A 57671-nucleotide genomic window follows, 5' to 3' on the forward strand; every position below is an offset into this window, starting at 1 on the left:
TGTCGATGCAGGCGTTCCAGATCTTCGCTGTTACCTCTGGAAAGGATCGCCTCGCGAAAACGCTGCCCATTTTCACGCGTTAATCCGCCCTGCTCAACAAACCACTGGTAACCATCATCGGCCAACATTTGCGTCCACAGATAAGCGTAATAACCTGCAGCATATCCGCCACCAAAAATATGGGCGAAATAACTGCTGCGATAGCGTGGCGGTATAGCAGGAAGATCCATATTTTCCGCCACCAGCGCCCGCAATTCAAAATCATCGACATCCTGCATTGCTTCGTTTTCTTCCAGGCAATGCCAGCGCATATCGAGAAGTGCGGCGCTAAGCAGTTCGCTCATCTCATACCCTTTGTTGAACAGGCTGGCATTACGCATTTTCTGTTGCAGTTCGTCAGGCATTGCTGCCCCGCTCTGATAATGCCGGGCGTAGCGAGCGAATACCTGCGGATGCGTTGCCCAGTGTTCGTTGATTTGCGACGGAAATTCGACAAAATCACGCGGCGTGTTGGTGCCGGAAAGCGTGGCATAACGCTGGCGGGCAAAAAGGCCGTGCAGCGTATGACCAAATTCATGGAATAAGGTTATTACATCATCCCAGAGTAACAACGCAGGCTCACCGGCAGCGGGTTTCTGATAATTGCAGACGTTATAAATTACCGGATGCGTTTCATTAAGCGTTGATTGCTCAACAAAATTGCCCATCCATGCACCGCCGCTTTTTGAATCACGGGCGAAGAAATCACCGTAAAATAACGCCAGCCCCACGCCATTATGATCAAAAATTTCCCACACCCGAACGTCAGGATGGTAGACAGGAATATCAAAACGTTCGACAAACTTAATACCGAAGAGCTGATTCGCGGTCCAGAATACACCTTCATTCAACACCGTGTTTAATTCAAAATATGGCTTGAGCTGCGCTTCATCAAGATCAAATTTCTCCCGCCGTACCTGTTCCGCATAAAATGCCCAGTCCCACGGCTGCGCGCTAAACCCGCCCTGCTGCTTATCGATAACCGCCTGTATGGAGGCTAATTCATCGCTCGCACGTTGACGCGCCGCTGGAACAATTTCCCGCATAAAGTTGAGTGCTGCTTCTGGCGTTTTTGCCATCTGATCGGCGATTTTCCATGCGGCATAATGAGGAAAACCAAGCAGTTTCGCCTGCTGTGCGCGAATCTCTACCAGACGTTGAATGATAGCGCGGGTATCATTGCCATCATTTTTTTCCGCTCGCGTCCAGCCCGCAATAAACAGTTTTTCACGCGTCGCACGATCGCGCATTTCGGCAAGCGCCGGTTGTTGGGTGGTATTCAGCAGCGGAATCAGCCATTTGTTATCCAGACCTTTCTCGCGAGCCGCCTCTGCCGCCAGCGCAATCTCTTGCTCACTCATTCCTGCCAGCTGCGCGATATCGTTCACAACCAGACCGCCGGATTTATAAGCTGCCAGTAATCGCTGGTTAAACTGGCTGGTCAGGGTCGCAGCTTCTGTATTCAGTACTTTTAATTTTGCTTTATCAGCTTGCGCAAGTTTGGCTCCGGCAAGGACAAAACGTTGATGAATCACCTCCACCAGGCGGATGGATTCACTATCAAGCCCCAGGGATTCACGGCGCTGCCAGACAGCATCTACCCGCGCGAATAATTCACCGTTCAGATAGATATCATTAGCCAGTTCCGCCAGTTCAGCGGAAAACTGTTCATCAAGACGCTGTAATTCATCATTGGTATGCGCCGCAGTCATCGCAAAAAAGACGCTGGTAACGCGGGTAAGTAATTCTCCGCTTTGTTCCAGTGCCAGAATAGTATTGTTGAAATCAGGCGTTTGCGGGTTAAGCGCGATGGCAGCAATTTCTGCCCGCTTTTGCTGCATTCCCTCATCGAATGCCGGGCGATAGTGATGATTGGCAATTTGATCAAAATGGGGAGCCAGATACGGTAGTGTGCTTTGCACAAGGAAAGGATTCATTGTTGTCATTTTCTTCTCCTGAACGCGAGATGTTCCATAGCGTAGGCTTACTGATAACGGAGTGCAATCTTGCAAACCAGTATTACCCGCTCTTAAGCATCACGTGCTATGTTATTGACACACAAAAGCGTTGAGGAACAGTGAGATGATCGTTTTAGTAACTGGAGCAACGGCAGGTTTTGGTGAATGCATTACTCGTCGTTTTATTCAACAAGGGCATAAAGTTATCGCCACTGGCCGTCGCCAGGAGCGGTTGCAGGAGTTAAAAGACGAACTGGGAGATAATCTGTATATCGCCCAACTGGACGTTCGCAACCGCGCCGCTATTGAAGAGATGCTGGCATCGCTTCCTGCCGAGTGGTGCAATATTGATATCCTGGTAAATAATGCCGGCCTGGCGTTGGGCATGGAGCCTGCGCATAAAGCCAGCGTTGAAGACTGGGAAACGATGATTGATACCAACAACAAAGGCCTGGTATATATGACGCGCGCCGTCTTACCGGGTATGGTTGAACGTAATCATGGTCATATTATTAACATTGGCTCAACGGCAGGTAGCTGGCCGTATGCCGGTGGTAACGTTTACGGTGCGACGAAAGCGTTTGTTCGTCAGTTTAGCCTGAATCTGCGTACGGACCTGCATGGTACGGCGGTGCGCGTCACCGACATCGAACCGGGTCTGGTGGGTGGCACCGAGTTTTCCAATGTCCGCTTTAAAGGCGATGACGGTAAAGCGGAAAAAACCTATCAAAATACCGTTGCATTGACGCCAGAAGATGTCAGCGAAGCCGTCTGGTGGGTGTCAACGCTGCCTGCTCACGTCAATATCAATACCCTGGAAATGATGCCGGTTACCCAAAGCTATGCCGGACTGAATGTCCACCGTCAGTAATTTTTATACCCGGCGTAACTGCCGGGTTATTGCTTGTCACAAAAAAGTGGTAGACTCATGCAGTTAACTCACTCACAAGCAAGAACGAATGACCGTCGAAACGCAACTTAATCCCACACAGCCTGTCAATCAGCAAATTTATCGTATTCTTCGTCGCGACATTGTCCATTGCCTGATTGCACCAGGCACACCGTTGTCGGAAAAAGAAGTTTCTGTTCGTTTCAATGTGTCACGCCAGCCGGTTCGTGAAGCCTTTATTAAACTGGCGGAAAACGGCCTGATTCAAATTCGTCCGCAGCGTGGCAGCTACGTCAACAAAATTTCCATGGCCCAGGTGCGCAATGGCAGTTTTATCCGTCAGGCCATTGAGTGCGCGGTGGCGCGTCGGGCGGCGAGCATGATTACCGAAAGCCAGTGCTACCAACTGGAACAAAATCTTCACCAGCAACGCATTGCCATTGAGCGCAAGCAACTGGATGATTTTTTTGAACTTGATGACAACTTCCATCAACTCCTGACGCAGATTGCCGACTGTCAACTGGCGTGGGATACCATTGAGAACCTGAAAGCGACCGTTGATCGCGTGCGCTATATGAGTTTCGACCACGTTTCTCCACCAGAAATGCTGTTACGCCAGCATCTTGATATTTTCTCTGCCCTGCAAAAACGTGATGGCGATGCGGTAGAACGTGCAATGACGCAACATTTGCAGGAAATCAGCGAATCCGTGCGCCAGATCCGCCAGGAAAATAGCGACTGGTTTAGCGAAGAGTAATTCATTTCCTCTCATCCCATCCGGGGTGAGAGTCTTTTCCCCCGCCTTATGGCTCATGCATGTATCAAAAAAGATGTGAGCTTGATCAAAAACAAAAAATATTTCACTCGACAGGAGTATTTATATTGCGCCCGTTACGTGGGCTTCGACTGTAAATCAGAAAGGAGAAAATACCTATGACGACCTACGATCGTAACCGTAACGCAATCACCACTGGCAGCCGTGTTATGGTTAGCGGCACCGGTCACACTGGCAAGATCCTGTCGATTGATACTGAAGGTCTGACCGCTGAGCAAATCCGCCGCGGAAAAACCGTAGTTGTTGAAGGTTGTGAAGAGAAACTGGCACCTCTGGACCTGATTCGTCTCGGCATGAACTAAGCGTGTGAATGCCGCCGATGGCGGCATTGCTTTTTTTACTTCACGGAATATTTCGCCACGGTCGCTTTCGCGCCATGCGCTAATAAAGACAAGTACGCTTCCGTCACTTTTGCAGTAAACAAACTATTGTCTGGCAAATCATCACCAAAGATCGCCTTAATCGCCAGCAATGACTGGACGCGCGCTTTCCCTTCAGCACTACTTTGTACAGCCTTCTGAATAACAGGTAACAGTGGGTCACTGATTTCAATCGGATTTCCCTGTTCATCAACACCACCGACATAACGCATCCAACCCGCGACGCCCAGTGCCAGCAGATCGAACTTGCTGTCATGCGCCAGATGCCAGCGAACAGAATCCAACATCCGCTGTGGCAATTTCTGGCTGCCATCCATCGCAATCTGCCAGGTTCGATGACGTAACGCCGGGTTGCTATAGCGTTCAATTAATCGGTTAGCGTAATCTTGCAAATCAACGCCCTGCACTTTCAGCGTCGGCGCTTGTTCCTGCAACATCAAGCCATACGCCGCATAACGATAATGTTCATCTTCCATGCAGTCATTAATGTGCTGATATCCAGCAAGATAACCCAAATACGCCAGGAATGAATGACTGCCGTTGAGCATGCGCAACTTCATCTCTTCATAAGGCAGCACATCACTAACCAGTTCGGCTCCCGCTTTTTCCCATTCTGGACGTCCGGCAACAAAGTTATCTTCTATTACCCACTGGCGGAAAGGTTCACAGGCAACGCCCGCAGGATCGCCCACACCGGTAAGTTGTTCGATTTTCGCCAGCGTATCCTCTGTCACTGCGGGCACAATACGGTCCACCATTGTTGATGGGAAAGTCACGTTATCTTCGATCCATTGTGCCAGTTTTACATCAACAGCTTTCGCGTATGAAGTGACAACGTCACGCATAACATGACCGTTTTCTGGCATGTTGTCACATGACATGACGGTAAATGCGGGAAGTCCTGCCGCTTTACGGCGGGCCAGCGCCTCAACAATCACCCCTGTTGCTGTTTTCGGCTGGTGGGGATTTTGCACGTCGGCAGCGACCATCGGGTGATCGAGCATTAACTGTCCGGTCGCCGGAGAGTGGAAATACCCTTTTTCGGTGATTGTCAGAGAGACAATCGCGATTTGCGGTTCACACATCGCAGCCAACACGGTTTCTAAGCCATCCATCTGTACGTGCAAGGCTTTCTTAACGACGCCAACGACGCGAGCCGTCCACGCATCGGCCGACATTTCCGCAACGGTATAAAGATTATCTTGCTGTTGTAAATCGGCAATTTGCTGTTCGCCGCCGATTAAGTTGACCTCATAATATCCCCAGTCACTGAAATGTTCTGTAGCAAGAATATCGGCATACACGCCCTGATGCGCACGGTGAAATGCACCAAAGCCTAAATGAATAATTCTTGGGGCCAGGTTATTACGATCATAAACAGGGAGTGTCGCTTTTGCTGATAACAAATTATTTCCCATAACAATTCCTTAAATATAAATATGGCAAGCTATATGTTTTGTTATATGGGTAATGACTCCAACTTATTGATAGTGTTTTATGTTCAGATAATGCCCGATGACTTTGTCATGCAGCTCCACCGATTTTGAGAACGACAGCGACTTCCGTCCCAGCCGTGCCAGGTGCTGCCTCAGATTCAGGTTATGCCGCTCAATTCGCTGCGTATATCGCTTGCTGATTACGTGCAGCTTTCCCTTCAGGCGGGATTCATACAGCGGCCAGCCATCCGTCATCCATATCACCACGTCAAAGGGTGACAGCAGGCTCATAAGACGCCCCAGCGTCGCCATAGTGCGTTCACCGAATACGTGCGCAACAACCGTCTTCCGGAGACTGTCATACGCGTAAAACAGCCAGCGCTGGCGCGATTTAGCCCCGACATAGCCCCACTGTTCGTCCATTTCCGCGCAGACGATGACGTCACTGCCCGGCTGTATGCGCGAGGTTACCGACTGCGGCCTGAGTTTTTTAAGTGACGTAAAATCGTGTTGAGGCCAACGCCCATAATGCGTGCTGTTGCCCGGCATCCAACGCCATTCATGGCCATATCAATGATTTTCTGGTGCGTACCGGGTTGAGAAGCGGTGTAAGTGAACTGCAGTTGCCATGTTTTACGGCAGTGAGAGCAGAGATAGCGCTGATGTCCGGCAGTGCTTTTGCCGTTACGCACCACCCCGTCAGTAGCTGAACAGGAGGGACAGCTGATAGAAACAGAAGCCACTGGAGCACCTCAAAAACACCATCATACACTAAATCAGTAAGTTGGCAGCATCACCCCGCCACAGAACAATTATTGCTTTTGCCGTTGATGACAATAAAGTTTTTATCGCAGGCGTATACCACGGTGGGCAAATCTATGAAACCGATTTTTTATCCAGTGCACCGTAAAACCCCCATCCTTCAGGGCGTGGCGGATATCAAACTTTGGTCATTTTCTCTGGCTGATCTTTACCGGATAACCATCCCGAAGATCAATTAAGTGCTCCGGTTCAGAAGCAAACCATGCATAAGATCCCCACGCCAATTCTGGTATTGCCTTTTTAAAAGGCAGAGCACTTCTGTCCATAAATGCCGTAAGGAATGCAAGATTTTTCTCGCTGAACCCAGCGTCAATAGCCAAATGAGTGAGAGTAACTTTTCGTTCCCTGTTTATAGGCCCATCTGTCGCAACTACTTCAGTGAAAACTACAAGCATGTCCGAACCCGTTCGGTCCTCTCCCAAATCAATCAAAATAATATCTGGAAGTGCTTTTGAGGCATCAATATTCAGCCCCAATGCTTTTGCCAATACATCATCCTGAGCAACAACTTTATTCCCGGATTCAGACAACCAGAGCACAGTTGGATTCTTAAGAAAATTAGGAGCAAAAACTTCGATGACGGCCTTAGCTATTGTACTTGACGGGCCCGGAGCTAAAGTTCTCTTCTCTCCATTTGGGAAAGTGACGACTACGGCATCAGCAGCAATCACTGCCCCTGATTTCAATAAACGCAACCTAGCAAGAGCGGCTTTGTTCAAATGATTTTCTTGCCAGGAACTTATTGCACTCAGCAGCGAATCTCCTTCAAGCCCGGCATCAAAGAGTGCTGCAAAAGAGCGATTCAAACTGTAACGAGGACGAGAGGATGTGGTGGGTATACCTTTACGCTCAACAATTGCATTGCAAGGTATTAGGCCATTTTTTATAGTTTCATCACGTATTGGCTCACGCGTATTTTCCGCATACCATGCATCAGCAGGCCTTATCTTTTGTTTAGAGAAAGTCATCTTTACCCAGCTTTCTCTGGACGCATCATCAGTAAGAGCAGCCTGCGAATCTCCCATACTTACAACCTGGCTGGGCCTTATCCATCGCCCCAGCCCCTCAACCGCACCAGCATAAAACATGACAAAAATTGTTTTTGCAGCTATTTCCCGAATTAAATATCCACGATTCTCAGTCCCTTCAGGGAAAATTAATTGTAATCTTTCCCGGATAACATTCAATGGGGGAACAACAGGCAGATTCATGCAATCATCACTCCATAGAAACCAGCGATAGTTCTCTCAATAATCCGTCTGTGGACGCCAGCATCAATTAACGATTGAATCTCCATCACCTGCTCCAGAGAAGGCAACGGGATTGAATTCAATTCATAGGCCGAAACAGCAACACTTCCGCTTATACACCTGAACGCCCGATCGACAACATGCGAATTAAGTAGCATATCAATAACATCAGGGCGAACCGCAGAGAACAATCCGTTTGAATATACAATATTAATATGGTTTTCAACTACTACGCCACCAGTTTCATCTATAAATCCCTGAGGTAAAATTGCCGCTAAAATCCTTCTGTCCTGTTCCTTCGATGTTGTCCGCTGAACAAGCACACATTCAGATTTTGTCACAAGGAAACCCTGTTGTGGGGTTATATCGATATAGGGAACATGATTTTTTCTGTCTGCACTAAAACGAAAACCAGCTGAAGTTATTGATTCCGCCCAGACTAATGGGTAGCTATTTTTTCCTTTCGTCGTACGCAACTGCGACTTAAATCGATTCCAGACTAACTGACCTGTAGAGACTGAGTATCCCAGATCAGCTAAACGCGTAGACATCTGTTTTAATACATTAAGAAAACAGGCATCATCTTTAACGCGTGGCAAAAGCCACGTTGCTCCACCTTTTTCTATATCAACATTACCTATTTTCTCAATTTTTGCTTTGTTCAACCCCTTAGGGACAAGTGAGGATACCTGGGCCCGAACTTTATGTTCTCCCGCCTTGAATGCTGTCAACATTGTTTCCTGGAGAACATCGTCAAAGACCCCATCCCTGTCAGTGACGAAATCAAGGGCATACGGAGTAGTTTTTTCGGTCAAAAGGGTTCGCAGCGCGGTGAAATACTGCCCACCAAGAAAAGAAGTTGGCGTAAGAAATGCAATAACTCCTGTTTTCTCTTTAACCATGCGAACAGCTAAGTCGGTGAACAATCCATATAGATTTGCATGACCAAATAACGAACGAGAATATTTTTCTCTCGTTTTAATATCGAGAGTGACACGTCCGTAAGGCGGATTCCCTACCACAAGATCATAACCAGAAAATTTATCTTGCTGAAGCGCATCAGCAACAATAATTGTATCTTCAGGCAATCTACGTTTTACCTTTACACATAGTGGCATTAGTACAGATTCGAGCAATACCAAACTCATCCAAGCCGCAAATGGATCGATTTCTATCCCCTTTAAACGACGACTGATTCTCCTCAACATCCATTCAGGGGAAGACCCCTTGTCTTTTTTTAACATTCGAATGGCTACTGGTGCCAAAAATGCACCGCCACCACACGCAGGATCAATAACCGATGCATGAGAAAAATCAACACCAGACTTTTCAGCCAGGTCCAAGAGACGCGCTACCAAAGGTGGGGGGGTATAGTAAGCCCCCAATTCCGAACGGTAAGCGGATGGCAGCATTACCGTATAAATTGACCCAATCAGATATCCAGCGTCCTCCGCCGGAAATTGAGCAATAAGCTCACCTGTTCGTTCAGCGAGCTCGCGTGCATCACATGGAATGTCTTCTATGTAAACAGTGTGCGGTACTGCCCTCATTTTAATGCTGCTTTTTTGCTTTTTTGCAAGGGTATCCCAATATGCAGCTACGATGCTGAAGCAGTATGAGCGGGCATGCATCAACCTTGACTGCCCGGTTTTGTAATTGCCCGCATAACCTTTGGCCATGGCTTTACAAGTTTGATATCTTTCCAGATTAGAAAACTCATTATCTGTAAAAAAATCAAAATGTTGCACATTCATAATGTAAAATCCTAATGTATCAAACATGCGGGCCATAACATCTCATGGTGGCGCATAGCAAACTGGCCCGAAGAATATCACGCACCAAGTCGATCTCATAACCCGTTATGACAATAAATCTTTGTAGCTGAACTCACTTGGTGATTTGTCAATCATTCCTGGCCTCCAGTTCGTCCTGAATCTCTTTATCGAGTTCACCGTATTTGTTAGTCCTCATCACTCACGACTTGACTTCCAGAAATAACCTTGATTATTCGGGGCTATATTTTGTCACCCTGCGTATCCGCGCTTTCGCATTACGCTCAATCTGGATTAGCTTTTCTATATTTTTTCGCCTTTCCCGCTCCTCCTGGCGCAAGAGCCTTACATCATCTGCCAGTCTGGTTTCTCTTTTCGCCACAGAGAGCATCCAGTCAAATGGCTCCACAACTGCACCGCAAATTTTACAGCGGACCTGACGCTCTTTTTCGTCAACCCGGACAGAAGCGTGATGGCAATATGGTCTTTCCGATGGCTCATAAAGAAAATTAACCTGATTACGAGGGTTATCCTCTTTTACCGGAAATAAAACAATATTGCTTAACTCATCTTCTGGTTTTATTTCCATGCTCCTCTCCTTTGATGCGAATGCCAGCGGTAATTGAAGCCTGATAGCTAATTTCACTCACAGTACCGCCTCCTGAAAATCACCCTGATAGAAAGCCGGTACACGCTGCATAACTTCACTCTTCCGGCACTCGCGACAGATTATGTTCTGATGTCTGTCGTAGCGGCGTATTTCTCCGTCTGGTAATGACCAGATAAGGTCCGGATCAACCACAGATGGTTTCTTCAGCTTTGCCCTCGAGAGTTTTTTGCGGGCGTTTTGCCAGTCCTTACGAGCCTGTTCAGACGGGAATAACCCGTAGCCAGAGTTGTATACATCCCCACTGGCAACCAGCTCTCTGGCGAGAACGCTTATTAAATATCTTGTCGCCCCGGTTTTAGCTTCCAGTTGTCGTAACGTCTCGCGCCCACTCTGGCGTACGAGTTCAACAACCTGCCCCTTAATTTTTTCCCGCTCTTCCTGTGTAAATACTTTTGCCATAAGCGCCCCCGGCAATCACTTTTCCGACACAATACGACCGGAGGAATCGACAATCTGTCGAACAATATCCCGGTGCTTGTTCAGCTCCCGCAACGCGGCGCAGACACGCTCCCACTTCTGGACATGACTTTTCGCCCGACGCAGTTCGCGGTTTGCCATATGCAGCGATGGTAAAACCAGGTCATCCGCTTGCGTTTCGGTGAACGATGGCAACGACTGCACAATGTCCGCCACAGTTTCTGTTTTAATTTCTTCCTGTGTTGCAGCTTCCTGTACCGGTAACGCAACACCTGCTGGCTGAGGAAAGACTTTACCATCCGTTTCCGCTATGGATGCGGCTTTCGGCTCTGCCGGTAAATCAGCGCCCGGTATGCAGTACCGAAATTTACCGCCCTGATTCACGCGAATCAGACGCCCTTTGCTGATTGCCATGGCCAGCGATGAATTCGCCCGGCGGGAGGTAATCCCGAACATCAGTGCCAGCTCATCCGCCGTTTGTGGGCCATGTTGTTCAATCGCCTCAGTCAGCATTTGCGCTGTCACTTTCGGTACCGGTGACACTGGTTCACTTTCACCAGCCTGAATCAGCCACCACATCGAACCCTTGTTATCCGCTTCACCACGGCGCTTCAGTTTCCACAGTTCGTTGACCGCATCTTCACGGCTGATTCCAAGGCGGGACGCCACCACATGTGAAGAGGCTCTTTTCAGTGCTTTCAGTGCGTCAAATACAGTTTCCATTAAAACATCCTCCAACAAAAATTACTTCACAACTCCCGGAAAGCTGACATTTGAACGCCAGCTATCCCAGTTAAACGTCACCCACCGACAACCGTTCATGGTCATGCGGTCCATAATCCTCTCACCAAGAAGCGTGCTCATTGCGGCATGATTCAGGTTTGTTAACATCCCGACACTGCACAGTGATGCTGTCCGGCGATCAATTATCTGGTGCAATACCACCTGCTCGTTTTTCGTCTCCCGCTGAATGCCTATTTCATCCAGGACCAGCAAATCAACCCCGCAAAGCTCCTGTAAAAATTTTTCACCGGATTTGCCGTTGTCGTAGCTGTCATGCAACACGCTCATGACATCAGACTCGGTGACGATAATCACGCTGCGCCCCTTCGCCATCAGCCGGTTACCCATCGCCGCTGCAAGGTGATTTTTCCCGGTGCCGGTTTTACCGCTGAACACAAAATTCGTGCACCCGGTCATCAGTTCGTCAGCTATGGATTTGGCCTGGCTCAGCGCGTATTTTTGCCCGTCGTTCTGCACCTGATAATTCGCAAACGAGCATTTGCTGTGCAGAGGCTGGATGCCCGAACGATTCAGGATTTTTTCCACCCGCAACTGGCGATTCTGGCGGTTAATCTCCTCGCTGCGTTTTCGTCCTTCAGCAAGTTGCCATTCCCGCCACTCCTCCACCGTCCGGTACGGTGGAACCGCCCCCTGTGGTGCAAGTCTGTGAATACGTTCAAGAACCCCGGCTGCCGCAATGTTTTTCATGCCACATCACCCCCTGAATCCCGGCGGAATTTCGGTATCCGGTTCAGAAATATGATTCACACAACGCTGGTTGTTCGTGCCGCTTACCGGGAGCAACCAGGGGTTTTCAAAATTCCGGTCCGGCCCAAAAAACGTCGTCGCTCGCTGAACAAATTCCGTTCCCGCTTTCCCGGTCGCCGCCAGGTATCTCGCGTAACGCCTCACACCATCCAGCATGGTCTCTGGTGGCACCCCCTCGCGCAATCTGGCCTTCCAGGCACTGAATGCGGATTTCTTCGGGTTTGCCCCGGCACGCAACGGGTATTCCCGCCAGACCTGTTCGAACACATCCGGATAATCCACTCGTCCCACAGGCTGCCCGGTGTTTTCCGGGGCTACCCGATCGGCTTCCCGCTGAATGGCGGAATCGGCTTCAGGCTGCTGCAGTTGGAGTGATTGCTCCGGCCTTGCGGTCATCACCTGCTGCACAGCGCCCGAATCGGCTTTCAGCGCATACGCTGAATCGGCTTCCGGTGTCGAGCCTGCTGGCTGACCAGGATTGACGGTCTGAACATCCCCTGCCTGGTTCGTGGCGTTTTTTACGCCATGGACCATAGTGTTTTGATCTTCTTTATCTGTATCTTTATCTGTATCTGTCGTGACTCGTCGTGACATGTGCGTGACATTTCGTGACGCGCCGTGACAATCGCCATTTTGTTCCCGCTTTCTTTCCCTCTCTCGCTGCGCCCTCTTGCGCTCTGCAGGAGATTTTGCGGTTTGCGAAATATTGCCGTTGTCCTCTTTAAGCACCTGGCGTTTTTCCCATCCAGTGATTAAATCACCATCAAGTACCCGCCCCTGCATCGTCTGCAAAATTGAATCAATTACCTCTTCTGTCACGTCGAGCGCACTTGCCAAATCTTCTGTCGTGACATCAATGTGACCTCGCGTGACATTTCGTGACGCGCTCACCAGGAGGTGGATATACACTGCCATCACTGTTGCAATTGGCTGCCCTGACACCCTGGCAATTGTTCGCCACTTAGGGTCATTTGGCATGTCATGCCATAATCTGAGCCAGGCGTTAGCCATACTCACCTCTTCTGATACCGAATCTTTTTACTCACGAGTTGCCGGGAGCGATTCGATATGGCTATTGTCAGTCAATGTACTGCCACAGCATTTCCTGCCGGGCCACCACGGTTCATCTGATTGAAACCGGCGATTGCCACTGCGACAAAATCATCAGCGTCTCTCACCAGTCGTTCATGCGTCTCCACCAGTTCCCGAAAATAAGCTGAACTGTGGCTGCGCATTCGAGCCACCAGCGGAGGTGGCATTGCCCTTTCGATCGCAGGTAACAACGCCTGAATTTTTTCAACAGCGTCAGGGGTGTCTTTATCCAGCCAACGGAAAATCTTTTGGGTGTTGAGATAAAGCGTGTTGTGCTTGCTGTCGTTATGCAGAACCGGAAACGTCATTCCCAGTTCGAAATAAACCCTGGTTATTTCAGCTGCCGGAACTTTTTCACCGTCCGGATGCGCCCAGGCTTTCATCGCCATGCGGATGTGTTCATGCTTGATTTTCATGAATCAACCCCCGCCGATGGTTGTGTGTTAGCCTGAAACTCAGCAGGCAAGCCGTCAGTTGGGTTGGGGTAGGTTTTACTGTCAATCTCATGTGGGGTCACCACCCATCCCGTTGCTTCACACCAACGTAATATTTTTTCTCCTGTAAGTTTTGCACGCCCCGTTATAACGTGGCTGACCATCCCTTGGGATGCGCCAACAATCTCAGCAAATGAACTCTGGGTTATATGAAAATGATGCAAATATTCTCCAAGATTCATAATCCGCCCTATGTGATGTGTTACCAATGCATAATTAATAGCACTGTTATTTTTAAAAGTAAATAGTGATGCTATTTCAAAGTGATTAGCAATCTTATTAGAATTGGATGTATGAAAAGAAAATCATTGTCAGACACCGACCTCAACGCCGCCAGAAGACTGAAAGAAATCTGGATGGCAAAGAAATCTCAGTTGGGATTGACTCAGGAACGTGCGGCGGAAATTATGGGGTTTTCAACACAAGGGGCGGTAAGTCACTACCTAAATGGTCAAACCCCACTAAACCTTGAGGCTGTTCTAAAGTTTGCTGGCTTACTGAAAGTTCCCCCTGAGTCAATCAGGCCAGACATGGTAGATTTGCTGCAAATTGCAAGGATGTATTGTCGAGAACCACAGCAAGATAACATAGTCGCATTACCAGCAGACACAGAACAAACAGAGGATGAACTACCGTTTGCCGTAGAGCCGATGGAACGAGATTTAATCCATACGTTCAGAGCTTTTCCGAAAGAAGATCAAGAACACATGCTTCAGGAGATGAAAGATAAAAAAGAATCAATGGATCGTACGGTTGCGCGGTGGTTAGCTGCACAAAAAGGCCGTCGCGCCTAAATCAGAGGAGATATGTAAAATGAGTACAGTCCTTTCCCCAATGGTTTCAGAATTTGAGACAGTTGAGCAAGAAAATAGTTACAACGAATGGCTGCGGGCCAAAGTAGCAGCAAGCCTCGCGGATCCCCGCCCGGCGATTCCGCATGATGAGGTAATGGCGGAAATGGAACAAATTATTGCCCAAATTGCTGCTGCAACTCACAGAGGTGAATAATGTTACCCGTTTTATGGCTACCATCTGCTCGTGATGATTTGCGCCAGATCGTAGCCTACATAGCTAAAGAAAATCCCGCGGCAGCACGCAGAATGAAAATTCGAATTGAAACATCCGTTTTGCCGCTCACAGAGCATCCTTACCTGTATCCTCCAAGCGAGCGAGTTCTTGGTCTTCGTGAAATTGTAACTCATCCTAACTACATCATCCTTTACCGAGTAACAGCATCAAGCATAGAAGTAGTAAATATTGTGCATTCTCGAAGACAGTATCCAGGCAAAAACAGTTAATTATTCCCGCCGACAGAACCACCTTAGGGTGGTTTTTTCTTGCCCCAACAAAAAACAATAGCGATGCTATTTACATCAAAAAAAATAATGATGCTATTGTTTCAGGCGTCAACCCACCCCGCCCCACAGAATGCAGGGCAATACTTCGAGTTACCAGACAGTGGTCAGGGGTTAAGTAGCCAGCCCGAGGCGTAAGAACATGACGGCAGGGTTCAATCTTTAACTATGCAGCAGGTTTTTTGTTCCGCCACCCCGGCGTTAAGGGGAAATGAGGTCAGCATGGATACTATCGATCTTGGCAACAACGAATCTCTGGTGTGCGGCGTGTTCCCTAACCAGGATGGAACGTTTACCGCCATGACGTATACCAAAAGCAAAACGTTTAAAACCGAATCTGGCGCGCGTTGCTGGTTAGCCAGAAACACTGACTGATGAGGCTGACGATGGAATTTAAAGATTTACCGTCTGATGTACAGAAAACAGCAGCTCATACATTGCATTCTGTGCTGCGAGAAATCGGGAAAGATATTGCAAGCGAGCCAGCAAAAGATCTGGCCCGGAAAATCAAGACCGCTTTCGTTGAGCTTTATAATGTTGGCACTGACTCTGAAACTGTCGAGACCAAGACCGTAAGTTCACCAATATTCTCACTTGAGCCAAGCGTATTATCAGGTGAAATATGCACCGAGATTTCCAGCGAACTGCTTCCGGTAATACGAGAAGCAATTCGCCGTCGCGGTTTGGATGGAAGTTATGATCATGACGTTCTGCAAGTTCTCAGGACAATGGTGACTTCACTGGGGATTTGATCCCTGCGTCCTCTAAGCTTTTGATATAGCGGTCCTCCAAGAAGCGGTAAATTTTGTCGAAATCATCTTTTCCCTCTGGTTTATTCAGAGGATTACAGGACCCGTAAGTAGCGGCATACATTTCAACCGTTTGGTAATGACTCCAACTTATTGATAGTGTTTTATGTTCAGATAATGCCCGATGACTTTGTCATGCAGCTCCACCGATTTTGAGAACGACAGCGACTTCCGTCCCAGCCGTGCCAGGTGCTGCCTCAGATTCAGGTTATGCCGCTCAATTCGCTGCGTATATCGCTTGCTGATTACGTGCAGCTTTCCCTTCAGGCGGGATTCATACAGCGGCCAGCCATCCGTCATCCATATCACCACGTCAAAGGGTGACAGCAGGCTCATAAGACGCCCCAGCGTCGCCATAGTGCGTTCACCGAATACGTGCGCAACAACCGTCTTCCGGAGACTGTCATACGCGTAAAACAGCCAGCGCTGGCGCGATTTAGCCCCGACATAGCCCCACTGTTCGTCCATTTCCGCGCAGACGATGACGTCACTGCCCGGCTGTATGCGCGAGGTTACCGACTGCGGCCTGAGTTTTTTAAGTGACGTAAAATCGTGTTGAGGCCAACGCCCATAATGCGTGCAGTTGCCCGGCATCCAACGCCATTCATGGCCATATCAATGATTTTCTGGTGCGTACCGGGTTGAGAAGCGGTGTAAGTGAACTGCAGTTGCCATGTTTTACGGCAGTGAGAGCAGAGATAGCGCTGATGTCCGGCAGTGCTTTTGCCGTTACGCACCACCCCGTCAGTAGCTGAACAGGAGGGACAGCTGATAGAAACAGAAGCCACTGGAGCACCTCAAAAACACCATCATACACTAAATCAGTAAGTTGGCAGCATCACCCAACCGTTTTATCAAAAATATAAGAGACAAATTCTTCTTTAGTCATATAGATTTCCTTCTTGGTTATTCGGGATAAGAAGGATACCACCTCGCCTGACGTGGTTAAAAGCAGGCACACAACGCGAAATGACGCGGCGGTAAGTATGGCGGAGTTATTCCTTCCCCGTTGAGGACACCGGGTTGTCAGGTTGACCATACGCTTAAGTGACAACCACGCCACAACACTCCATGTTGATTGGTACCTTTGGCGGCATCAGTTTCATTGCTGGCTGATGTCCGCCCTTTTTAAAGTGAATTTTGTGATGCGGTGAATGCGGCTCAGCGCACGCGGCACAGTTAAAAAGCGATTAGTTCCCCCGTATCGGGTGGTTATGGGTTTCCCTGTATCCGGCGTTAATTGTTAACTGGTTAACGTCACCTGGAGGCACCAGGCACCGCATCAACAAAGTTCACTTCGGTGATGAAAGGAAAGAGAAAATGTTGAATGTAGCTATTGAAAACCAGAACGGGTGGAATTATAGTGCACCTGCACCTTATAAAACGGGTGCCGGGCGTGGAAACCCGAACGTTACTCGAGCGCATAGCCGCGCTGAAGCGGTTTTTTTTATGCGTAATGCACAGCTCCATTCAAATTATGGTGGGATGTGCAGGGCAGTCGCAAGACTGGCCGGGTTCTCGAGTGACCGGTATTTCCACCCCTGTACGTCTCACCACCCTTATGGTCGTGGAAAACCTCGGTGGTGAGTTAATTAACTTATCACTCGAGGATGCCATCATGGCTACTATCCCTGCCCTTTCTCACCCTGACGTAACCATCGAAAATGGTCGCGCTGTCACTACGTCTATTGCGATCGCAGAGTTCTTTGGCAAGCGTCACGACAATGTGTTACGTGCCATCGCAAATACTGAATGCTCACCTGAATTTAACGCCCTCAATTTTGAGGACGTCACCTACACTGACGCCAAAGGCGAAAAACGCCCGATGTACCAAATCACCAAAAACGGCTTCGTTTTCCTGGTGATGGGATTCACTGGCAAAAAAGCCGCTGCATTTAAAGAAGCCTACATTGCTGAGTTCGATCGCATGGAGGCCGAACTGCGCCAGAATAACACCCCACCCACTGACAAAATAATTCCAGGCGATGGCCGCACCCTGGTTGTTCACTTCGACGAACGCGGCAACATCAGATTCACCGAAACCGTTCCTGATGGCGCACGGGTCTGTACCATGGAGACTTTCCGGTTGGTAATGACTCCAACTTATTGATAGTGTTTTATGTTCAGATAATGCCCGATGACTTTGTCATGCAGCTCCACCGATTTTGAGAACGACAGCGACTTCCGTCCCAGCCGTGCCAGGTGCTGCCTCAGATTCAGGTTATGCCGCTCAATTCGCTGCGTATATCGCTTGCTGATTACGTGCAGCTTTCCCTTCAGGCGGGATTCATACAGCGGCCAGCCATCCGTCATCCATATCACCACGTCAAAGGGTGACAGCAGGCTCATAAGACGCCCCAGCGTCGCCATAGTGCGTTCACCGAATACGTGCGCAACAACCGTCTTCCGGAGACTGTCATACGCGTAAAACAGCGAGCGCTGGCGCGATTTAGCCCCGACATAGCCCCACTGTTCGTCCATTTCCGCGCAGACGATGACGTCACTGCCCGGCTGTATGCGCGAGGTTACCGACTGCGGCCTGAGTTTTTTAAGTGACGTAAAATCGTGTTGAGGCCAACGCCCATAATGCGTGCAGTTGCCCGGCATCCAACGCCATTCATGGCCATATCAATGATTTTCTGGTGCGTACCGGGTTGAGAAGCGGTGTAAGTGAACTGCAGTTGCCATGTTTTACGGCAGTGAGAGCAGAGATAGCGCTGATGTCCGGCAGTGCTTTTGCCGTTACGCACCACCCCGTCAGTAGCTGAACAGGAGGGACAGCTGATAGAAACAGAAGCCACTGGAGCACCTCAAAAACACCATCATACACTAAATCAGTAAGTTGGCAGCATCACCTTTCCGGTTTTATCTGGAAGAACAGGGATGGACTCTTGTTAACCGGGGCGCAATTAAAAATATGACTGTAGAGCAATTACTCAAAATTCATTGTTGAGGACGCGATAATGGAAACGTTATTACCAAACGTTAATACGACTGAAGGTTGTTTTGAAATTGGTGTCACTATCAGTAACACGGTATTTACTGAAGATGCCATTAACAAGAGAAAACACGAACGGGAGTCATTAAATAAAATATGCATTGTTTCAATGCTGGCTCGTTTGCGTCTGATGCAAAAAGGATGCTGGCGATGAATACAGCATTTGCACTCGTTCTGACCGTTATTCTTAATACGGGCGAACCAGCTGAACTGGTTACCGGAGTATACAACTCCATGAAAGAATGCGTGGCTGCTGCAGCTGAACAGAAAATTCCCGGTAACTGTTATCCGGTTGATAAAATCATTCACCAGGATAATAAAGAAGTCCCGGCAGGTCTTTAAAGCAGCCACGTAATAAATATCCGGTTTCATTTTTATATGCCAGCAATGGCAGGGATTTGTTCACCCTTAAATCTGTAATGAGGTTAAAACAAAATGAGTAAAGTCTTTATTTGCGCCGCCATTCCGGACGAAAAGGCAACAAAAGAAGAAGGCGCTAAACCTGTAGCCACTGCCATTGAAGCCGGCGACGAACGCCGCGCCCGCGCAAAATTTCACTGGCAATTCCTGGAACATTATCCGGCTGCTCAGGACTGCGCTTATAAATTTATTGTCTGCGAGGATAAACCTGGTATACCCCGCCCTGCCCTCGATTCCTGGGATGCTGAATATATGCAGGAAAACCGCTGGGATGAGGAGTCTGCTTCCTTTGTCCCGGTTGAGACTGAATCCGAACCGATGAACGTCACTTTTGACAAGCTGGCCCCTGAAGTACAGAACGCTGTCATGGTTAAGTTCGACACATGTGAAAACATCACCGTTGATATGGTGATTAGCGCGCAGGAACTGTTGCAGGAAGACATGGCAACATTCGACGGACATATCGTTGAAGCGTTGATGAAAATGCCAGAAGTTAACGCCATGTGTCCGGAGATTAAACTGCATGCCATCGGGTGGATTAAGCATAAATGTAAGCCTGGTGCAAAATGGCCAGAAATTCAGGCAGAGATGCGCATCTGGAAAAAATGTCGCGAAGGTGAACGCAAGGAAACCGGAAAATACACGTCTGTTGTTGATCTCGCCCGTGCCAGAGCCAATCAACAGCACACTGAAAATTCAACAGGAAAAATCAGCCCGGCCATTGCTGCCATTCATCGCGAATACAAGCAGACATGGAAAACACTGGATGACGAACTGGCCTACGCTCTCTGGCCTGGTGATGTGGATGCCGGAAACATTGACGGCAGCATCCATCGCTGGGCAAAAAATGAAGTTATCGACAACGACCGCGAAGACTGGAAGCGTATCTCGGCATCAATGCGCAAACAGCCTGATGCCCTTCGCTACGACCGCCAGACTATTTTTGGCCTTGTCCGTGAACGTCCGATCGACATTCACAAAGACCCTGTGGCACTGAACAAATACATTACTGAATACCTGACTACAAAGGGCGTGTTTGAAGATGAAGGAACAAATCAGAGCGCAACTGATACTTGAGGTGTACTGGCAATAGCGGACACTACCATTTGTTCTTTTTTTAAGCAGCCATCTGATGATATTTTTCCCTGAAGGCTGCCGGGGAGATATTCCCCAGACGAGAGTGACGACGCTGACGATTGTAGAAAATCTCAATGTATTCCCGTATTACTGAGATGGCTTCATCCCGGTTATTAAAACGATAGTGGCTCAGGCTCTCATTTTTCAGCGTTCCCCAGAAGCTTTCCATCGGAGCGTTGTCGTAACAGTTACCTTTACGCGACATTGATGTTTTCAGACCAGACTGCTCCTGTATGACCCGGTAATCGTATGCGCAGTACTGTGAACCTCGATCAGAGTGGTGGATTAGCCCGGCAGGTGGGCGCTGGCTCCTGAGCGCCATAAACAGGGCTTTACCTGTCAGCTCTTTTGTCATGCGCTCTCCCATGGCGTAGCCGACAATTTCGCACGTATAAACATCTTTGATGCCAGCGAGGTACAACCATCCCTCCTGTGTGGCAACATACGTCAGGTCCGCCACCCAGACCTGATTTGGTGCTGTAGGAGCGAACGTCTGGTTCAGCAGATTTGGCGCAACTGGCAGATTGTGGTTCGAGTTCGTAGTCGCTCTGAACTTGCGTTTCTGCTTACAGCGTAGCCTTAGCTCCTTACGAAGACGTGCCAGTCGGTCACGACCAACGATGATGCCATTCTCTGCCAGCTCCGTCTGGAGCCGCCGGGTTCCATATGTTTCGCGAGTGCGGATATGTGCCACCTTAATCTCCAGTTTTAGCCGCTCATCACTTTGTTTTCTGTCTGAGGGTTCATGCTGTACCCAGTTGTAATAACCGCTCCTGGATACACCAAATACCTGACACATCGCTTCAATGGGAAATTGTTGTCGCCATTGTTCGATTAACGCGTATTTTTCAGCGACTCCTGTGCAAAATACGCTGTTGCTTTTTTTAATATATCTCGCTCAAGGCGAGCTTCATTTAACGCCTTACGCAGTTGCAGAATTTCAGATTCCAGTTCAGCCACCGTGCGGGAACCAGGAGTACCGAGCCCTTTTCTGGCGGCGGTAACCCATTGTCCTAAAGTGCCTTCAGGAAGAGATAATCGGGAAGCGCCTTCACTGATCGAAAGTTGATTTTCAAGAACCGTTCTGACAGCTTCGGCTTTGAACTCTTTAGAGTAACGTTGGGTTTTTCTGCTCATTATTAGCTCCTTCTGATGCCATTCTATTTCAGGAAGGAGTGTCCGTTAAACTCAGGCTACCTCAATATGCCGACATTCTGCTGCCAGACCTGATGACCGTTGAGCAGGAAGATATTATTCCTAACGACTACGCCGGTAACATGGGATATCTCATTTTCCTCCAGCCTGTCACCAGCGAAAAATTCGAACGCAAACCGATTTACTGGATCCTGAGTGAAGTCGCGAAACGTCTTGGACCTGACGTCTATCAAAAGTTCACTGAAGGTCGCACGCAGGAACAATGGTTACAACATCTGTACGCCAAAATGCTTGCCAAAGATCCGGCGTTACCGTCTTACGACGAACTGAAAAAAATGGGTATCTATAAGCGTAAAGATCCCAATGGTCATTTTGTCGCCTACAAAGCATTTCGTGACGACCCCGAGGCAAATCCACTTAAAACGCCTTCCGGTAAGATTGAAATTTATTCCAGCAAGCTGGCGGAAATTGCCCGTACCTGGGAACTGGAAAAAGATGAAGTGATAAGCCCACTGCCAGTTTATGCCTCAACCTTTGAAGGCTGGGACTCCCCTGAACGTAGTACCTTCCCACTGCAACTGTTTGGTTTCCATTACAAATCCCGTACTCACTCGACCTACGGCAACATTGATGTCCTGAAGGCAGCCTGCCGTCAGGAAGTGTGGATCAACCCTATAGATGCACAGAAACGTGGGATTGCCACCGGCGATATGGTGCGGGTGTTTAACCATCGTGGCGAAGTTCGGCTACCAGCCAAAGTAACACCACGCATTCTCCCTGGGGTTAGCGCTATGGGCCAGGGAGCCTGGCACGAGGCCAATATGTCTGGCGATAAAATCGACCATGGCGGCTGTGTGAATACGCTAACCACTCTGCGCCCTTCACCACTGGCGAAGGGAAACCCGCAGCACACTAATCTGGTCGAGATCGAAAAAATATAACCCACTACAACCATAAATTCTGGCATGACATTTTGTTTGAAAAGCAATAAGTGAGTAATGATGAAAATCCATACCACAGAGGCGCTCATGAAGGCTGAAATCAGCCGTAGAAGTCTGATGAAAACCTCCGCACTTGGCAGCCTTGCGCTGGCAAGCAGTGCTTTCACTCTGCCATTTTCCCAAATGGTTCGGGCGGCAGAGGCTCCGGTAGAAGAGAAAGCGGTCTGGAGTTCCTGCACCGTTAACTGCGGGAGCCGCTGTCTGTTACGTTTGCATGTGAAAGATGACACCGTGTACTGGGTGGAGTATGATACGACAGGTGACGACGTCTACGGTAATCATCAGGTTCGCGCGTGTTTACGCGGGCGCTCTATCCGCCGACGGATGAATCATCCTGATAGGTTGAAATATCCCATGAAGCGCGTCGGCAAGCGCGGTGAAGGTAAATTTGAACGGATAAGTTGGGACGAAGCCCTGGATACCATCAGTGATAATCTTCGGCGGATCCTAAAAGATTACGGCAATGAAGCTGTACATGTCCTGTACGGAACAGGTGTAGATGGCGGAAACATCACCAACTCAAACGTCCCGTACCGTCTGATGAACTCTTGCGGTGGTTTTCTCAGTCGCTATGGCAGCTACAGTACCGCACAGATCAGTGCCGCAATGAGTTATATGTTCGGTGCCAATGATGGCAACAGCCCGGATGATATCGCCAATACGAAACTGGTCGTTATGTTCGGAAATAACCCGGCAGAAACGCGGATGAGCGGTGGTGGTGTCACTTACTACGTCGAGCAAGCCCGCGAACGTTCAAACGCACGCATGATCGTCATCGATCCACGTTATAACGACACAGCTGCCGGGCGTGAAGATGAATGGCTGCCCATTCGCCCTGGCACCGATGGCGCACTGGCCTGTGCGATTGCCTGGGTACTGATTACTGAAAACATGGTCGATCAGCCATTTCTCGACAAATATTGTGTTGGTTACGATGAAAAAACGCTGCCCGCCAACGCACCACGTAACGCGCATTATAAAGCCTATATTCTGGGCGAAGGGCCTGACGGCATAGCTAAAACGCCGGAATGGGCAGCAAAAATCACCAGCATCCCGGCAGAAAAAATTATCCAGTTGGCACGAGAGATCGGTTCAGCAAAACCTGCTTATATTTGTCAGGGTTGGGGGCCACAACGACACTCCAACGGCGAACAAACATCCCGCGCTATTGCCATGCTTTCCGTTCTCACCGGTAACGTCGGCATAAACGGCGGCAACTCAGGCGTACGCGAAGGTAGCTGGGATCTGGGGGTAGAATGGTTCCCGATGCTCGAGAATCCTGTTAAAACGCAGATTTCCGTCTTTACATGGACTGATGCCATCGACCATGGTACGGAAATGACCGCGACCCGTGATGGTGTTCGTGGAAAAGAAAAACTGGATGTCCCCATCAAGTTTTTATGGTGCTACGCCAGTAACACATTGATCAATCAACATGGCGACATCAATCACACCCATGAGGTGCTTCAGGATGACAGCAAGTGCGAGATGATTGTTGGCATTGACCACTTCATGACGGCCTCGGCTAAGTATTGCGATATCCTGTTGCCCGACCTGATGCCAACAGAGCAAGAAGACCTTATCTCTCATGAATCTGCAGGGAATATGGGCTATGTGATCCTCGCCCAACCCGCAACCTCAGCAAAATTTGAACGCAAACCCATCTACTGGATGCTGAGTGAAGTCGCCAAACGCTTAGGACCAGACGTTTATCAAACCTTTACTGAAGGTCGCAGTCAGCATGAATGGATCAAATATCTCCATGCGAAAACGAAGGAACGTAACCCTGAGATGCCCGACTACGAGGAGATGAAAACGACCGGGATCTTTAAGAAAAAATGCCCGGAAGAACACTACGTCGCTTTCCGCGCATTCCGTGAAGATCCACAGGCAAACCCGTTGAAAACACCTTCGGGGAAAATCGAAATTTATTCTGAACGACTGGCGAAGATTGCGGATACCTGGGAATTGAAAAAAGATGAAGTTATTCATCCCCTTCCTGCGTATACCCCAGATTTTGATGGCTGGGACGATCCCCTGCGGAAAACCTATCCACTGCAGTTAACGGGCTTCCATTACAAAGCGCGTACCCACTCCAGCTACGGCAATATTGATGTGTTACAGCAGGCCTGCCCACAAGAGGTGTGGATCAACCCCATTGATGCTCAGGCACGCGGTATCCGTCATGGCGATACCGTGCGGGTATTTAACAATAATGGAGAAATGCTGATTGCCGCAAAAGTGACTCCGCGTATTCTGCCTGGCGTTACCGCCATCGGGCAAGGTGCTTGGCTTAAAGCGGATATGTTTGGTGACCGGGTCGATCACGGCGGCAGTATCAATATTCTGACCTCTCACCGCCCTTCACCGCTGGCAAAGGGAAACCCGTCGCACAGCAATCTTGTCCAGATCGAAAAGGTTTAAGGAGTAGCCCGTGACCACACAATATGGATTTTTTATCGATTCCAGCCGCTGTACTGGCTGTAAAACCTGCGAACTGGCGTGCAAAGATTTTAAAGATCTTGGCCCGGAAGTCAGTTTCCGCCGTATTTATGAATATGCTGGCGGCGACTGGCAGGAAGATAATGGCGTCTGGCACCAGAACGTGTTCGCTTATTATCTCTCCATCTCCTGTAACCATTGCGATGACCCCGCATGTACAAAAGTCTGCCCCAGCGGCGCAATGCATAAGCGTGAAGATGGCTTTGTGGTGGTTGATGAAGATGTTTGTATCGGCTGCCGCTACTGCCACATGGCTTGTCCGTACGGCGCGCCACAGTACAATGCTGAAAAAGGGCACATGACGAAGTGCGATGGTTGTTATTCGCGCGTCGCCGAGGGGAAACAACCCATATGTGTCGAATCCTGCCCGCTGCGTGCACTTGAGTTCGGTCCAATTGAAGAGCTGCGCCAGAAGCACGGCACTCTGGCTGCCGTCGCGCCACTGCCGCGCGCGCATTTCACAAAACCCAATATCGTTATCAAACCTAACGCCAACAGCCGCCCGACCAGCGATACCACTGGTTATCTGGCTAATCCGGAGGAAGTGTAAAATGGGAAATGGATGGCATGAGTGGCCACTGGTTATCTTTACCGTATTGGGTCAATGCGTAGTAGGCGCGCTGATTGTTAGCGGAATTGGCTGGTTCGCCGCCAAAAATGACGCAGACCGTCAGCGTATTGTCCGTGGCATGTTTTTCCTCTGGCTGTTGATGGGCATCGGGTTTATGGCCTCTGTCATGCACCTGGGATCGCCACTGCGGGCGTTTAACTCGCTGAATCGAATCGGAGCTTCTGGTCTGAGTAACGAGATTGCTGCCGGTTCCATATTTTTTGCCGTTGGCGGACTATGGTGGCTGGTGGCGGTCATCGGTAAAATGCCGCAAGCGTTGGGGAAACTCTGGTTACTTGTCAGCATGGCGCTCGGCGTCATTTTCGTCTGGATGATGACCTGCGTGTATCAAATCGACACTGTGCCAACCTGGCATAACGGTTACACTACGCTGGCTTTCTTCCTGACGGTATTGTTGAGCGGTCCAATACTTGCTGCCGCAATTCTGCGGGCAGCCCGCGTTACATTTAATACCACACCATTTGCCATCATTAGCGTTCTCGCGCTGATCGCTTGTGCCGGGGTGATTGTGCTGCAAGGTTTGTCTCTGGCGTCTATTCACTCATCCGTGCAACAAGCCAGCGCACTGGTACCAGATTACGCCTCCTTACAGGTCTGGCGTGTGGTATTGTTATGCGCAGGTCTTGGATGCTGGCTTTGTCCGCTCATTCGTCGCCGTGAACCTCACGTTGCCGGACTTGTTCTGGGGCTAATCCTCATACTTGTTGGTGAGATGATCGGGCGTGTGCTCTTTTATGGCCTGCACATGACAGTAGGAATGGCTATTGCAGGTTAACAAATTGGTGCGGGGCAACCCGCACATTTCAGGATGTTAGGAATGACCCATTTTTCACAGCAAGATAATTTTTCTGTCGCGGCGCGCGTGTTGGGCGCGCTGTTTTATTACGCTCCAGAGAGTGCGGAAGCCGCACCTCTGGTTGCGGTACTCACCAGTGACGGCTGGGAAACTCAGTGGCCTCTACCAGAAGCGTCATTAGCGCCGCTGGTGACGGCTTTTCAGACACAGTGTGAAGAGACTCACGCCCAGGCCTGGCAGCGTTTGTTTGTCGGCCCGTGGGCACTGCCGTCTCCGCCGTGGGGATCGGTCTGGCTGGATCGCGAATCTGTGCTGTTTGGCGATTCAACATTGGCACTTCGTCAGTGGATGCGCGAGAAAGGCATTCAGTTTGAAATGAAGCAAAACGAACCGGAAGATCATTTTGGTTCACTGCTGTTGATGGCTGCGTGGTTGGCGGAGAATGGTCGCCAGACAGAATGCGAAGAATTGCTGGCATGGCACCTTTTTCCGTGGTCAACACGTTTTCTTGATGTTTTTATCGAAAAAGCAGAACACCCTTTCTACCGTGCACTGGGTGAACTGGCTCGCTTAACGCTGGCGCAATGGCAATCACAACTGTTGATTCCTGTCGCGGTTAAACCACTCTTTCGATAGGATCACCGTAATATTGCCGGATGGTGACGATTACGCGCGATTCGGCAATAATAAGTTACAATGTCACGTTTTTTTATCTCTTAAAGCACGCACTGCTTTTGCGGTTGGCCTCTTTTGCCGCAAAATAGTCGCCCGTGTTTCATTGCCCATTTCTGCTCATGCATCATCTACACATCTATCCGGATCTGCGCACTATGTTCCGCCGTCTGCTTATCGCAACAGTCGTCGGTATTCTCGCGGCCTTTGCCGTTGCCGGGTTTCGTCATGCGATGCTGCTACTGGAGTGGTTGTTCCTCAATAATGACTCCGGCAGTCTGGTCAATGCAGCGACAAACCTTTCCCCCTGGCGACGGCTGCTAACTCCGGCGCTCGGCGGACTGGCGGCGGGTTTGTTGCTGATGGGCTGGCAGAAATTTACCCAACAACGCCCTCATGCGCCGACCGATTACATGGAAGCGTTGCAAACCGATGGACAGTTCGATTACGCAGCAAGCCTGGTTAAATCGCTTGCCTCGCTGCTGGTAGTAACCAGCGGCAGTGCAATTGGTCGCGAAGGTGCGATGATTCTTTTAGCTGCCCTTGCCGCCTCCTGTTTTGCCCAACGTTTTACGCCACGCCAGGAATGGAAATTATGGATCGCCTGTGGGGCCGCGGCGGGAATGGCTGCGGCCTATCGCGCCCCGCTTGCTGGCAGTTTATTTATAGCCGAAGTGCTGTTTGGCACTATGATGTTGGCCTCTCTCGGCCCGGTGATTATTTCCGCCGTCGTGGCGTTGCTGGTTAGCAATCTTATTAATCATAGCGACGCGTTACTCTACAGCGTACAACTCTCAGTAACGGTTCAGGCTAGTGACTATGCGCTGATTATCAGTACAGGTGTGCTGGCAGGTCTGTGTGGACCACTGTTGTTAACGTTAATGAACGCCTGTCATCGTGGATTTGTGAGTCTCAAACTTGCGCCGCCCTGGCAACTGGCACTAGGCGGGTTGATCGTGGGTCTGCTTTCCCTGTTCACACCTGCAGTGTGGGGCAACGGCTATAGCACCGTACAATCCTTTTTAACCGCCCCACCACTGTTAATGATCATTGCCGGGATCTTCCTTTGTAAACTGTGTGCCGTGCTGGCGAGTAGCGGTTCCGGCGCACCCGGTGGTGTCTTTACACCGACGCTATTTATCGGTCTTGCCATTGGCATGTTGTATGGTCGTAGCCTGGGATTATGGTTCCCTGATGGCGAAGAAATTACGCTTTTACTCGGATTGACCGGGATGGCGACACTGTTGGCGGCAACCACGCACGCGCCGATTATGTCGACGTTGATGATATGTGAAATGACCGGGGAGTATCAGCTACTCCCCGGTTTATTGATTGCCTGCGTCATTGCGTCGGTAATTTCGCGGACGTTACACCGTGACTCTATCTACCGCCAGCACACTGCGCAGCATAGCTAAGCGGATGTATTGCCCCAGTTCTCGCTGTTCGGCGCGCGGCAGATAAGGCAGTTCACCAATGAGCGGTGCCGGAAGTTTTTTACCCAGCACATCAATGACTTCCGCATAATGCGCCAGTCCTGGGTTGATTCGGTTAGCCACCCAGCCAATGAGCGGCAGCCCGTCGTTGGCAATCGCCTGAGCTGTTAGCAGTGCATGGTTAATGCAACCTTCCTGAATACCGACAACCATCAACACCGGCAACTGTTCCTGCACCACCCATTCAGAGAGTGGACGCAAATCATTCATCAGACTGCGCCAGCCGCCAGTCCCTTCTACCACGACATGATCGACTTTATCGGTCAGGTTTGCCAGGCCGTTTGAAATGAGGGTGTAATTGATTGGGCAACTGTGCGCCACGCTACTTTCTTCTTCGCTTAACGCGATAGGATTAACTGCTTCATAAGGCAGTTCGATGGTTGAAACACTCTGCAACACCAGGGCATCTTTATTACGCAGCCCTTCGGGTGTCTCTTTGCTCCCCTTCGCTACGGGTTTATATCCCGCAACTGTTTTTCCCTGGGAGGCTAACGCTTGTAGCAATGCGCGGGAAACCACCGTTTTCCCTACAGAAGTGTCTGTACCGGTAATAAAGAAACGCTCCAGCATCACTAACTCCACCGTTATGCTTCACAAATATAAACTAGGAAAATAATTAACCTTGAAAGTCTAAGTTATGCTTTCCTGGCCCAAATTGAGATAGCGCAAATTTTGGTAGAACAGTTAAAAAATGTTAACCCTGCAACAGACGAATCAACAAAGAACCGTTATACATCGCGTCTTTTACCAGCGCAGCGCCTGCCATCGTGCCCTGGTTAGAAAACTGAGTACTCTCAACGCTAATGTGCTGACTATACGCAGGAAGGGCCTGCTGACGTATGCTGTCCGAGATGACAGGGAAGAGGATATCTGCCGCTTTACTTAACGGTGAGCCAATCAGTATTTTTTGTGGGTTAAATAAATTCACCATGATGGCAAGAATGCGCCCGACATGCGCGCCCACCCCGGTAATGATGTCTTTTGCCAGTAGATCGCCGCGCAATGCCGCCTGACACAATGAGTCCACGGTTAACGGTTGCCCATGTAACATCGAGCTCATGGATTGATTGAGACGCAGCTGTGCCAGCTCAAGAATACTGTCCACACTGGCGATGGTTTCGAGGCAGCCGTGGTTCCCGCAATAACAGCGTTTACCATATGGGTCGACCTGTGTGTGGCCTATTTCCACGAGACTACTGCTGCCTGCGTGTAGCAGATGACCATCGGTAATGACGCCCGCCCCCACGTTGTGATCGATAACCACCTGAATCACATCGCGCGCCCCGCGTGAGGCACCAAACAAGGCCTCTGCCATCGTCCATGCGCTGATATCATGCTGAATATAAACCGGTACGCCGGTATGCTGCTCCAGCGCCTCGCCGAGCGGCATCTCTTTTACATCCTCGTAGAACGGCATGCGATGTACAATACCATTTTCCGTATCAATAATTCCCGGCAGGGTTATGGCAATCGAAGTTAGACGCTCAAGTTTTTTCTGGTGGCGGATAAAAAACTGATCGATATGGGAAATGATACGATCCAGCAATGGCAAGTCATCTTTTAACGCCAGTTCCTGCGACTCTTCCACCACCAGTTTGCTGCTCAGATCGCGCAGAGCAAGGAAAATCTCCCCGCGACTAATGCGCAGAGAAAGATAGTGCCAGGCTTCAGTTTCAACCACCAGCCCCACCGCCGGACGGCCACGGTTCCCCGCTTCTTTGATTTCCAGCTCTTGCACCAGGTGTGCTTCGAGCATCTCACGGACAATTTTAGTGATACTGGCAGGAGCCAGCTGCGCCAGACGGGAAAGATCGATACGCGAGACTGGACCAAGCTGATCAATCAGGCGATAAACCGCGCCCGCGTTGGTCTGCTTTATTTGATCAATGTGCCCAAGCTGGTTTTCAGCAACCACCGCATACTCCCTATATTTTCGCGCTCCGAAATAATCTGTAGGCTATGGTGAAGCACTTCAATACGTGTCGTCAAATTTTTACTTAGGCATGTGATTAACAGCACATTTTTCGGGCTTTTTCGCTGAAATTTCCCTCACCTGAGAGCATTCAGCAGATGAATACGAAAGTTACGCGAAGCTGGACTTTGTTCATGATGTTTCGGCCAGACCAACCACATTTCAGAAACCGCATCCTCTTCAGCAATCGGCACCCAGCGCATTTCGTTGAGCTGAACACGTTTAAATGAAGCAGGCAAAATTGAAACACCCAGACCGGCGGAAACCAGACCGATGATGGTCATTGCCTCGCCCACCTCCTGAGTGATGACGGGCGTCAAATGGTAACGTCGCATCAGCCCGAGAATATCGTCATACAGCCCTGTCCCGACGTGCGGATCAAAAAAGACGAAGGGTTCTTTCGCCAGTTCAGCCAGCGTTACATTCGGGTTATTTGCCAGGGGATGATCGTGCGGGATCATCGCCATAAGCGGTTCATGGACGATGACTGCGTGTTCAAGCGTCTCCGGTAACGCTGTGTTACGCAGCAATCCCATATCTAGCGTTCCTTCAATGAGCGGAGCGATTTGCTCACGAGTGTTCATTTCGCGGGTTTGTAAATGGACATCGGGATAATCACGGCGAAACAGCGATAACGTATCGGACACCGCCCGAATAAAAGGAGCGGACGAAGTAAAACCAATGCGCAACTCCCCCGCTTCACCCTGATGCAGTCTTTCAGCGCGAGCGGCAGCGTCATCTACCATAGACAGGATTTGCCGACTATCTGCAAGAAACTGTTTTCCTGCTGCCGTCAGCAATACACTGCGATTAGTTCGTGCCAGCAGTCGGGCACCAATTTGTTGCTCCAGTGCCTGAATCTGCTGACTTAGCGGTGGTTGCGAAATATTCAGGCGGGCAGCGGCGCGCCCGAAATGCAGCTCTTCCGCAACAGCAACAAAGTAACGCAGATGACGAAGTTCAATATTCATATTTAAAACATCTTATTTGAGATTATTAATATATTAGACAGAACAATTCGATTTTCCTAACCTATGTATAAGCCTGATCCACAGGCATATTTAGCAAGGATTTCAAGTGAGCCGTACTACAACTGTTGATGGCGCTCCGGCAAGCGACACTGACAAGCAAAGCATTTCTCAGCCAAATCAATTTATTAAACGCGGTACGCCGCAATTTATGCGCGTCACCCTGGCGCTGTTCTCTGCCGGACTGGCAACCTTTGCACTCCTCTATTGTGTGCAGCCTATCCTTCCGGTGCTTTCGCAGGAGTTTGGCTTAACCCCCGCGAACAGTAGTATTTCACTGTCCATTTCCACGGCGATGTTGGCTATTGGTTTGCTGTTTACTGGCCCCCTATCCGATGCCATTGGTCGCAAACCAGTGATGGTCACGGCGCTACTGTTGGCCTCCATTTGTACGTTACTTTCGACAATGATGACCAGCTGGCACGGCATTTTGATTATGCGCGCCTTGATTGGGCTTTCGTTAAGTGGCGTGGCAGCTGTTGGCATGACTTATCTTAGCGAGGAAATCCACCCCAGTTTCGTGGCCTTTTCGATGGGGTTGTATATCAGCGGCAACTCAATTGGCGGCATGAGCGGACGCTTAATTAGTGGTGTCTTCACGGACTTTTTCAACTGGCGAATTGCTCTGGCGGCAATCGGTTGTTTCGCGCTAGCCTCGGCGTTGATGTTCTGGAAAATCCTTCCGGAATCACGCCATTTTCGCCCGACTTCGCTGCGCCCTAAGACGTTATTTATCAACTTTCGTCTGCACTGGCGTGACCGGGGATTACCGTTATTGTTCGCAGAAGGCTTTTTGCTGATGGGGTCGTTCGTCACGCTGTTTAATTACATCGGCTATCGGTTGATGCTTTCCCCCTGGCATGTCAGTCAGGCCGTGGTTGGCTTATTATCGCTGGCTTATTTGACCGGTACATGGAGCTCACCCAAAGCCGGAACCATGACCACCCGCTACGGGCGCGGTCCGGTGATGTTGTTTTCGACGGGGGTTATGCTGTTTGGTTTACTGATGACCTTATTCAGCTCGCTGTGGCTGATCTTTGCCGGAATGTTACTCTTCTCAGCAGGATTCTTCGCAGCCCACTCAGTTGCCAGCAGCTGGATTGGCCCCCGCGCAAAACGCGCTAAAGGCCAGGCCTCCTCGCTGTATTTGTTCAGTTACTATCTGGGGTCGAGTATTGCCGGGACGCTGGGTGGTGTTTTCTGGCATAACTATGGCTGGAACGGCGTCGGCGCATTTATTGCTCTGATGCTGGTCATTGCTCTGCTGGTCGGGACGCGTTTGCATCGTCGTCTGCACGCCTGAAAAATAAGCCCGGACTGCGGTAACTACACGTCCGGACTTATTGCTTGCTCAAACCAACGTTAATAGCCATCCTAAAATAGACGAAGCGCCAGCCAATTCCCGCAGCGCGTCTAGCGTCATCAGGATTATAAGTACCCAAATAAACGGATTCATTTTGCTGTGTGTCATTTATTACTGATGCGCAGTTATTCTACCGCTTTGTAAGTAGTAAAATAGTTAACCCGATCAAGACTACTATTATTGGTAGCTAAATTTCCCTTAAGTCACAATACGTTATTATCAATGCTGTAATTTATTCAGCGTTTGTACATATCGTTACACGCTGAAACCAACCACTCACGGAAGTCTGCCTAGACTGGCCCCCTGAATCTCCAGACAACCAGTATCACTTAAATAAGTGATAGTCTTAATACTAGTTTTTAGACTAGTCATTGGAGTACAGATGATTGATGTCTTAGGGCCGGAGAAACGCAGACGGCGTACCACACAGGAAAAGATCGCAATTGTTCAGCAGAGCTTTGAACCGGGGATGACGGTCTCCCTCGTTGCCCGGCAACATGGTGTAGCAGCCAGCCAGTTATTTCTCTGGCGTAAGCAATACCAGGAAGGAAGTCTTACTGCTGTGGCCGCCGGAGAACAGGTTGTTCCTGCCTCTGAACTTGCTGCCGCCATGAAGCAGATTAAAGAACTCCAGCGCCTGCTCGGCAAGAAAACGATGGAAAATGAACTCCTCAAAGAAGCCGTTGAATATGGACGGGCAAAAAAGTGGATAGCGCACGCGCCCTTATTGCCCGGGGATGGGGAGTAAGCTTAGTCAGCCGTTGTCTCCGGGTGTCGCGTGCGCAGTTGCACGTCATTCTCAGACGAACCGATGACTGGATGGATGGCCGCCGCAGTCGTCACACTGATGATACGGATGTGCTTCTCCGTATACACCATGTTATCGGAGAGCTGCCCACGTATGGTTATCGTCGGGTATGGGCGCTGCTTCGCAGACAGGCAGAACTTGATGGTATGCCTGCGATCAATGCCAAACGTGTTTACCGGATCATGTGTCAGCGCCAGTGATATAAGACGGTAATTCGCCATTTGGATTGTCCGCTCCACCCAACATGTTGTTTCCTTAAGGTTCTCACACCAGAAAGGACATCAACATGCTGAGCAGAGAGGACTTTTACATGATAAAGCAAATGCGCCAGCAGGGCGCGTACATCGTCGATATTGCGACTCAGATTGGTTGCTCTGAACGGACGGTCAGACGCTACCTCAAATACCCTGAACCGCCAGCCAGAAAGACCCGCCACAAAATGGTTAAGCTGAAACCGTTTATGGATTACATCGACATGCGCCTGGCAGAGAATGTCTGGAATAGCGAGGTTATCTTCGCGGAGATTAAGGCAATGGGTTATACGGGCGGACGTTCCATGCTGCGTTACTACATCCAGCCCAAACGTAAAATGCGTCCGTCAAAAAGAACAGTTCGCTTCGAAACTCAGCCTGGATACCAGCTCCAGCATGACTGGGGCGAAGTTGAGGTGGAGGTTGCCGGGCAACGGTGCAAAGTTAACTTTGCGGTTAATACGCTGGGGTTCTCCCGCAGCTTCCATGTCTTCGCCGCACCAAAACAGGATGCTGAGCATACCTACGAATCACTGGTTCGCGCCTTCCGCTACTTCGGTGGTTGTGTGAAAACGGTGCTGGTTGATAACCAGAAGGCTGCGGTGCTGAAGAATAACAACGGGAAAGTCGTGTTCAACTCCGGATTCCTGTTGCTGGCTGACCACTATAACTTCCTGCCACGGGCATGCCGTCCACGCAGGGCCAGAACAAAAGGTAAGGTTGAGCGGATGGTGAAATACCTCAAGGAGAACTTCTTCGTCCGGTACCGCAGGTTCGACAGCTTCACTCATGTCAATCAACAACTGGAGCAATGGATAGCCGATGTGGCTGACAAACGGGAGCTTCGCCAGTTCAAAGAAACGCCGGAACAGCGCTTCGCGCTGGAGCAGGAACATCTGCAGCCGTTACCGGATACAGACTTCGATACCAGTTACTTCGATATCCGCCATGTGTCCTGGGACAGCTATATCGAGGTTGGTGGTAATCGTTACAGCGTTCCCGAAGCGCTGTGTGGTCAGCCGGTATCGATACGAATATCGCTGGATGACGAGTTGCGGATCTACAGTAATGAGAAACTGGTGGCCTCACATCGCCTCTGTTCAGCATCGTCTGGCTGGCAGACAGTGCCGGAGCATCACGCCCCGCTCTGGCAGCAGGTCAGTCAGGTGGAACATCGACCACTGAGTGCCTATGAGGAGCTGTTGTGATGCATGAACTGGAAGTCCTGCTGAGTCGCCTGAAAATGGAGCATCTGAGTTATCACGTTGAAAGCCTGCTGGAACAGGCAGCTAAAAAAGAGCTGAACTACCGGGAGTTCCTGTGCATGGCGCTACAGCAGGAATGGAACGGCAGGCATCAGCGCGGTATGGAGTCCAGGCTGAAGCAGGCTCGTCTGCCGTGGGTCAAAACGCTGGAGCAGTTCGACTTTACCTTCCAGCCGGGCATCGACCATAAGGTTGTCCGGGAACTGGCTGGTCTGGCGTTCGTGGAGCGCAGCGAAAACGTGATCCTGCTGGGCCCTCCTGGTGTCGGAAAAACTCATCTGGCCATAGCTCTTGGCGTGAAAGCGGTGGATGCGGGACATCGGGTACTGTTTATGCCACTGGACAGACTGATCGCGACACTGATGAAAGCGAAACAGGAAAACCGGCTGGAGCGTCAGCTACAGCAACTGAGTTATGCCCGGGTGTTGATCCTGGATGAAATAGGCTATCTGCCGATGAACAGAGAGGAAGCCAGTCTGTTCTTCCGGCTACTGAACCGTCGATATGAAAAAGCGAGCATCATACTGACGTCAAACAAAGGGTTCGCAGACTGGGGAGAAATGTTCGGAGATCACGTACTGGCAACAGCGATCCTGGATCGGCTGCTACATCACTCAACCACGCTGAATATCAAAGGAGAGAGTTACCGGTTAAAAGAGAAACGTAAAGCTGGAGTGCTGACCAAAAACACAACGCCAATCAGTGATGATGAAATGGTGGAAAGCGGACAGCATCAGTAACGAAAGTATTTAGCGGGCATGAAAATGGCAAATAACGGTCAAACATCGTGGCGTTGACATCATGCGCCAGAATGCGCTGTTGCTTGAGCGAAAACCTGCTGTACCGCCATCGAAACGGGCACATACAGGCAGAGTGGCCGTGAAAGAAAGTAATCAGCGATGGTGCTCTGACGGGTTCGAGTTCTGCTGTGATAACGGAGAGAGACTGCGTGTCACGTTCGCGCTGGACTGCTGTGATCGTGAGGCACTGCACTGGGCGGTGACTACCGGCGGCTTCAACAGTGAAACAGTACAGGACGTCATGCTGGGAGCGGTGGAACGCCGCTTCGGCAACGATCTTCCGTCGTCTCCAGTGGAGTGGCTGACGGATAATGGTTCATGCTACCGGGCTAATGAAACACGCCAGTTCGCCCGGATGTTGGGACTTGAACCGAAGAACACGGCGGTGCGGAGTCCGGAGAGTAACGGAATAGCAGAGAGCTTCGTGAAAACGATAAAGCGTGACTACATCAGTATCATGCCCAAACCAGACGGGTTAACGGCAGCAAAGAACCTTGCAGAGGCGTTCGAGCATTATAACGAATGGCATCCGCATAGTGCGCTAGGTTATCGCTCGCCACGGGAATATCTGCGGCAGCGGGCTTGTAATGGGTTAAGTGATAACAGATGTCTGGAAATATAGGGGCAAATCCACTGCCATTCCCAGGGATATAGTTATTTCAACGGCCCCGCGGTGGGGTTAAATGAAAAAACAAATTGAGGGTATGACAATGAAAAAGTATTAGCTCTGGTTGTTGCCGCTGCTATGGGTCTGTCTTCTGCCGCCTTTGCTGCAGAGACTGCGACCACACCTGCTCCGACTGCGACGACCACCAAAGCAGCGCCGGCGAAAACGACACATCATAAAAAACAGCATAAAGCAGCACCTGCCCAGAAAGCGCAGGCGGCTAAAAAGCATCATAAAAATACGAAAGCTGAACAGAAAGCCCCTGAACAAAAAGCGCAGGCAGCGAAGAAACACGCCGGGAAACACAGCCATCAGCAACCGGCAAAACCTGCTGCACAACCCGCAGCGTAAGTTTTCAACAGTAATGCTGGCGCGCCCCCTCGCGCCTGAAAATTACGGTGCTAAGCGGGTAACGTTTAGCACCGCCTTTAGCGGAGGGTAGTATGGTGGGCCGTTATCGCTTTGAGTTCATTCTTATCATCCTTATTTTATGCGCACTGATTGCCGCCCGTTTTTATCTTTCCTGACTGTAGTTATCTGATTTTACTCCCACTTTCATCCCGTCCCGTCTATAGTATTTATGAGGGTTTGCTTTTAATAATCATAATTACCCACCAGAGTGTGATATGCGTACAACCATTGCTGTAGTGTTGGGTGCAATTAGTTTGACGTCTGCTTTTGTGTTTGCAGATAAACCAGACGTTGCCAAATCGGCAAACGATGAGGTCAGCACCCTGTTTTTTGGTCATGATGATCGTGTGCCAGTGAATGACACGACCCAATCACCGTGGGATGCGGTTGGGCAACTGGAAACGGCCAGCGGCAATTTATGTACGGCGACGCTGATTGCACCCAATCTGGCATTAACGGCAGGACACTGTTTATTGACACCTCCAAAGGGTAAAGCCGATAAAGCAGTGGCGCTGCGTTTTGTGTCAAATAAAGGTCTTTGGCGCTATGAGATCCACGACATAGAAGGCCGCGTTGATCCGACACTGGGAAAGCGGTTAAAAGCAGATGGGGATGGTTGGATTGTACCTCCCGCAGCCGCGCCGTGGGACTTCGGATTGATTGTGCTACGTAATCCCCCTTCTGGCATTACACCGTTGCCGTTATTTGAGGGAGATAAAGCCGCGCTTACTGCCGCATTAAAATCGGCTGGCCGTAAAGTAACTCAGGCGGGATACCCTGAAGATCATCTCGATACGTTGTACAGTCATCAAAACTGTGAAGTGACTGGCTGGGCGCAAACGTCGGTGATGTCACATCAGTGCGATACCTTGCCGGGTGACAGCGGTTCGCCTCTGATGTTGCATACCAATGACGGCTGGCAATTAATTGGGGTGCAAAGTTCGGCTCCTGCCGCGAAAGATCGCTGGCGCGCCGATAACCGGGCCATTTCTGTTACCGGTTTTCGCGACAAGCTGGATCAACTGTCGCAAAAATAATGTTCAAACGCTGCCCGACTGTGCGGGCAGCGTGTTCATCAGGCAAGTTTCACCATGATCATTCCAGCCAACAGCAAGACCAGGCCAATCCAGCCTTTACGATTTAACCGTTGACCAAACAAGATCCAACCTGCGGCTAACGTGGCGGCAATACCAAACCCGCCCCACAATGCATAAGCGACAGACAAGTCGATCCCTTTAACGGCCTGAGAAAGCGCACTAAAGGCAGCCAGCACCGCCGCCAGGGAGAGCAAGCCAAATATTTTGCGACGAAAGCCGTCAGAAAATTTCAAAAAGACGTTAGCAACGATTTCCAGCACGATTGCCAATGCCAGCCAGGCGGCGTGAACCCATTCAAACTGCGCCATGGTTCACCTCCAGTTCAGGTTTACGCGCTTTACGGGTACCTGATTTTATCAACACAATCCCGGCGACCAGGGTGGTTAACCCGGCAATTTTCATCAGCGATAAACTTTCGTCGAATAACAAAACGCTAAACAAGGTAATAAATAAAATACCGATACCTTCCCACAGCGCATAAGCTACGCCTAAGGCGATCTTTTTAACGGCGAAAGAGAGAAATATATACGACAGAGAAATCATCACCAGCATTAAAATAAAGCCGCCATTTCCCTCACTGACGCTCGCCCATTTCATTGACAGCGTACCGGTAATTTCTGTAGCAATAGCCAGGCCTAATAAAATCCAATAAATATACATTGTCCTTCTCCTGCAAGAGAATTATTTTAATTTTCGCTTAATTCAGCGAAACCAAAGTAAAGTGGTCAAGCCCCGCGCATAGGGCAAGCTTAGGCAGAAGAAAGGACTAAAGCGCGTTGCGCCAGTGCTGCTCACCTACGAGCAAGATAGTGGATGAGGTACGAAGATGGGTAAATGTTGAAAATAACGTCCTGAACAAATTGTCCATAATATTACAATTATCCGCAGTGTTGCTTCTCGTCATCGCGGATGATAATTGTCCTCGGTAGTTGAACACGCCTGATTTGTATCATAGCTTAAGAATTAACTCAAAATATTTTCACTTCTTTACCTGAGCGGTTTGATTTTCGTTATGATGACGGAGCGAAAAAGACATTATTATTAGCAAAGGAAGAAAAAACGGGGACAAGCATGGCAAAGCCGATCATCACGCTCAATGGCCTAAAAATCGTCATTATGTTGGGAATGCTGGTCATTATTCTCTGCGGTATCCGTTTTGCCGCCGAGATCATCGTGCCGTTTATTCTCGCATTATTTATTGCTGTTATTCTTAACCCGCTGGTGCAACACATGGTCCGCTGGCGAGTGCCGCGTGTACTGGCGGTGTCGATTTTGATGACCATCATCGTGATGGCGATGGTGTTGCTATTAGCTTATCTGGGTTCCGCGCTCAACGAGTTGACGCGGACGTTACCGCAATATCGCAACTCTATTATGACGCCGCTGCAAGCTCTTGAGCCGTTGTTGCAACGCGTAGGGATTGACGTCTCAGTTGACCAGCTGGCGCATTACATTGATCCGAACGCGGCGATGACGTTGCTCACCAACTTATTGACGCAGTTATCTAATGCCATGTCATCAATATTTTTATTGCTGCTGACGGTGCTGTTTATGCTGCTCGAAGTGCCACAATTGCCCGGAAAATTTCAGCAAATGATGGCGCGTCCGGTTGAAGGGATGGCGGCGATTCAACGTGCAATTGACAGTGTTTCTCATTATCTGGTGCTGAAAACAGCCATCAGCATCATCACCGGCCTGGTCGCCTGGGCGATGCTCGCCGCACTCGATGTTCGCTTCGCTTTTGTCTGGGGATTGCTGGCCTTTGCGCTTAATTACATCCCTAATATTGGTTCAGTTCTCGCGGCAATCCCCCCTATCGCTCAGGTACTGGTGTTTAATGGCTTCTACGAAGCGTTGCTGGTGCTGGCGGGATATCTGCTGATTAATCTGGTCTTCGGCAATATTCTGGAGCCGCGCATCATGGGACGTGGGCTGGGGCTTTCCACATTGGTGGTATTTTTGTCGTTGATTTTTTGGGGATGGTTGTTAGGACCGGTGGGTATGCTGCTTTCCGTGCCGTTAACAATTATTGTCAAAATTGCGCTTGAACAAACAGCGGGAGGTCAAAGCATCGCCGTTCTGTTAAGCGATCTCAATAAAGAGTGACGGCCTCCGCAGAGGCCGTCAGGGTTACAGAGCTTTCAGGATTGCATCCACGCTGGCTTTGGCGTCACCAAACAGCATGTGGGTGTTTTCCTTGAAGAACAGCGGGTTTTGCACACCAGCATAGCCAGTGTTCATCGAACGTTTAAAGACAATCACGTTCTGCGCTTTCCACACTTCCAGCACAGGCATACCAGCAATAGGACTCTTCGGATCATCCTGCGCCGCCGGGTTAACCGTATCGTTAGCACCAATCACCAGTACGGTATCGGTATCAGCAAAGTCATCGTTGATCTCGTCCATTTCCAGCACGATGTCATACGGTACTTTTGCTTCAGCCAGCAATACGTTCATATGTCCAGGCAAACGCCCCGCAACCGGGTGGATACCGAAACGCACGTTGATACCACGAGCGCGCAGTTTCTCGGTAATTTCAGCGACAGGATATTGCGCCTGCGCGACTGCCATGCCGTACCCCGGAGTAATGATCACTGAATGGGAGTTTTTCAGCAGTTCCGCTGTCTCTTCTGCGGTGATTTCGCGGTGCTCGCCCACTTCCTGATCATCGCCAGTAGAAGAGCCGTCGGTGCCGAAACCACCCGCAATAACGCTGATAAAGGAACGGTTCATCGCCTTACACATAATGTAAGAAAGGATAGCCCCCGAAGAACCGACCAGCGCACCGGTCACAATCAGCAGGTCGTTGCTGAGCATAAAGCCCGCAGCCGCAGCCGCCCAGCCGGAGTACGAGTTCAGCATCGACACCACCACTGGCATATCTGCACCACCGATGGAGGCGACTAAATGCCAGCCGAATACCAGCGCAATGGCGGTCATTATTAGCAATGCCAGCACTTGCAGGCCGACGCTGTCCGTGCGAACAAATACAATCAGCAGCAGGAAGGAAACGACCAGAGCCGCCAGGTTCATTTTGTGACGGTTTGGCAGCATCAACGGTTTAGACGAAATCTTGCCACACAGTTTGCCGAACGCCACCACCGAACCCGTGAACGTTACCGCCCCGATGAAGATACCGAGGAACACTTCCGTCAGGTGAATATTGACCAGAATCGGTGCCATTCCCGCGTCATGATGCAGATAGCTGTTAAAGCCAACCAGCACTGCCGCCAGACCCACGAAGCTGTGCAGGATCGCCACCAGTTCTGGCATTTCGGTCATTTCAACTTTCTTCGCCAGACGGATACCAATTGCCCCACCAATGACCATCGCCAGCAAGATCCAGCCAACATTACCCGTATCCGGTCCAAAAATGGTTGCGATTAACGCAATCGCCATCCCGGCGATACCGAAGTTGTTACCCTGGCGAGACGTTTCATGTTTCGAAAGACCGGCCAGACTGAAGATAAACAGGATCGCGGCAACAATGTATGCAGCTGTAACTAATCCTCCAGACATATGTTACCCCTTAATTTTTGCGGAACATTTTCAGCATGCGCTGAGTCACGGTGAAGCCACCGAAAATATTAATGCTGGCTATAAGCACCGCGATAAAACTAAGGAAGCTAACCCAGCCGCCCTGGCCAATCTGCAACAGTGCTCCGACAACAATAATCCCTGAAATCGCGTTGGTGACCGACATCAACGGTGTATGCAGCGCGTGCGATACATTCCACACCACGTAATAACCGACAACGCAGGCCAGCGCGAAAACGGTGAAGTGCCCAAGAAACTCTTTCGGCGCAACGCTTGCCAGCCAACCGAAAAGGATGATTGCCAGCGCCATCAACGCGTATTTACGCCACGGTGAGCAGGCACATTTTTCCTCAGTTTTCACTTCCGGTGCCGCTTTTTGTGCCGCCTGCGGCTGAGCTGATACCTGAATCGGCGGTGCCGGCCAGGTAATTTCGCCCGCACGGATCACGGTCACGCCGCGAATCACCACATCATCAAAATCAACAGTGATATTGCCGTCTTTCTCTTTGCACAACAGTTTCAGCAGATTAACGAGGTTAGTACCGTAAAGCTGCGAGGATTGCGTCGGCAGACGGCCCGGAAGATCGGTATAACCAATCACTTTGACACCATTTTCCGTAGTGAAGATTTCACCCGGCACGGTGTATTCACAGTTGCCACCGTTTTGGGCTGCCAGGTCGACAATCACACTGCCCGCCTTCATGGAGTCAACCATTTCACGGGTAATTAGCTTCGGCGCTGGTTTGCCTGGAATAAGCGCGGTGGTGACAATGATATCGACCTCTTTTGCCTGGGCGGCAAAGAGTTCCATTTCCGCTTTAATGAACGCGTCCGACATCACTTTGGCATAGCCATCGCCGCTGCCCGCTTCCTCTTTAAAATCCAGCTCGAGGAATTCCGCGCCCATACTTTGAACTTGTTCTTTCACTTCCGGACGGGTGTCGAATGCACGCACAATCGCGCCGAGACTGTTTGCTGCGCCAATGGCGGCCAGACCTGCAACACCCGCACCAATCACCATCACTTTTGCCGGTGGCACTTTCCCGGCCGCAGTAATTTGCCCGGTAAAGAAGCGCCCAAATTCATGTGCCGCTTCAACAATGGCGCGATAACCGGCGATGTTCGCCATCGAGCTTAGTGCGTCCAGCGATTGTGCGCGTGAGATACGCGGCACAGAATCCATCGCCATCACGGTCACGTTACGTTCCGCAAGTTTTTGCATTAATTCCGGATTCTGCGCAGGCCAGATAAAACTCACCAGCGTTGTCCCAGGATTCAGTAACGCAATTTCATCATCTAACGGCGCATTGACCTTCAGAATGATCTCTGACTGCCAGACGCTATTCCCTTCTACAATTTCAGCGCCCGCTTGCACAAACGCTTTATCGTCAAAACTTGCCAGTTGACCCGCGCCGCTCTCTACCGCGACGGTAAAACCCAGTTTCAGCAGCTGTTCCACTGTTTTTGGCGTTGCTGCAACACGGGTTTCATTGGTTAACCGTTCTCTTGGTATGCCAATTCGCATGATATTCCCTTCCATCGGTTTTATTGATGATGGTTTGCCTGTGTCAGGAGCCACACAAGCCGCTCATGTACGAGCTAAATGTTACTCCGTTAAAATAAATTAGTAACAAACGCCCTATAACGTACTGAAAATTATGCCTGTGATCTAGCGCCAAAAATCAGTATTTCGGCGTGAACTCGCAAAATATTAACGATTCAGCCGTGATAGTGGGATAAACACCTTAGAACGCCGGATAAAGACTGATAATTGTCTTCGACGGTCGGGTAAAACGAGACATCGCCCCGGCACGATTCACTACTTAACATTAAATTAACTTATACAATTCAGTTGCTTCAGTAGTAATGATGCTGATACGGCTGTTTTTTAAGCATAGACGGTCATTTGAGCAGGATTAAAATTGGCTTAAGGAATGTGATATGAAAAATGACGCAGACAGTTACACCGTTTAAATGCAATAATCAGCCACGTTTCTCGTTAATAACAATACCAGTACCTGGTTTGCGCAAGGCGAAGGATTATTTTTATGAAGCTTAAGAACACCCTCCTGGCGTCGGCACTGCTTTCTGCTACGGCATTCTCCGTTAACGCAGCAACAGAACTGACACCGGAGCAAGCGGCAGCGGTTAAACCTTTTGACCGTGTAGTGGTTACCGGTCGTTTTAATGCTATTGGCGAAGCGGTGAAAGCCGTTTCTCGTCGCGCAGATAAAGAAGGTGCCGCCTCTTTTTATGTTGTCGACACTTCTGATTTTGGTAACAGCGGTAACTGGCGTGTGGTCGCTGACCTCTATAAAGCCGATGCTGAAAAAGCAGAAGAAACAAGTAATCGCGTAATTAACGGTGTTGTCGAACTGCCGAAAGATCAGGCTGTTCTGATTGAACCGTTTGACACGGTCACCGTCCAGGGCTTCTATCGTAGCCAGCCAGAAGTCAATGATGCCATCACCAAAGCGGCAAAAGCGAAAGGTGCCTACTCTTTCTACATCGTTCGTCAAATCGATGCCAACCAAGGCGGCAACCAGCGTATTACTGCATTCATCTATAAAAAAGATGCTAAGAAACGTATCGTCCAGAGCCCGGATGTGATCCCGGCAGATTCCGAAGCAGGACGTGCAGCTCTGGCTGCCGGTGGCGAAGCCGCGAAGAAAGTTGAGATCCTAGGTGTTGCGACTACCGCATCACCAAGTTCTGAAGTCGGTCGTTTCTTTGAAACCCAGTCATCAAAAGGCGGGCGTTACACCGTCATGCTCCCGGATGGCACTAAAGTCGAAGAACTGAACAAAGCGACCGCAGCGATGATGGTCCCGTTCGACAGCATCAAATTCTCTGGCAACTACGGCAACATGACCGAAGTCTCCTATCAGGTTGCGAAACGTGCCGCGAAGAAAGGTGCTAAGTATTACCACATCACCCGCCAGTGGCAGGAACGTGGTAATAACCTGACCGTCAGCGCAGATCTGTATAAATAACTATTCAGTTACTCCTATAAGGCGGCTTGATGCCGCCTTTCGCATTTTTAGTCACAAATTTCCCCGCGACCATTGCATGCAGACACATCTCTTCGTAAAATCCCGCGCTTCAGTGGCAAACTCCATTTTTATGCGTTTTGCCCTAATATTTATTCTTCTTATCACGTTTTAATCACTGGATATCGATGGAAAAGAAACTGGGACTGAGCGCACTCACCGCGCTGGTATTAAGCTCAATGCTGGGCGCGGGTGTTTTCAGTCTGCCGCAAAATATGGCGGCAGTTGCCAGCCCGGCAGCACTGCTCATCGGCTGGGGTATTACTGGCGCTGGCATTTTATTGCTGGCCTTTGCCATGCTGATCCTCACGCGCATTCGTCCCGAACTTGACGGCGGTATCTTTACCTATGCCCGCGAAGGGTTTGGCGAGCTAATCGGCTTTTGTTCCGCATGGGGATACTGGCTGTGCGCAGTCATCGCCAACGTCTCCTATCTGGTGATCGTTTTTTCCGCGTTAAGCTTTTTTACGGACACGCCGGAATTGCGCCTGTTCGGCGATGGTAATACCTGGCAATCGATCGTCGGTGCATCAGCTTTATTGTGGATTGTTCACTTTTTGATCCTGCGCGGGGTGCAAACCGCTGCCAGCATTAACCTGGTGGCGACACTGGCAAAATTGTTGCCGCTGGGTCTGTTTGTTGTGCTGGCGATGATGATGTTCAAACTGGATACCTTCAAGCTCGACTTCACCGGACTTGCACTTGGCGTACCCGTTTGGGAACAGGTGAAAAACACCATGCTGATCACCCTGTGGGTTTTCATTGGTGTGGAAGGTGCCGTGGTTGTTTCTGCGCGTGCGCGTAATAAACGTGATGTTGGCAAAGCGACACTGCTGGCGGTTCTCTCCGCTCTGGGCGTTTACTTGCTGGTAACGCTGCTTTCGCTGGGTGTGGTGGCACGTCCTGAACTGGCTGAAATTCGTAACCCGTCAATGGCCGGTCTGATGGTGGAAATGATGGGACCATGGGGCGAAATCATCATCGCTGCCGGTTTGATCGTTTCCGTTTGCGGCGCGTACTTAAGCTGGACCATCATGGCGGCAGAAGTTCCGTTCCTGGCTGCCACTCATAAAGCATTCCCACGCATTTTTGCGCGCCAGAACGCACAAGCTGCGCCATCCGCCTCACTGTGGTTGACCAACATCTGCGTGCAAATTTGTCTGGTACTCATCTGGCTGACCGGTTCCGATTACAACACGTTGCTGACCATCGCCTCAGAAATGATTCTGGTGCCCTATTTCCTGGTCGGCGCGTTCTTGCTGAAAATCGCAACCCGTCCACTGCATAAAGCGGTAGGTGTCGGTGCCTGCATTTATGGCTTATGGTTATTGTACGCCTCTGGTCCAATGCACTTGCTGTTATCCGTTGTTCTGTATGCGCCGGGGCTGCTGGTTTTCCTGTATGCGCGCAAAACGCATACACATGATAATGTACTGAACCGTCAGGAAATGGTGCTGATTGGCATGCTGTTAATTGCCTCAGTTCCGGCGACCTGGATGCTGGTGGGATAACGTTCATCCCATCGTTGGATAGCAAAGGAGATAACGATGGGTAAAGCCCAGCCCTTGCCAATATTAATTACTGGCGGAGGTCGTCGCATCGGCCTCGCCCTCGCCTGGCATTTCATTAATCAAAAGCAACCGGTGATTGTCAGCTATCGGACGCACTATCCAGCCATTGATGGACTGATTAAGGCAGGTGCGCAGTGTATTCAGGCTGATTTTTCGACCAACGACGGTGTGATGGCGTTTGCCGATGAAGTACTAAAAAGCCCCCATGGTCTGCGTGCTATTTTGCATAACGCCAGTGCGTGGATGGCGGAAAAACCGGGTGCGCCACTGGCCGACGTACTGGCTTGCATGATGCAGATCCACGTTAATACCCCATACCTGCTCAACCATGCGCTGGAAAGATTACTGCGTGGGCACGGACACGCCGCCAGCGATATCATTCACTTTACCGATTATGTGGTGGAGCGCGGTAGCGACAAGCATATTGCGTATGCTGCAAGCAAAGCGGCACTGGATAATATGACCCGCTCGTTTGCCCGCAAGCTGGCACCGGAAGTGAAAGTGAACTCTATTGCTCCATCGCTGATCCTGTTTAATGAACATGATGATGCCGAATATCGACAACAGGCGCTGAATAAATCACTGATGAAAACCGCGCCTGGCGAGAAAGAAGTGATCGACCTGGTCGATTACTTACTTACCAGTTGCTTTGTCACCGGACGCAGTTTCCCACTTGATGGCGGTCGTCATCTGCGTTAATGCAGCTTTATCCAGCATATAATCAACACCCATGCGCTTATCCCCCAACACGAAACAGAACCAACAAAAGCGGCGGGCAAGCGCATCATTCCGGTGAAATACCACAGCGACACCAGGTAAACAAAATAGGGAATAATCGACCACATACTAAAAATGATGGTTGCGCGTAAGGCTTCAATGCCGCGTTCGCTGGCAACAATATAATGCGCGATAAGCGCAAAGGTCGGGAAAAGTGGAATCAGCCCGGCGATATAATAATTTTTCGTTTTTGCTAAAACACCAATCAACAGCACTACCAGCGCACCGAGCGCGGCTTTGATTACCAGCCCCATTTTTTTACCTTAACACTTCCATAACAAGTCATCAGTAGAATACCTGATGAAAACTTGTTTAGAAACGATTGATAGTAAGTAAAAACAGCGCGGTGTATTGTGACGTTTTTATATCTACCGTGAATGTTATGAACACTATCGTATTTGTGGAAGATGATGCGGAAGTCGGTTCACTGATTGCCGCGTACCTGGCAAAACATGATATGCAGGTTACCGTAGAGCCGCGCGGCGACCAGGCCGAAGAAACCATTTTGCGAGAAAATCCGGATTTGGTGTTACTCGACATCATGCTACCAGGCAAGGACGGCATGACCATTTGTCGTGATTTACGCGCAAAGTGGTCTGGACCGATTGTTCTTCTAACCTCTCTCGATAGCGATATGAACCACATCCTGGCACTGGAAATGGGTGCCTGCGACTATATTCTCAAAACGACGCCCCCTGCTGTTTTGCTAGCGCGTTTACGTTTGCATTTGCGTCAGAATGAGCAAGCCACACTGACCAAAGGTCTTCAGGAAACGTCTCTGACTCCCTACAAAGCCCTGCATTTCGGCACGTTGACCATCGATCCCATCAACCGCGTAGTCACCCTGGCTAACACTGAAATCTCGCTCTCGACAGCTGATTTCGAATTATTGTGGGAATTAGCTACCCATGCCGGGCAAATCATGGACCGCGATGCATTGCTGAAAAATTTACGCGGCGTCAGTTATGACGGACTGGATCGTAGCGTGGACGTGGCTATTTCGCGGTTAAGAAAAAAACTGCTCGATAACGCCGCAGAACCTTATCGCATTAAAACTGTGCGTAACAAAGGCTATCTTTTTGCGCCTCATGCATGGGAATAAGCGATGAAAAAACTGTTTATCCAGTTTTACCTGTTATTGTTTGTCTGCTTCCTTGTGATGTCTCTGCTGGTTGGGCTGGTGTACAAATTTACCGCCGAACGCGCGGGCAAACAGTCGCTGGATGATTTGATGAACAGTTCACTGTATCTGATGCGCAGCGAATTGCGTGAGATCCCCCACACGACTGGGGTAAGACGCTGAAAGAGATGGATTTAAATCTCTCTTTCGATCTGCGTGTCGAGCCACTGAGTAAATACCATCTTGATGATATTTCCATGCACCGACTGCGTGGCGGCGAAATTGTCGCCCTGGACGATCAGTACACGTTTTTGCAGCGTATCCCGCGCAGCCACTACGTGCTGGCAGTTGGTCCTGTTCCTTATCTTTATTATCTCCATCAGATGCGATTGCTGGATATCGCCCTGATCACTTTTATTGCTATTTCCCTCGCCTTTCCGGTGTTTATCTGGATGCGTCCGCACTGGCAGGATATGTTAAAACTGGAAGCAGCGGCGCAACGATTTGGCGATGGGCATCTCAATGAACGTATCCACTTTGATGAGGGTTCGAGCTTTGAACGACTTGGTATCGCATTTAACCAGATGGCGGACAATATCAACGCCTTGATTGCCAGCAAAAAACAGCTTATTGACGGTATCGCTCACGAACTGCGAACACCGTTAGTGCGCCTGCGTTATCGACTGGAGATGAGCGATAACCTGAGCGCCGCCGAATCCCAGGCGTTGAATCGTGATATCAGTCAACTTGAAGCTTTAATTGAAGAGCTGCTGACTTATGCCCGACTCGATCGCCCACAAAACGAGCTTCATCTTAGCGAACCAGACCTGCCGTTGTGGCTGTCAACGCATCTGGCAGACATTCAGGCAGTAACGCCCGATAAAACGGTACGGATTAAAACGCTCGCGCAAGGCCATTATGCGGCGTTGGATATGCGCTTAATGGAGCGCGTGCTGGATAATTTGCTCAATAACGCCCTGCGGTACTGCCATTCAACGGTTGAAACCAGCCTGCTACTGTCGGGGAATAGAGCGACATTAATTGTTGAGGATGATGGCCCAGGGATTGCCCCAGAAAACCGCGAACATATCTTTGAACCTTTTGTTCGCCTCGATCCCAGCCGGGATCGCTCAACCGGCGGCTGCGGGCTGGGGCTGGCAATTGTCCACTCTATAGCACTGGCAATGGGCGGTACGGTTAATTGTGACACCAGCGAACTGGGTGGTGCTCGCTTCTCGTTTAGCTGGCCGTTATGGCATAACATCCCGCAATTTACCTCTGCCTGACACTACGCGCACGATGGTCAAGTCACCACCACTGTGCTATAAAATAAGTATGTTGTAACTAAAGTGGTTAATATTATGGCGCGTTACGATCTCGTAGACCGACTCAACACTACCTTTCGCCAGATGGAACAAGAGCTGGCTGCATTTGCCGCTCATCTTGAGCAACACAAGCTATTGGTTGCCCGCGTGTTCTCTTTGCCGGAGGTAAAAAAAGAGGATGAGCATAATCCGCTTAATCGTATTGAGGTAAAACAACATCTCGGCAACGACGCGCAGTCGCTGGCGTTGCGTCATTTCCGCCATTTATTTATTCAACAACAGTCCGAAAATCGCAGCAGCAAGGCCGCTGTCCGTCTGCCTGGCGTGTTGTGTTACCAGGTCGATAACCTTTCGCAAGCAGCGTTGGTCAGTCATATTCAGCACATCAATAAACTCAAGACCACGTTCGAGCATATCGTCACGGTTGAATCAGAACTCCCCACCGCGGCACGTTTTGAATGGGTGCATCGTCATTTGCCGGGGCTGATCACCCTTAATGCTTACCGCACGCTCACCGTTCTGCACGACCCCGCCACTTTACGCTTTGGTTGGGCTAATAAACATATCATTAAGAATTTGCATCGTGATGAAGTCCTGGCACAGCTGGAAAAAAGCCTGAAATCACCACGCAGTGTCGCACCGTGGACGCGCGAGGAGTGGCAAAGAAAACTGGAGCGAGAGTATCAGGATATCGCTGCCCTGCCACAGAACGCGAAGTTAAAAATCAAACGTCCGGTGAAGGTGCAGCCGATTGCCCGCGTCTGGTACAAAGGAGATCAAAAACAAGTCCAACACGCCTGCCCTACACCGCTGATTGCACTGATTAATCGGGATAATGGCGCGGGCGTGCCGGACGTTGGTGAGTTGTTAAATTACGATGCCGACAATGTGCAGCACCGTTATAAACCACAGGCGCAGCCGCTTCGTTTGATCATTCCACGGCTGCACCTGTATGTTGCGGATTAACGCCCGGCTTTCATACTGCCGACCATCTGTTCTGGCCGTACCCAGCTGTCAAACTCGGCTTCGCTAAGATACCCCAGCGCAAGGGCCGCAGCTTTTAAGGTCAGCCCTTCTTTATGCGCTTTTTTGGCGATCTCCGCGGCTTTGTCATAACCAATGTGGGTGTTAAGCGCAGTCACCAGCATCAGCGATTCATTGAGTAATTGATTGATTCGCTCACGATTCGGTTCAATACCCACTGCGCAGTGTTTGTTAAAACTTTCCATGCCATCTGCCAGCAAGCGCACCGATTGCAGGAAATTGTGGATCACCATTGGACGGAAGACGTTCAGTTCAAAGTTACCGGAAGCGCCACCCATGTTGATCGCCACGTCGTTCCCCATTACCTGACAGCAGAGCATGGTTAATGCTTCACACTGGGTTGGGTTCACTTTCCCCGGCATGATTGAGCTGCCCGGCTCATTTTCCGGGATTGAGATTTCACCAATTCCGCAGCGCGGGCCAGAGGCCAGCCAGCGGACATCATTGGCGATTTTCATCAGTGACGCAGCCAACCCTTTCAACGCGCCGTGCGCCTGAACCAGGGCATCACAGGTCGCAAGCGCTTCAAATTTGTTCGGCGCGGTAACAAACGGTGCACAGGTAATGACTGCCAGTTCATCTGCTACGCGACGCGCATACTCCGGATGGGTATTTAGTCCAGTACCCACCGCTGTACCGCCGAGAGCCAGTTCCGCTACGTGAGGCAGGCTGTATTCGATATGTTTGAGATTATGCTCGAGCATCGCTACCCAGCCGGAAATCTCCTGCCCCAGTGTTAGCGGCGTGGCGTCCTGCAAGTGGGTTCGACCGATTTTGACGATATCGGCAAATGCACGCGATTTTTCACTCAGTGTCTGTGTCAGGGTTTTAACCTGCGGAATGAGTTGCTTGCGCAGCGCCAGCAGCGCCGCAACGTGCATCGCCGTCGGAAAGACATCGTTGGAACTTTGGCTTTTGTTCACGTCGTCGTTAGGGTGAACTTTACGTTCCATCCCGCGCACGCCGCCGAGTAATTCACTGGCCCGGTTAGCCAGCACTTCGTTCATGTTCATGTTACTTTGCGTGCCGGAGCCGGTCTGCCAGATAGCCAGCGGGAATTCGTCGTCATGCTGTCCTGCCAGTACTTCATCCGCCGCCTGCCGAATGGCGCTCGCTTTCTCTTCAGACAACAAGCCTAAATCTTCATTAACTTTTGCCGCTGCGCGCTTGGTTAGCGCCAGCGCATGAATCAGTGAGGTGGGCATTTTCTCCGTCGAAATGCGGAAATGCTCCAGCGAGCGTTGAGTTTGTGCGCCCCACAGCTTATCTGCCGGGACATCAATCGCCCCCATCGAATCTTTTTCGCTGCGTACTGTATTCATGGCCTGCTCCTCACCTGATTAATTTTTTCTTTCTGTTTTGCCTTCGTTAAGCAACTTTTAGCTCACTTATTATTTACTATTTGATAACAAATGTTTGGTCTTTCGTGCCATGTAAAAAAACCGCCCCGAAGGGCGGTAATGCCAGTCAGTTAAGCAACTGACTGGCTCTTTTTCGGGGCTGTGGGGTATTTCCAGGGCCTCTCCTTTACCACTCTCGGGAAGGCCCTTTCCCTTCTCGTCGGTAATTTCACAAGTTGTCCCATACTTGCAAGATCGCGCATCAGCTCCGGTATACGTCCCGGTGAAGCGCCCTGCAATGTCATCAGCATTCTCATCACCATTCCGCATGATTCTGAGAAACTCAGTTGATTCGGCCAGTAACCTTTCAGATGTTCCGCCATTTTAATCATCTGATATCTCACCAGATTATAAGCCAGTAAGACACCCCACAGCTCTTGCTCCACAAGCTCCGGCTTTTTACTTCTCAGCGTCAGCCTGCTCAGTTGCATCGTCTGTTTTATCTCCCTGTATCCCAGTTCGATTTCCCAGCGATGACTGTACAGATCCGCCATTTCTCCTCCGGGGAAGCGCATGGCGTCCGTCATCGACGTCAGCAGATGGCAGACTTTTCCTTTGCGCGTCACGGTCAGCAGGCGGGCTGTCACTTCATTTCCCAGTCCCGGCCACTTTTTTCGTGCCTGCGGGCTGGTTTTCAGCTTCACCAGATGATCGCCTTTACCCAGTTTTCTGAGCTCTTCATATTGCGCTCCCTTTCTGAGAGGTATCATCCAGTGGCGGTGTTCTCCCGCCAGGCTCCAGGCATTTAACAGTCCCAGTGAGTAATAACCTTTATCCATTAACGTCAGAGTGTTATCGCCGGTTTGTTCTATAAGTTGCTCAGCAAGCTCATTTTCGCTGTTCTTCATCGTGCCGAAGGCTGCAGCCGTCAGCAGATGGCTGGTCAGTTCCATCTGGCAGACCATTTTGACCTGCGGGTAGAGCGCCGGGTTCCCGGCATGTGTCTGGCGGGGGAAGGCTGCATCGTTCTCTGGTGTATCCGGTGTGCGCCAGAACACACCATCGATGGCCAGCAGGGTCAGGCCGCACCAGTGCGGATGCGGCGTGGCGTTATGCCAGAGCTGCGCTGTTTTCGTGAACACGCGGCGGACAGCCTCACTTCCCAGGCGCTGGCGGGCCTGAATAACGGCACTGGGGGCAACGAAGGGGCGATTGCCCGGCAGCATGATGTCCAGGCGATTCACAATCTGGTGAAGAGGTTCTTTACGCTCAAGCGCCATGCCAACAATACACCAGACCATCATTTCGAGGGGAAGACGGCGCTTGCGTAGCGTTACAGTACCTGATTCGGCAAGGCAACGAGAGATGAGTTCGGGGTCGAGGTAATCCCCCAGAGAAGTCAGTGGGTTACGCAGAGAATCGTAACGGGATACCAGATCAAGAGCCTGTCCAATGTGCATAAAAAAATCCGGAAACAAGTGAGCGTTTCCGGATTCTTACACAGCCACTGGATCGGTCAACTGATCCTTAACTGATCGGCATTACCCCGAAGGGCGGCTCTGTTTATTTCACACAGCGAGTGCACTGTGTGAGTTGTATCTGCTGGAAGAAGTCATTTCCTTTATCATCCACAAGGATAAACGCCGGGAAATCTTCCACTTCAATTTTCCAGATGGCTTCCATTCCCAGTTCCGGATATTCAACACATTCCAGGCTCTTAATACTTCCCTGCGCCAATACAGCGGCCGGACCACCGATACTGCCAAGGTAGAAGCCGCCGTGTTTTTTACAGGCATCCGTCACCTGCTGGCTGCGGTTGCCTTTCGCCAGCATGATCATACTTCCGCCCTGCGCTTGCAGTTGATCGACATAAGAATCCATCCGTCCGGCGGTCGTTGGGCCAAGAGAACCGGAGGCATAACCTTCCGGCGTTTTGGCCGGACCCGCGTAGTAAATCGGATGATCTTTAATGTACTGCGGCAGCCCTTCACCGTTATCCATCCGCTCTTTCAGTTTGGCGTGAGCAATATCACGACCGACGATAATCGTGCCGTTAAGCGATAAGCGTGTAGAAACGGGATACTGCGACAACTGTGCGAGGATCTCTTTCATCGGACGGTTAAGGTCAACGCGCACCGCTTCGCCTTCTCCCGCTTTACGCAGCTCTTCAGGGATATATTTACCTGGATTATGTTCCAGTTTTTCGATCCAGATCCCCTGACGGTTGATCTTCGCTTTGATATTACGGTCAGCAGAGCAGGAAACACCCATACCAACCGGACAGGATGCGCCGTGACGTGGCAGGCGAATCACGCGTATGTCGTGAGCGAAGTATTTACCACCAAACTGCGCACCCAGACCGAGATTTTGCGCTTCGATCAGCAATTCTTTTTCCAGTTCCACATCGCGGAATGCCTGACCGTGCTCATTCCCTTCCGTTGGCAGTTCGTCATAGTATTTAGCGGAAGCCAGTTTCACTGTTTTAAGGTTAGTTTCTGCAGAAGTTCCACCAATTACGAACGCAATATGATACGGAGGACAGGCCGCCGTACCCAGCGTGCGCATCTTCTCAACCAGGTAATTTTTCAGTTTCCCCGGCGTTAGTAACGCTTTGGTTTCCTGATAGAGATACGTCTTGTTTGCCGAACCACCACCTTTGGCGATACAGAGGAATTTGTACTCGTCGCCATCAACGGCATAAAGATCGATCTGCGCTGGCAGATTGGTGCCGGTATTCACCTCTTTATACATATCCAGCGGCGCGTTTTGCGAGTAGCGCAAATTATCTTCGATATAAGTGTTATAGACACCGCGCGCCAGCGCCGCTTCATCACAGCCACCGGTCCATACACGCTGCCCTTTTTTACCAACAATAATCGCAGTGCCGGTATCCTGACAGGTTGGCAGAACACCTTTCGCCGCGATGTCGGAGTTGCGCAGGAATTGCAGCGCCACATATTTATCATTTTCGCTGGCTTCCGGGTCACGCAGAATGTCGGCCACCTGTTGTTGGTGAGCCGGACGCAGCATAAATGACGCATCATGAAACGCCTGACGCGCCAACAGAGTTAACGCTTCGGGTGCGACTTTCAAAATCTCCTGCCCTTCAAATTCAGATACGCTAACGTGTTCGCTGGTTAGCAGGTAATACTCAGTATCATCTTTTTTGAGTGGAAAAGGAGCCTGATAATGAAAGGGTTTGTTTGACATTGTTCTCTCACTTACTGCCTGGTTTGGTTATGCTCTGGGCGGGTGTTCCGTTGCCCTGTTAAAAGCGAGTAACAATATCCTACACACTTTTTTAACAAAAACTGAGACTAGTACGACTTTTTGCGGCTCCAGGTTACTTCCCGTAGGATTCTTGCTTTAATAGTGGGATTAATTTCCACATTAAAACAGGGATTGATCATGCAAAAACTCATTAACTCAGTGCAAAACTATGCCTGGGGCAGCAAAACGGCGTTGACTGAACTTTATGGTATGGAAAATCCGTCCAGCCAGCCGATGGCCGAGCTGTGGATGGGCGCACATCCGAAAAGCAGTTCACGAGTGCAGAATGCCGCCGGAGATATCGTTTCACTGCGTGATGTGATTGAGAGTGATAAATCGACTCTGCTCGGAGAGGCCGTTGCCAAACGCTTTGGCGAACTGCCTTTCCTGTTCAAAGTATTATGCGCAGCACAGCCGCTCTCCATTCAGGTTCATCCAAACAAACGCAATTCTGAAATCGGTTTTGCCAAAGAAAATGCCGCAGGTATCCCGATGGATGCCGCCGAGCGTAACTATAAAGATCCTAACCACAAGCCGGAGCTGGTTTTTGCGCTGACGCCTTTCCTTGCGATGAACGCGTTTCGTGAGTTTTCCGAGATTGTCTCCCTACTCCAGCCAGTCGCAGGTGCACATCCGGCAATTGCTCACTTTTTACAACAGCCTAATGCCGAACGTTTAAGCGAACTGTTCGCCAGCCTGTTGAATATGCAGGGTGAAGAAAAATCCCGCGCGCTGGCGATTTTAAAATCGGCGCTCGACAGTCAGCAGGGTGAACCGTGGCAAACGATTCGTTTAATTTCTGAATTTTACCCGGAAGACAGTGGCCTGTTCTCCCCGCTGTTACTGAATGTGGTGAAATTGAATCCTGGCGAAGCGATGTTCCTGTTCGCTGAAACACCGCACGCTTACCTGCAAGGCGTGGCGCTGGAAGTGATGGCGAACTCCGATAACGTGCTGCGTGCGGGTCTGACGCCTAAGTACATTGATATTCCGGAACTGGTTGCCAATGTGAAATTCGAAGCCAAACCGGCTAACCAGTTGTTGACCCAGCCGGTGAAACAAGGTGCAGAACTGGACTTCCCGATTCCAGTGGATGATTTTGCCTTCTCGCTGCATGACCTTAGTGATAAAGAAACCACCATTAGCCAGCAGAGTGCCGCCATTTTGTTCTGCGTCGAAGGCGATGCAACGTTGTGGAAAGGTTCTCAGCAGTTACAGCTTAAACCGGGTGAATCAGCGTTTATTGCCGCCAACGAATCACCGGTGACTGTCAAAGGCCACGGCCGTTTAGCGCGTGTTTACAACAAGCTGTAAGAGCTTACTGAAAAAATTAACATCTCTTGCTAAGCTTATTAAAGGCTTATAACACCTTCAGGCGGCCAGTCCGCCTGATTTCATTTTATGGATAATCATTATGAATAAATCGCTGGTAGCGGTAGGCGTCATTGTTGCGCTAGGCGTAGTCTGGACAGGCGGCGCATGGTATACAGGCAAGAAGATTGAAACCCATCTCGAAGACATGGTCGCGCAGGCGAACGCGCAACTCAAACTGACAGCTCCTGAATCCAACCTGGAAGTGAGTTATCAAAACTATCATCGCGGCGTATTCAGCAGCCAGTTGCAACTGTTGGTGAAACCCATTGCCGGGAAAGAAAATCCGTGGATTAAAAGCGGTCAGAGCGTCATCTTCAACGAATCGGTTGATCATGGTCCCTTCCCGCTTGCCCAGCTTAAAAAACTGAACCTGATCCCGTCGATGGCATCAATTCAAACCACGCTGGTTAATAACGAAGTAAGCAAACCACTGTTTGATATGGCAAAAGGTGAAACGCCTTTTGAGATTAACTCGCGCATTGGTTACAGCGGTGATTCCAGTTCCGATATTTCGCTCAAGCCACTGAATTACGAGCAAAAGGATGAAAAAGTCGCCTTTAGCGGCGGCGAGTTCCAGTTAAATGCTGACAGAGACGGCAAAGCCATCTCCCTTTCCGGGGAGGCGCAAAGTGGTCGGATAGACGCAGTTAACGAATACAACCAGAAAGTGCAGTTGACCTTTAATAATCTGAAAACCGACGGTTCCAGCACGCTGGCAAGTTTTGGTGAGCGCGTAGGAAACCAAAAACTGTCACTGGAAAAAATGACCATTTCAGTGGAAGGCAAAGAACTGGCACTGCTGGAAGGCATGGAGATCAGCGGTAAATCGGATCTGGTCAATGACGGTAAAACGATCAATAGCCAACTGGATTACTCGCTAAACAGCCTGAAGGTACAGAATCAGGATCTGGGCAGCGGCAAGCTGACTTTAAAAGTCGGCCAGATTGATGGTGAAGCCTGGCATCAGTTTAGCCAGCAATATAACGCGCAAACTCAGGCGCTGCTGGCACAGCCAGAAATTGCCAAC

At 50.1% G+C, this 57671-nt stretch carries 56 protein-coding genes and 10 pseudogenes (2 of these 66 only partly in view); 38 read left to right on the forward strand and 28 right to left on the reverse strand.

The annotated features are described in order from the left end of the window. On the reverse strand, positions 1-1985 hold the 5' portion of the coding sequence (gene dcp / locus C1P89_RS06705) for a peptidyl-dipeptidase Dcp (RefSeq protein WP_151350958.1). The gene continues 61 nt to the left of window position 1, outside the view; the window shows 1985 of its 2046 coding nt (coding positions 1-1985); it begins with the start codon at positions 1983-1985; its stop codon lies off the left edge, out of view. Positions 1986-2121: 136 nt separating this feature from the next. Here dcp and ydfG point away from each other — a divergent pair, with 136 nt between their 5' ends. The 3 genes from ydfG to ydfZ all read left to right on the forward strand — a co-directional run bounded on the left by ydfG (position 2122) and on the right by ydfZ (position 4023). Further along, positions 2122-2868, forward strand: a complete 747-nt coding sequence (ydfG, locus tag C1P89_RS06710) for a bifunctional NADP-dependent 3-hydroxy acid dehydrogenase/3-hydroxypropionate dehydrogenase YdfG (RefSeq protein WP_000636571.1) — start codon at positions 2122-2124, stop codon at positions 2866-2868. An 88-nt stretch (positions 2869-2956) separates the two neighbouring features. After that, entirely contained in the window at positions 2957-3643 is a 687-nt protein-coding gene (rspR, locus tag C1P89_RS06715) for a DNA-binding transcriptional regulator rspR (protein WP_000215549.1), read from the forward strand. Between the two features lie 176 nt (positions 3644-3819). Next, positions 3820-4023, forward strand: a complete 204-nt coding sequence (gene ydfZ / locus C1P89_RS06720) for a putative selenium delivery protein YdfZ (protein WP_000214712.1) — start codon at positions 3820-3822, stop codon at positions 4021-4023. A 35-nt stretch (positions 4024-4058) separates the two neighbouring features. On the opposite strand, the gene C1P89_RS06725 is transcribed toward ydfZ, so the two are convergent. Beyond that, the gene (locus tag C1P89_RS06725) at positions 4059-5519 is read right to left on the reverse strand and encodes a mannitol dehydrogenase family protein (RefSeq protein ID WP_000527756.1); all 1461 of its coding nucleotides are present in this window, start codon (positions 5517-5519) and stop codon (positions 4059-4061) included. Between the two features lie 63 nt (positions 5520-5582). Beyond that, positions 5583-6280 (reverse strand): IS1-like element IS1A family transposase gene (locus C1P89_RS06730; protein ID WP_094096600.1). Its coding sequence is split into 2 segments (ribosomal slippage): positions 5583-6031 and positions 6031-6280, totalling 699 coding nucleotides; the frame shifts between segments, so codons are not numbered across the junction. 56 nt (positions 6281-6336) lie between these two features. On the opposite strand from C1P89_RS06730, the pseudogene C1P89_RS26340 reads away from it, so the two are divergent. Then, positions 6337-6447 (forward strand): annotated as a pseudogene (locus C1P89_RS26340) (type II toxin-antitoxin system RelE/ParE family toxin); the annotation flags it as partial. A 40-nt stretch (positions 6448-6487) separates the two neighbouring features. On the opposite strand, the gene C1P89_RS06735 reads toward C1P89_RS26340, so the two are convergent. From C1P89_RS06735 to C1P89_RS06775, 9 genes are all read right to left on the reverse strand, one after another. After that, positions 6488-7570, reverse strand: a complete 1083-nt coding sequence (locus C1P89_RS06735; RefSeq protein ID WP_001053102.1) for a BsuBI/PstI family type II restriction endonuclease — start codon at positions 7568-7570, stop codon at positions 6488-6490. Then, a complete protein-coding gene (locus C1P89_RS06740) occupies positions 7567-9399 on the reverse strand; it encodes an HsdM family class I SAM-dependent methyltransferase (protein ID WP_000113426.1) in 1833 nt (610 codons plus the stop codon). The genes C1P89_RS06735 and C1P89_RS06740 overlap by 4 nt, the downstream gene beginning before the upstream one ends. 214 nt (positions 9400-9613) lie before the next feature. Further along, the gene (locus tag C1P89_RS06745; RefSeq protein WP_005140877.1) at positions 9614-9970 is read right to left on the reverse strand and encodes a hypothetical protein; all 357 of its coding nucleotides are present in this window, start codon (positions 9968-9970) and stop codon (positions 9614-9616) included. A gap of 57 nt (positions 9971-10027) precedes the next feature. After that, on the reverse strand, positions 10028-10450 hold the full coding sequence (locus C1P89_RS06750; RefSeq protein WP_001151171.1) for a DUF977 family protein: 423 nt from the start codon (positions 10448-10450) through the stop codon (positions 10028-10030). Between the two features lie 15 nt (positions 10451-10465). Then, positions 10466-11191 (reverse strand): DUF1627 domain-containing protein, encoded by a 726-nt coding sequence (locus C1P89_RS06755; protein ID WP_000450631.1) that lies wholly within the window; start codon positions 11189-11191, stop codon positions 10466-10468. A 21-nt stretch (positions 11192-11212) separates the two neighbouring features. Beyond that, complete coding sequence (locus C1P89_RS06760; RefSeq protein ID WP_000788740.1) at positions 11213-11959, reverse strand: ATP-binding protein; 747 nt, start codon at positions 11957-11959, stop codon at positions 11213-11215. 6 nt (positions 11960-11965) lie between these two features. After that, positions 11966-13030, reverse strand: coding sequence for a hypothetical protein (locus C1P89_RS06765; protein ID WP_001262380.1), 1065 nt, complete (start codon positions 13028-13030; stop codon positions 11966-11968). A gap of 71 nt (positions 13031-13101) precedes the next feature. Continuing rightward, positions 13102-13527: a toxin YdaT family protein gene (locus C1P89_RS06770; protein WP_000693826.1), complete on the reverse strand. Its 426-nt coding sequence runs from the start codon at positions 13525-13527 to the stop codon at positions 13102-13104. Further along, entirely contained in the window at positions 13524-13787 is a 264-nt protein-coding gene (locus C1P89_RS06775; RefSeq protein WP_001048456.1) for a helix-turn-helix domain-containing protein, read from the reverse strand. The genes C1P89_RS06770 and C1P89_RS06775 overlap by 4 nt, the downstream gene beginning before the upstream one ends. 126 nt (positions 13788-13913) lie before the next feature. Between C1P89_RS06775 and C1P89_RS06780 the strand changes: the two genes are divergently transcribed. The 5 genes from C1P89_RS06780 (at position 13914) to C1P89_RS06800 (ending at position 15712) form a co-directional block, all read left to right on the forward strand. Then, the gene (locus tag C1P89_RS06780; protein ID WP_053002468.1) at positions 13914-14399 is read left to right on the forward strand and encodes a helix-turn-helix domain-containing protein; all 486 of its coding nucleotides are present in this window, start codon (positions 13914-13916) and stop codon (positions 14397-14399) included. Positions 14400-14418: 19 nt separating this feature from the next. Further along, complete coding sequence (gene relB, locus C1P89_RS06785; RefSeq protein WP_005142544.1) at positions 14419-14613, forward strand: type II toxin-antitoxin system RelB family antitoxin; 195 nt, start codon at positions 14419-14421, stop codon at positions 14611-14613. Beyond that, entirely contained in the window at positions 14613-14903 is a 291-nt protein-coding gene (locus C1P89_RS06790; protein WP_014334020.1) for a type II toxin-antitoxin system RelE/ParE family toxin, read from the forward strand. Before relB ends, C1P89_RS06790 begins: the two co-directional genes overlap by 1 nt. A gap of 279 nt (positions 14904-15182) precedes the next feature. After that, positions 15183-15335, forward strand: a complete 153-nt coding sequence (locus C1P89_RS06795; RefSeq protein WP_000379558.1) for a DUF1391 family protein — start codon at positions 15183-15185, stop codon at positions 15333-15335. Between the two features lie 11 nt (positions 15336-15346). Further along, complete coding sequence (locus C1P89_RS06800) at positions 15347-15712, forward strand: hypothetical protein (RefSeq protein ID WP_024174355.1); 366 nt, start codon at positions 15347-15349, stop codon at positions 15710-15712. 147 nt (positions 15713-15859) lie between these two features. Here C1P89_RS06800 and C1P89_RS06805 read toward each other — a convergent pair. Next, a protein-coding gene (locus C1P89_RS06805; RefSeq protein WP_094096600.1) for an IS1-like element IS1A family transposase occupies positions 15860-16557 on the reverse strand; the annotation gives its coding sequence in 2 pieces (ribosomal slippage) (positions 15860-16308 and positions 16308-16557; 699 coding nt in all). 415 nt (positions 16558-16972) lie between these two features. Between C1P89_RS06805 and C1P89_RS26425 the strand changes: the two are divergent. After that, a pseudogene (locus C1P89_RS26425) lies at positions 16973-17095 on the forward strand (cell division inhibition protein DicB); the annotation flags it as partial. Next, a pseudogene (locus C1P89_RS06815) lies at positions 17090-17879 on the forward strand (Rha family phage regulatory protein). The pseudogenes C1P89_RS26425 and C1P89_RS06815, both read left to right, overlap by 6 nt. Here the strand turns inward: C1P89_RS06815 and C1P89_RS06820 are convergent. Beyond that, positions 17873-18570 (reverse strand): IS1-like element IS1A family transposase gene (locus C1P89_RS06820; protein WP_237158186.1). Its coding sequence is split into 2 segments (ribosomal slippage): positions 17873-18321 and positions 18321-18570, totalling 699 coding nucleotides; the frame shifts between segments, so codons are not numbered across the junction. The pseudogene C1P89_RS06815 and the gene C1P89_RS06820 overlap by 7 nt on opposite strands. A gap of 56 nt (positions 18571-18626) precedes the next feature. Here C1P89_RS06820 and C1P89_RS06825 point away from each other — a divergent pair. The 4 genes and pseudogenes from C1P89_RS06825 to C1P89_RS06840 form a co-directional block, all read left to right on the forward strand. Continuing rightward, positions 18627-18722, forward strand: a pseudogene (locus C1P89_RS06825) (Rha family phage regulatory protein); the annotation flags it as partial. Then, positions 18706-18921, forward strand: a pseudogene (gene dicB / locus C1P89_RS06830) (cell division inhibition protein DicB); the annotation flags it as partial. The pseudogenes C1P89_RS06825 and dicB, both read left to right, overlap by 17 nt. After that, complete coding sequence (locus tag C1P89_RS06835) at positions 18918-19109, forward strand: DUF1482 family protein (protein WP_001090204.1); 192 nt, start codon at positions 18918-18920, stop codon at positions 19107-19109. The pseudogene dicB and the gene C1P89_RS06835, both read left to right, overlap by 4 nt. A gap of 93 nt (positions 19110-19202) precedes the next feature. Next, positions 19203-20261: pseudogene (locus C1P89_RS06840) on the forward strand (phage-associated endonuclease); the annotation flags it as partial. A gap of 43 nt (positions 20262-20304) precedes the next feature. On the opposite strand, the gene C1P89_RS06845 reads toward C1P89_RS06840, so the two are convergent. Further along, a protein-coding gene (locus C1P89_RS06845) for an IS3-like element IS600 family transposase (protein WP_087879964.1) occupies positions 20305-21461 on the reverse strand; the annotation gives its coding sequence in 2 pieces (ribosomal slippage) (positions 20305-21212 and positions 21212-21461; 1158 coding nt in all). Between the two features lie 62 nt (positions 21462-21523). Between C1P89_RS06845 and C1P89_RS06850 the strand changes: the two are divergent. From C1P89_RS06850 to clcB, 6 genes and pseudogenes are all read left to right on the forward strand, one after another. Continuing rightward, positions 21524-22420: pseudogene (locus C1P89_RS06850) on the forward strand (molybdopterin dinucleotide binding domain-containing protein); the annotation flags it as partial. Between the two features lie 60 nt (positions 22421-22480). Next, the gene (gene ynfF, locus C1P89_RS06855; protein ID WP_072118303.1) at positions 22481-24904 is read left to right on the forward strand and encodes a selenate/tellurate reductase subunit YnfF; all 2424 of its coding nucleotides are present in this window, start codon (positions 22481-22483) and stop codon (positions 24902-24904) included. Positions 24905-24914: 10 nt separating this feature from the next. Further along, a complete protein-coding gene (gene ynfG, locus C1P89_RS06860; protein WP_000213029.1) occupies positions 24915-25532 on the forward strand; it encodes a DMSO reductase like molybdoenzyme iron-sulfur subunit YnfG in 618 nt (205 codons plus the stop codon). A gap of 1 nt (position 25533) precedes the next feature. Next, complete coding sequence (gene ynfH / locus C1P89_RS06865; RefSeq protein WP_000526502.1) at positions 25534-26388, forward strand: selenate reductase membrane anchor subunit YnfH; 855 nt, start codon at positions 25534-25536, stop codon at positions 26386-26388. 42 nt (positions 26389-26430) lie between these two features. Further along, positions 26431-27045: a Tat proofreading chaperone DmsD gene (gene dmsD, locus C1P89_RS06870; RefSeq protein WP_000148710.1), complete on the forward strand. Its 615-nt coding sequence runs from the start codon at positions 26431-26433 to the stop codon at positions 27043-27045. 158 nt (positions 27046-27203) lie between these two features. Beyond that, the gene (clcB, locus tag C1P89_RS06875) at positions 27204-28496 is read left to right on the forward strand and encodes a voltage-gated ClC-type chloride channel ClcB (protein ID WP_071787903.1); all 1293 of its coding nucleotides are present in this window, start codon (positions 27204-27206) and stop codon (positions 28494-28496) included. Here clcB and bioD read toward each other — a convergent pair. From bioD to C1P89_RS06890, 3 genes are all read right to left on the reverse strand, one after another. Further along, entirely contained in the window at positions 28449-29144 is a 696-nt protein-coding gene (gene bioD, locus C1P89_RS06880; protein WP_000893462.1) for a dethiobiotin synthase, read from the reverse strand. The two genes, clcB and bioD, sit on opposite strands and share 48 nt — an antisense overlap. Positions 29145-29268: 124 nt before the next feature. Then, entirely contained in the window at positions 29269-30489 is a 1221-nt protein-coding gene (gene mlc, locus C1P89_RS06885; protein WP_000225252.1) for a sugar metabolism global transcriptional regulator Mlc, read from the reverse strand. 134 nt (positions 30490-30623) lie between these two features. Next, positions 30624-31517: a LysR family transcriptional regulator gene (locus C1P89_RS06890; RefSeq protein WP_001019531.1), complete on the reverse strand. Its 894-nt coding sequence runs from the start codon at positions 31515-31517 to the stop codon at positions 30624-30626. A gap of 106 nt (positions 31518-31623) precedes the next feature. Between C1P89_RS06890 and C1P89_RS06895 the strand changes: the two genes are divergently transcribed. Further along, positions 31624-32877 (forward strand): MFS transporter, encoded by a 1254-nt coding sequence (locus C1P89_RS06895; protein ID WP_000091840.1) that lies wholly within the window; start codon positions 31624-31626, stop codon positions 32875-32877. 48 nt (positions 32878-32925) lie between these two features. On the opposite strand, the gene C1P89_RS26430 is transcribed toward C1P89_RS06895, so the two are convergent. Further along, positions 32926-33045 (reverse strand): KPN_01571 family protein, encoded by a 120-nt coding sequence (locus C1P89_RS26430; protein WP_001299090.1) that lies wholly within the window; start codon positions 33043-33045, stop codon positions 32926-32928. A 274-nt stretch (positions 33046-33319) separates the two neighbouring features. On the opposite strand from C1P89_RS26430, the pseudogene C1P89_RS06900 reads away from it, so the two are divergent. From C1P89_RS06900 to C1P89_RS06930, 7 genes and pseudogenes are all read left to right on the forward strand, one after another. Then, positions 33320-33936, forward strand: a pseudogene (locus C1P89_RS06900) (IS3-like element IS2 family transposase); the annotation flags it as partial. A gap of 95 nt (positions 33937-34031) precedes the next feature. Then, positions 34032-35204: an IS21-like element IS21 family transposase gene (gene istA, locus C1P89_RS06905; RefSeq protein WP_000952382.1), complete on the forward strand. Its 1173-nt coding sequence runs from the start codon at positions 34032-34034 to the stop codon at positions 35202-35204. Continuing rightward, positions 35204-36001: an IS21-like element IS21 family helper ATPase IstB gene (istB, locus tag C1P89_RS06910; protein WP_000544819.1), complete on the forward strand. Its 798-nt coding sequence runs from the start codon at positions 35204-35206 to the stop codon at positions 35999-36001. The genes istA and istB overlap by 1 nt, the downstream gene beginning before the upstream one ends. A 58-nt stretch (positions 36002-36059) precedes the next feature. Next, positions 36060-36683: pseudogene (locus C1P89_RS06915) on the forward strand (IS3-like element IS2 family transposase); the annotation flags it as partial. Positions 36684-36806: 123 nt separating this feature from the next. Then, entirely contained in the window at positions 36807-37079 is a 273-nt protein-coding gene (gene asr, locus C1P89_RS06920) for an acid resistance repetitive basic protein Asr (RefSeq protein ID WP_005142522.1), read from the forward strand. Positions 37080-37171: 92 nt separating this feature from the next. After that, entirely contained in the window at positions 37172-37255 is an 84-nt protein-coding gene (ydgU, locus tag C1P89_RS06925; protein ID WP_000233090.1) for a small membrane protein YdgU, read from the forward strand. A 99-nt stretch (positions 37256-37354) separates the two neighbouring features. Further along, positions 37355-38176: a trypsin-like serine peptidase gene (locus C1P89_RS06930; RefSeq protein ID WP_001260857.1), complete on the forward strand. Its 822-nt coding sequence runs from the start codon at positions 37355-37357 to the stop codon at positions 38174-38176. Between the two features lie 38 nt (positions 38177-38214). Here the strand turns inward: C1P89_RS06930 and mdtI are convergent, their stop codons facing one another. From mdtI to C1P89_RS26435, 3 genes are all read right to left on the reverse strand, one after another. Beyond that, positions 38215-38544 (reverse strand): multidrug/spermidine efflux SMR transporter subunit MdtI, encoded by a 330-nt coding sequence (gene mdtI / locus C1P89_RS06935; RefSeq protein ID WP_000046661.1) that lies wholly within the window; start codon positions 38542-38544, stop codon positions 38215-38217. Continuing rightward, a complete protein-coding gene (gene mdtJ, locus C1P89_RS06940; protein WP_000276149.1) occupies positions 38531-38896 on the reverse strand; it encodes a multidrug/spermidine efflux SMR transporter subunit MdtJ in 366 nt (121 codons plus the stop codon). Before mdtJ ends, mdtI begins: the two co-directional genes overlap by 14 nt. Before the next feature lie 106 nt (positions 38897-39002). Next, positions 39003-39173: a protein YdgV gene (locus C1P89_RS26435; RefSeq protein WP_001303517.1), complete on the reverse strand. Its 171-nt coding sequence runs from the start codon at positions 39171-39173 to the stop codon at positions 39003-39005. 134 nt (positions 39174-39307) lie between these two features. Between C1P89_RS26435 and tqsA the strand changes: the two genes are divergently transcribed. Beyond that, positions 39308-40342: an AI-2 transporter TqsA gene (gene tqsA / locus C1P89_RS06950; protein ID WP_001118241.1), complete on the forward strand. Its 1035-nt coding sequence runs from the start codon at positions 39308-39310 to the stop codon at positions 40340-40342. A gap of 24 nt (positions 40343-40366) precedes the next feature. Here tqsA and pntB read toward each other — a convergent pair whose 3' ends face one another. Continuing rightward, entirely contained in the window at positions 40367-41755 is a 1389-nt protein-coding gene (pntB, locus tag C1P89_RS06955; protein WP_000014036.1) for a Re/Si-specific NAD(P)(+) transhydrogenase subunit beta, read from the reverse strand. Between the two features lie 10 nt (positions 41756-41765). Continuing rightward, complete coding sequence (pntA, locus tag C1P89_RS06960; protein WP_001295398.1) at positions 41766-43298, reverse strand: Re/Si-specific NAD(P)(+) transhydrogenase subunit alpha; 1533 nt, start codon at positions 43296-43298, stop codon at positions 41766-41768. A 523-nt stretch (positions 43299-43821) separates the two neighbouring features. Here pntA and ydgH point away from each other — a divergent pair. The 3 genes from ydgH to folM all read left to right on the forward strand — a co-directional run bounded on the left by ydgH (position 43822) and on the right by folM (position 47093). Next, positions 43822-44766, forward strand: coding sequence for a DUF1471 family protein YdgH (gene ydgH, locus C1P89_RS06965; protein ID WP_000769319.1), 945 nt, complete (start codon positions 43822-43824; stop codon positions 44764-44766). 185 nt (positions 44767-44951) lie between these two features. Then, positions 44952-46334 (forward strand): amino acid permease, encoded by a 1383-nt coding sequence (locus C1P89_RS06970; RefSeq protein WP_000412379.1) that lies wholly within the window; start codon positions 44952-44954, stop codon positions 46332-46334. A 36-nt stretch (positions 46335-46370) separates the two neighbouring features. After that, positions 46371-47093 carry a dihydromonapterin reductase gene (gene folM, locus C1P89_RS06975; RefSeq protein WP_000513663.1) on the forward strand — a complete coding sequence of 241 codons (723 nt, stop codon included), beginning with the start codon at positions 46371-46373 and terminating at the stop codon, positions 47091-47093. Here the strand turns inward: folM and C1P89_RS06980 are convergent. Continuing rightward, positions 47090-47425 (reverse strand): GlpM family protein, encoded by a 336-nt coding sequence (locus C1P89_RS06980; protein ID WP_000524869.1) that lies wholly within the window; start codon positions 47423-47425, stop codon positions 47090-47092. The two genes, folM and C1P89_RS06980, sit on opposite strands and share 4 nt — an antisense overlap. Positions 47426-47553: 128 nt before the next feature. Here C1P89_RS06980 and rstA point away from each other — a divergent pair, with 128 nt between their 5' ends. The 3 genes and pseudogenes from rstA to tus all read left to right on the forward strand — a co-directional run bounded on the left by rstA (position 47554) and on the right by tus (position 50582). Next, positions 47554-48273 (forward strand): two-component system response regulator RstA, encoded by a 720-nt coding sequence (gene rstA / locus C1P89_RS06985; RefSeq protein ID WP_001092508.1) that lies wholly within the window; start codon positions 47554-47556, stop codon positions 48271-48273. Between the two features lie 3 nt (positions 48274-48276). Then, positions 48277-49577 (forward strand): annotated as a pseudogene (gene rstB, locus C1P89_RS06990) (two-component system sensor histidine kinase RstB). 75 nt (positions 49578-49652) lie between these two features. Further along, positions 49653-50582 (forward strand): DNA replication terminus site-binding protein, encoded by a 930-nt coding sequence (gene tus / locus C1P89_RS06995; protein ID WP_001295399.1) that lies wholly within the window; start codon positions 49653-49655, stop codon positions 50580-50582. Here tus and fumC read toward each other — a convergent pair. The 3 genes from fumC to fumB form a co-directional block, all read right to left on the reverse strand. After that, positions 50579-51982 carry a class II fumarate hydratase gene (gene fumC, locus C1P89_RS07000; RefSeq protein WP_001099119.1) on the reverse strand — a complete coding sequence of 468 codons (1404 nt, stop codon included), beginning with the start codon at positions 51980-51982 and terminating at the stop codon, positions 50579-50581. The two genes, tus and fumC, sit on opposite strands and share 4 nt — an antisense overlap. Positions 51983-52131: 149 nt before the next feature. Next, positions 52132-53478: an IS4-like element IS4 family transposase gene (locus C1P89_RS07005; RefSeq protein WP_000483769.1), complete on the reverse strand. Its 1347-nt coding sequence runs from the start codon at positions 53476-53478 to the stop codon at positions 52132-52134. An 85-nt stretch (positions 53479-53563) separates the two neighbouring features. Next, a complete protein-coding gene (fumB, locus tag C1P89_RS07010; RefSeq protein WP_000066628.1) occupies positions 53564-55210 on the reverse strand; it encodes a class I fumarate hydratase in 1647 nt (548 codons plus the stop codon). A gap of 198 nt (positions 55211-55408) precedes the next feature. On the opposite strand from fumB, the gene manA reads away from it, so the two are divergent. Together manA and C1P89_RS07020 are read left to right on the forward strand one after the other, a co-directional pair. Continuing rightward, a complete protein-coding gene (gene manA, locus C1P89_RS07015) occupies positions 55409-56584 on the forward strand; it encodes a mannose-6-phosphate isomerase (protein ID WP_001170683.1) in 1176 nt (391 codons plus the stop codon). A 100-nt stretch (positions 56585-56684) separates the two neighbouring features. Further along, positions 56685-57671, forward strand: partial view of a YdgA family protein gene (locus C1P89_RS07020; RefSeq protein ID WP_001043340.1) — the 5' portion only. The gene runs 522 nt beyond the window's last position; the window shows 987 of its 1509 coding nt (coding positions 1-987); the start codon lies at positions 56685-56687; its stop codon lies off the right edge, out of view.

It is taken from the genome of Shigella sonnei, from assembly GCF_002950395.1.
GTDB lineage: Bacteria > Pseudomonadota > Gammaproteobacteria > Enterobacterales > Enterobacteriaceae > ECMA0423.

Coding starts and splice junctions, on each gene's coding strand:
- ydfG (WP_000636571.1), top strand. CDS start 2,122: ATGATCGTTTTAGTAACTGGAGCAACGGCAGGTTTTGGTGAATGCATT.
- rspR (WP_000215549.1), top strand. CDS start 2,957: ATGACCGTCGAAACGCAACTTAATCCCACACAGCCTGTCAATCAGCAA.
- ydfZ (WP_000214712.1), top strand. CDS start 3,820: ATGACGACCTACGATCGTAACCGTAACGCAATCACCACTGGCAGCCGT.
- C1P89_RS06725 (WP_000527756.1), bottom strand. CDS start 5,519: ATGGGAAATAATTTGTTATCAGCAAAAGCGACACTCCCTGTTTATGAT.
- C1P89_RS06735 (WP_001053102.1), bottom strand. CDS start 7,570: ATGAATCTGCCTGTTGTTCCCCCATTGAATGTTATCCGGGAAAGATTA.
- C1P89_RS06740 (WP_000113426.1), bottom strand. CDS start 9,399: ATGGCCCGCATGTTTGATACATTAGGATTTTACATTATGAATGTGCAA.
- C1P89_RS06745 (WP_005140877.1), bottom strand. CDS start 9,970: ATGGAAATAAAACCAGAAGATGAGTTAAGCAATATTGTTTTATTTCCG.
- C1P89_RS06750 (WP_001151171.1), bottom strand. CDS start 10,450: ATGGCAAAAGTATTTACACAGGAAGAGCGGGAAAAAATTAAGGGGCAG.
- C1P89_RS06755 (WP_000450631.1), bottom strand. CDS start 11,191: ATGGAAACTGTATTTGACGCACTGAAAGCACTGAAAAGAGCCTCTTCA.
- C1P89_RS06760 (WP_000788740.1), bottom strand. CDS start 11,959: ATGAAAAACATTGCGGCAGCCGGGGTTCTTGAACGTATTCACAGACTT.
- C1P89_RS06765 (WP_001262380.1), bottom strand. CDS start 13,030: ATGGCTAACGCCTGGCTCAGATTATGGCATGACATGCCAAATGACCCT.
- C1P89_RS06770 (WP_000693826.1), bottom strand. CDS start 13,527: ATGAAAATCAAGCATGAACACATCCGCATGGCGATGAAAGCCTGGGCG.
- C1P89_RS06775 (WP_001048456.1), bottom strand. CDS start 13,787: ATGAATCTTGGAGAATATTTGCATCATTTTCATATAACCCAGAGTTCA.
- relB (WP_005142544.1), top strand. CDS start 14,419: ATGAGTACAGTCCTTTCCCCAATGGTTTCAGAATTTGAGACAGTTGAG.
- C1P89_RS06790 (WP_014334020.1), top strand. CDS start 14,613: ATGTTACCCGTTTTATGGCTACCATCTGCTCGTGATGATTTGCGCCAG.
- C1P89_RS06795 (WP_000379558.1), top strand. CDS start 15,183: ATGGATACTATCGATCTTGGCAACAACGAATCTCTGGTGTGCGGCGTG.
- C1P89_RS06800 (WP_024174355.1), top strand. CDS start 15,347: ATGGAATTTAAAGATTTACCGTCTGATGTACAGAAAACAGCAGCTCAT.
- C1P89_RS06835 (WP_001090204.1), top strand. CDS start 18,918: ATGAATACAGCATTTGCACTCGTTCTGACCGTTATTCTTAATACGGGC.
- ynfF (WP_072118303.1), top strand. CDS start 22,481: ATGAAAATCCATACCACAGAGGCGCTCATGAAGGCTGAAATCAGCCGT.
- ynfH (WP_000526502.1), top strand. CDS start 25,534: ATGGGAAATGGATGGCATGAGTGGCCACTGGTTATCTTTACCGTATTG.
- dmsD (WP_000148710.1), top strand. CDS start 26,431: ATGACCCATTTTTCACAGCAAGATAATTTTTCTGTCGCGGCGCGCGTG.
- clcB (WP_071787903.1), top strand. CDS start 27,204: ATGCATCATCTACACATCTATCCGGATCTGCGCACTATGTTCCGCCGT.
- bioD (WP_000893462.1), bottom strand. CDS start 29,144: ATGCTGGAGCGTTTCTTTATTACCGGTACAGACACTTCTGTAGGGAAA.
- C1P89_RS06890 (WP_001019531.1), bottom strand. CDS start 31,517: ATGAATATTGAACTTCGTCATCTGCGTTACTTTGTTGCTGTTGCGGAA.
- C1P89_RS26430 (WP_001299090.1), bottom strand. CDS start 33,045: ATGACACACAGCAAAATGAATCCGTTTATTTGGGTACTTATAATCCTG.
- istA (WP_000952382.1), top strand. CDS start 34,032: ATGCTGAGCAGAGAGGACTTTTACATGATAAAGCAAATGCGCCAGCAG.
- istB (WP_000544819.1), top strand. CDS start 35,204: ATGCATGAACTGGAAGTCCTGCTGAGTCGCCTGAAAATGGAGCATCTG.
- asr (WP_005142522.1), top strand. CDS start 36,807: ATGGGTCTGTCTTCTGCCGCCTTTGCTGCAGAGACTGCGACCACACCT.
- ydgU (WP_000233090.1), top strand. CDS start 37,172: ATGGTGGGCCGTTATCGCTTTGAGTTCATTCTTATCATCCTTATTTTA.
- C1P89_RS06930 (WP_001260857.1), top strand. CDS start 37,355: ATGCGTACAACCATTGCTGTAGTGTTGGGTGCAATTAGTTTGACGTCT.
- mdtI (WP_000046661.1), bottom strand. CDS start 38,544: ATGGCGCAGTTTGAATGGGTTCACGCCGCCTGGCTGGCATTGGCAATC.
- mdtJ (WP_000276149.1), bottom strand. CDS start 38,896: ATGTATATTTATTGGATTTTATTAGGCCTGGCTATTGCTACAGAAATT.
- tqsA (WP_001118241.1), top strand. CDS start 39,308: ATGGCAAAGCCGATCATCACGCTCAATGGCCTAAAAATCGTCATTATG.
- pntB (WP_000014036.1), bottom strand. CDS start 41,755: ATGTCTGGAGGATTAGTTACAGCTGCATACATTGTTGCCGCGATCCTG.
- pntA (WP_001295398.1), bottom strand. CDS start 43,298: ATGCGAATTGGCATACCAAGAGAACGGTTAACCAATGAAACCCGTGTT.
- ydgH (WP_000769319.1), top strand. CDS start 43,822: ATGAAGCTTAAGAACACCCTCCTGGCGTCGGCACTGCTTTCTGCTACG.
- C1P89_RS06970 (WP_000412379.1), top strand. CDS start 44,952: ATGGAAAAGAAACTGGGACTGAGCGCACTCACCGCGCTGGTATTAAGC.
- folM (WP_000513663.1), top strand. CDS start 46,371: ATGGGTAAAGCCCAGCCCTTGCCAATATTAATTACTGGCGGAGGTCGT.
- C1P89_RS06980 (WP_000524869.1), bottom strand. CDS start 47,425: ATGGGGCTGGTAATCAAAGCCGCGCTCGGTGCGCTGGTAGTGCTGTTG.
- rstA (WP_001092508.1), top strand. CDS start 47,554: ATGAACACTATCGTATTTGTGGAAGATGATGCGGAAGTCGGTTCACTG.
- tus (WP_001295399.1), top strand. CDS start 49,653: ATGGCGCGTTACGATCTCGTAGACCGACTCAACACTACCTTTCGCCAG.
- fumC (WP_001099119.1), bottom strand. CDS start 51,982: ATGAATACAGTACGCAGCGAAAAAGATTCGATGGGGGCGATTGATGTC.
- fumB (WP_000066628.1), bottom strand. CDS start 55,210: ATGTCAAACAAACCCTTTCATTATCAGGCTCCTTTTCCACTCAAAAAA.
- manA (WP_001170683.1), top strand. CDS start 55,409: ATGCAAAAACTCATTAACTCAGTGCAAAACTATGCCTGGGGCAGCAAA.